48 protein-coding genes and 1 tRNA gene are annotated in these 57439 nt (G+C 41.2%); 27 read left to right on the forward strand and 22 right to left on the reverse strand.

Annotated elements, in window-relative coordinates; all coding sequences use genetic code 11:
* Positions 1 to 157: 157 nt before the first annotated feature.
* From I8752_RS38505 to I8752_RS33100, 4 genes are all read right to left on the reverse strand, one after another.
* Positions 158 to 1063, reverse strand: coding sequence for a TetR/AcrR family transcriptional regulator (locus I8752_RS38505; protein ID WP_214436407.1), 906 nt, complete (start codon positions 1061 to 1063; stop codon positions 158 to 160).
* Positions 1064 to 1334: 271 nt separating this feature from the next.
* Positions 1335 to 1730, reverse strand: coding sequence for a DUF309 domain-containing protein (locus tag I8752_RS33090; RefSeq protein ID WP_214436408.1), 396 nt, complete (start codon positions 1728 to 1730; stop codon positions 1335 to 1337).
* Positions 1727 to 2092 (reverse strand): ferredoxin thioredoxin reductase catalytic beta subunit, encoded by a 366-nt coding sequence (locus I8752_RS33095; protein ID WP_214436409.1) that lies wholly within the window; start codon positions 2090 to 2092, stop codon positions 1727 to 1729. The genes I8752_RS33090 and I8752_RS33095 overlap by 4 nt, the downstream gene beginning before the upstream one ends.
* 204 nt (positions 2093 to 2296) lie before the next feature.
* Positions 2297 to 3484, reverse strand: coding sequence for a DUF58 domain-containing protein (locus tag I8752_RS33100; RefSeq protein ID WP_214436410.1), 1188 nt, complete (start codon positions 3482 to 3484; stop codon positions 2297 to 2299).
* A 317-nt stretch (positions 3485 to 3801) separates the two neighbouring features.
* On the opposite strand from I8752_RS33100, the gene I8752_RS33105 reads away from it, so the two are divergent.
* Positions 3802 to 4530: a Uma2 family endonuclease gene (locus I8752_RS33105; protein ID WP_214436411.1), complete on the forward strand. Its 729-nt coding sequence runs from the start codon at positions 3802 to 3804 to the stop codon at positions 4528 to 4530.
* A 48-nt stretch (positions 4531 to 4578) separates the two neighbouring features.
* Here the strand turns inward: I8752_RS33105 and I8752_RS33110 are convergent, their stop codons facing one another.
* Positions 4579 to 6234 carry a DUF1565 domain-containing protein gene (locus I8752_RS33110; RefSeq protein WP_214436412.1) on the reverse strand — a complete coding sequence of 552 codons (1656 nt, stop codon included), beginning with the start codon at positions 6232 to 6234 and terminating at the stop codon, positions 4579 to 4581.
* Positions 6235 to 6540: 306 nt separating this feature from the next.
* Here I8752_RS33110 and I8752_RS33115 point away from each other — a divergent pair, with 306 nt between their 5' ends.
* Positions 6541 to 7413 carry a DUF5895 domain-containing protein gene (locus I8752_RS33115; protein WP_214436413.1) on the forward strand — a complete coding sequence of 291 codons (873 nt, stop codon included), beginning with the start codon at positions 6541 to 6543 and terminating at the stop codon, positions 7411 to 7413.
* A 116-nt stretch (positions 7414 to 7529) separates the two neighbouring features.
* Here I8752_RS33115 and mltA read toward each other — a convergent pair whose 3' ends face one another.
* Complete coding sequence (gene mltA / locus I8752_RS33120) at positions 7530 to 8783, reverse strand: murein transglycosylase A (protein ID WP_214436451.1); 1254 nt, start codon at positions 8781 to 8783, stop codon at positions 7530 to 7532.
* A gap of 3 nt (positions 8784 to 8786) precedes the next feature.
* Positions 8787 to 9041, reverse strand: coding sequence for a hypothetical protein (locus tag I8752_RS33125; protein ID WP_214436414.1), 255 nt, complete (start codon positions 9039 to 9041; stop codon positions 8787 to 8789).
* A 381-nt stretch (positions 9042 to 9422) separates the two neighbouring features.
* Here I8752_RS33125 and I8752_RS33130 point away from each other — a divergent pair, with 381 nt between their 5' ends.
* Complete coding sequence (locus I8752_RS33130; RefSeq protein ID WP_214436415.1) at positions 9423 to 10763, forward strand: serine/threonine-protein kinase; 1341 nt, start codon at positions 9423 to 9425, stop codon at positions 10761 to 10763.
* A gap of 43 nt (positions 10764 to 10806) precedes the next feature.
* On the opposite strand, the gene I8752_RS33135 is transcribed toward I8752_RS33130, so the two are convergent.
* Entirely contained in the window at positions 10807 to 11709 is a 903-nt protein-coding gene (locus I8752_RS33135) for a Tll0287-like domain-containing protein (RefSeq protein ID WP_214436416.1), read from the reverse strand.
* A gap of 197 nt (positions 11710 to 11906) precedes the next feature.
* Between I8752_RS33135 and I8752_RS33140 the strand changes: the two genes are divergently transcribed.
* On the forward strand, positions 11907 to 12761 hold the full coding sequence (locus tag I8752_RS33140) for a phosphate/phosphite/phosphonate ABC transporter substrate-binding protein (protein ID WP_214436417.1): 855 nt from the start codon (positions 11907 to 11909) through the stop codon (positions 12759 to 12761).
* Between the two features lie 281 nt (positions 12762 to 13042).
* Positions 13043 to 14440 carry a phosphotransferase family protein gene (locus I8752_RS33145; RefSeq protein WP_214436418.1) on the forward strand — a complete coding sequence of 466 codons (1398 nt, stop codon included), beginning with the start codon at positions 13043 to 13045 and terminating at the stop codon, positions 14438 to 14440.
* 79 nt (positions 14441 to 14519) lie between these two features.
* Here I8752_RS33145 and I8752_RS33150 read toward each other — a convergent pair whose 3' ends face one another.
* The 3 genes from I8752_RS33150 to I8752_RS33160 all read right to left on the reverse strand — a co-directional run bounded on the left by I8752_RS33150 (position 14520) and on the right by I8752_RS33160 (position 17769).
* A complete protein-coding gene (locus tag I8752_RS33150) occupies positions 14520 to 15290 on the reverse strand; it encodes a hypothetical protein (protein ID WP_214436419.1) in 771 nt (256 codons plus the stop codon).
* Between the two features lie 1001 nt (positions 15291 to 16291).
* Positions 16292 to 16969 (reverse strand): response regulator transcription factor, encoded by a 678-nt coding sequence (locus I8752_RS33155; RefSeq protein WP_214436452.1) that lies wholly within the window; start codon positions 16967 to 16969, stop codon positions 16292 to 16294.
* Between the two features lie 326 nt (positions 16970 to 17295).
* Positions 17296 to 17769, reverse strand: a complete 474-nt coding sequence (locus I8752_RS33160; RefSeq protein WP_225896058.1) for a (2Fe-2S) ferredoxin domain-containing protein — start codon at positions 17767 to 17769, stop codon at positions 17296 to 17298.
* A gap of 245 nt (positions 17770 to 18014) precedes the next feature.
* Between I8752_RS33160 and groES the strand changes: the two genes are divergently transcribed.
* The 4 genes from groES to I8752_RS33180 all read left to right on the forward strand — a co-directional run bounded on the left by groES (position 18015) and on the right by I8752_RS33180 (position 21667).
* Positions 18015 to 18326 (forward strand): co-chaperone GroES, encoded by a 312-nt coding sequence (groES, locus tag I8752_RS33165; RefSeq protein WP_214436420.1) that lies wholly within the window; start codon positions 18015 to 18017, stop codon positions 18324 to 18326.
* A gap of 103 nt (positions 18327 to 18429) precedes the next feature.
* Positions 18430 to 20064 (forward strand): chaperonin GroEL, encoded by a 1635-nt coding sequence (gene groL, locus I8752_RS33170; protein ID WP_214436421.1) that lies wholly within the window; start codon positions 18430 to 18432, stop codon positions 20062 to 20064.
* 96 nt (positions 20065 to 20160) lie between these two features.
* Positions 20161 to 20973, forward strand: coding sequence for a DUF4351 domain-containing protein (locus I8752_RS33175; protein WP_214436422.1), 813 nt, complete (start codon positions 20161 to 20163; stop codon positions 20971 to 20973).
* 73 nt (positions 20974 to 21046) lie between these two features.
* Entirely contained in the window at positions 21047 to 21667 is a 621-nt protein-coding gene (locus I8752_RS33180) for an SMI1/KNR4 family protein (protein ID WP_214436423.1), read from the forward strand.
* Between the two features lie 38 nt (positions 21668 to 21705).
* On the opposite strand, the gene I8752_RS33185 is transcribed toward I8752_RS33180, so the two are convergent.
* Both I8752_RS33185 and I8752_RS33190 read right to left on the reverse strand, forming a co-directional pair.
* A complete protein-coding gene (locus I8752_RS33185; RefSeq protein WP_214436424.1) occupies positions 21706 to 21933 on the reverse strand; it encodes a type II toxin-antitoxin system HicA family toxin in 228 nt (75 codons plus the stop codon).
* Between the two features lie 7 nt (positions 21934 to 21940).
* Complete coding sequence (locus I8752_RS33190) at positions 21941 to 22171, reverse strand: type II toxin-antitoxin system HicB family antitoxin (protein ID WP_214436425.1); 231 nt, start codon at positions 22169 to 22171, stop codon at positions 21941 to 21943.
* Between the two features lie 169 nt (positions 22172 to 22340).
* Between I8752_RS33190 and I8752_RS33195 the strand changes: the two genes are divergently transcribed.
* The 5 genes from I8752_RS33195 to I8752_RS33215 are packed head-to-tail and all read left to right on the forward strand — an operon-like array spanning position 22341 to position 25716.
* Positions 22341 to 23180 (forward strand): urease accessory protein UreD, encoded by an 840-nt coding sequence (locus I8752_RS33195; RefSeq protein WP_214436426.1) that lies wholly within the window; start codon positions 22341 to 22343, stop codon positions 23178 to 23180.
* An 18-nt stretch (positions 23181 to 23198) separates the two neighbouring features.
* Positions 23199 to 23501, forward strand: coding sequence for an urease subunit gamma (gene ureA, locus I8752_RS33200; protein WP_214436427.1), 303 nt, complete (start codon positions 23199 to 23201; stop codon positions 23499 to 23501).
* Positions 23502 to 23554: 53 nt separating this feature from the next.
* Positions 23555 to 24736 carry an AAA family ATPase gene (locus tag I8752_RS33205; RefSeq protein ID WP_214436428.1) on the forward strand — a complete coding sequence of 394 codons (1182 nt, stop codon included), beginning with the start codon at positions 23555 to 23557 and terminating at the stop codon, positions 24734 to 24736.
* The gene (locus I8752_RS33210; protein ID WP_214436429.1) at positions 24733 to 25389 is read left to right on the forward strand and encodes a DUF4276 family protein; all 657 of its coding nucleotides are present in this window, start codon (positions 24733 to 24735) and stop codon (positions 25387 to 25389) included. Before I8752_RS33205 ends, I8752_RS33210 begins: the two co-directional genes overlap by 4 nt.
* A 21-nt stretch (positions 25390 to 25410) precedes the next feature.
* Entirely contained in the window at positions 25411 to 25716 is a 306-nt protein-coding gene (locus I8752_RS33215) for an urease subunit beta (protein ID WP_214436430.1), read from the forward strand.
* A gap of 114 nt (positions 25717 to 25830) precedes the next feature.
* On the opposite strand, the gene I8752_RS33220 is transcribed toward I8752_RS33215, so the two are convergent.
* Positions 25831 to 27117, reverse strand: coding sequence for a DHH family phosphoesterase (locus I8752_RS33220; protein ID WP_214436431.1), 1287 nt, complete (start codon positions 27115 to 27117; stop codon positions 25831 to 25833).
* Between the two features lie 363 nt (positions 27118 to 27480).
* Here I8752_RS33220 and I8752_RS33225 point away from each other — a divergent pair, with 363 nt between their 5' ends.
* A complete protein-coding gene (locus I8752_RS33225) occupies positions 27481 to 27783 on the forward strand; it encodes a hypothetical protein (RefSeq protein WP_214436432.1) in 303 nt (100 codons plus the stop codon).
* Between the two features lie 376 nt (positions 27784 to 28159).
* Here the strand turns inward: I8752_RS33225 and I8752_RS33230 are convergent, their stop codons facing one another.
* Positions 28160 to 28657 carry an HNH endonuclease gene (locus I8752_RS33230; protein WP_214436433.1) on the reverse strand — a complete coding sequence of 166 codons (498 nt, stop codon included), beginning with the start codon at positions 28655 to 28657 and terminating at the stop codon, positions 28160 to 28162.
* 452 nt (positions 28658 to 29109) lie between these two features.
* Between I8752_RS33230 and alr the strand changes: the two genes are divergently transcribed.
* The 8 genes from alr (at position 29110) to I8752_RS33270 (ending at position 39105) form a co-directional block, all read left to right on the forward strand.
* Positions 29110 to 30297 (forward strand): alanine racemase, encoded by a 1188-nt coding sequence (alr, locus tag I8752_RS33235; protein ID WP_214436434.1) that lies wholly within the window; start codon positions 29110 to 29112, stop codon positions 30295 to 30297.
* 56 nt (positions 30298 to 30353) lie between these two features.
* Positions 30354 to 30435: transfer RNA gene (locus I8752_RS33240), tRNA-Leu, on the forward strand.
* Positions 30436 to 30711: 276 nt separating this feature from the next.
* On the forward strand, positions 30712 to 30837 hold the full coding sequence (locus tag I8752_RS33245) for a DUF4351 domain-containing protein (RefSeq protein WP_214436435.1): 126 nt from the start codon (positions 30712 to 30714) through the stop codon (positions 30835 to 30837).
* An 801-nt stretch (positions 30838 to 31638) separates the two neighbouring features.
* Positions 31639 to 32706, forward strand: coding sequence for a response regulator (locus I8752_RS33250; protein WP_214436436.1), 1068 nt, complete (start codon positions 31639 to 31641; stop codon positions 32704 to 32706).
* A gap of 71 nt (positions 32707 to 32777) precedes the next feature.
* Complete coding sequence (locus I8752_RS33255) at positions 32778 to 33155, forward strand: response regulator (RefSeq protein ID WP_214436453.1); 378 nt, start codon at positions 32778 to 32780, stop codon at positions 33153 to 33155.
* Positions 33156 to 33158: 3 nt separating this feature from the next.
* Complete coding sequence (locus I8752_RS33260; RefSeq protein ID WP_214436437.1) at positions 33159 to 33656, forward strand: chemotaxis protein CheW; 498 nt, start codon at positions 33159 to 33161, stop codon at positions 33654 to 33656.
* A 58-nt stretch (positions 33657 to 33714) separates the two neighbouring features.
* The gene (locus I8752_RS33265; protein ID WP_214436438.1) at positions 33715 to 36012 is read left to right on the forward strand and encodes a methyl-accepting chemotaxis protein; all 2298 of its coding nucleotides are present in this window, start codon (positions 33715 to 33717) and stop codon (positions 36010 to 36012) included.
* A gap of 105 nt (positions 36013 to 36117) precedes the next feature.
* A complete protein-coding gene (locus tag I8752_RS33270) occupies positions 36118 to 39105 on the forward strand; it encodes a hybrid sensor histidine kinase/response regulator (protein WP_214436439.1) in 2988 nt (995 codons plus the stop codon).
* A gap of 268 nt (positions 39106 to 39373) precedes the next feature.
* Here I8752_RS33270 and I8752_RS33275 read toward each other — a convergent pair whose 3' ends face one another.
* From I8752_RS33275 to I8752_RS33285, 3 genes are all read right to left on the reverse strand, one after another.
* Positions 39374 to 40468: a hypothetical protein gene (locus I8752_RS33275; protein WP_214436440.1), complete on the reverse strand. Its 1095-nt coding sequence runs from the start codon at positions 40466 to 40468 to the stop codon at positions 39374 to 39376.
* A gap of 80 nt (positions 40469 to 40548) precedes the next feature.
* Complete coding sequence (locus tag I8752_RS33280) at positions 40549 to 40761, reverse strand: hypothetical protein (RefSeq protein ID WP_214436441.1); 213 nt, start codon at positions 40759 to 40761, stop codon at positions 40549 to 40551.
* Positions 40762 to 40988: 227 nt separating this feature from the next.
* Positions 40989 to 41282, reverse strand: coding sequence for a hypothetical protein (locus I8752_RS33285; protein ID WP_214436442.1), 294 nt, complete (start codon positions 41280 to 41282; stop codon positions 40989 to 40991).
* A gap of 416 nt (positions 41283 to 41698) precedes the next feature.
* Between I8752_RS33285 and I8752_RS33290 the strand changes: the two genes are divergently transcribed.
* Entirely contained in the window at positions 41699 to 42457 is a 759-nt protein-coding gene (locus tag I8752_RS33290) for a Uma2 family endonuclease (protein ID WP_214436443.1), read from the forward strand.
* A gap of 478 nt (positions 42458 to 42935) precedes the next feature.
* Positions 42936 to 43595: a hypothetical protein gene (locus I8752_RS33295; RefSeq protein WP_214436444.1), complete on the forward strand. Its 660-nt coding sequence runs from the start codon at positions 42936 to 42938 to the stop codon at positions 43593 to 43595.
* Between the two features lie 287 nt (positions 43596 to 43882).
* Here I8752_RS33295 and glgA read toward each other — a convergent pair whose 3' ends face one another.
* The gene (gene glgA / locus I8752_RS33300) at positions 43883 to 45361 is read right to left on the reverse strand and encodes a glycogen synthase GlgA (RefSeq protein ID WP_214436445.1); all 1479 of its coding nucleotides are present in this window, start codon (positions 45359 to 45361) and stop codon (positions 43883 to 43885) included.
* Between the two features lie 322 nt (positions 45362 to 45683).
* Between glgA and I8752_RS33305 the strand changes: the two genes are divergently transcribed.
* Positions 45684 to 49910 carry an ATP-binding protein gene (locus I8752_RS33305; protein ID WP_214436446.1) on the forward strand — a complete coding sequence of 1409 codons (4227 nt, stop codon included), beginning with the start codon at positions 45684 to 45686 and terminating at the stop codon, positions 49908 to 49910.
* 245 nt (positions 49911 to 50155) lie between these two features.
* Here I8752_RS33305 and I8752_RS33310 read toward each other — a convergent pair whose 3' ends face one another.
* Positions 50156 to 55546, reverse strand: coding sequence for a translocation/assembly module TamB domain-containing protein (locus I8752_RS33310; RefSeq protein WP_214436447.1), 5391 nt, complete (start codon positions 55544 to 55546; stop codon positions 50156 to 50158).
* Positions 55547 to 56306: 760 nt separating this feature from the next.
* Here I8752_RS33310 and I8752_RS33315 point away from each other — a divergent pair.
* The gene (locus tag I8752_RS33315) at positions 56307 to 56462 is read left to right on the forward strand and encodes a hypothetical protein (protein WP_214436448.1); all 156 of its coding nucleotides are present in this window, start codon (positions 56307 to 56309) and stop codon (positions 56460 to 56462) included.
* 137 nt (positions 56463 to 56599) lie between these two features.
* Here the strand turns inward: I8752_RS33315 and I8752_RS33320 are convergent, their stop codons facing one another.
* Together I8752_RS33320 and I8752_RS33325 are read right to left on the reverse strand one after the other, a co-directional pair.
* Complete coding sequence (locus I8752_RS33320) at positions 56600 to 56968, reverse strand: pentapeptide repeat-containing protein (RefSeq protein WP_214436449.1); 369 nt, start codon at positions 56966 to 56968, stop codon at positions 56600 to 56602.
* On the reverse strand, positions 56958 to 57272 hold the full coding sequence (locus tag I8752_RS33325; RefSeq protein ID WP_214436450.1) for a hypothetical protein: 315 nt from the start codon (positions 57270 to 57272) through the stop codon (positions 56958 to 56960). The genes I8752_RS33320 and I8752_RS33325 overlap by 11 nt, the downstream gene beginning before the upstream one ends.
* Between the last annotated feature and the right edge of the window lie 167 nt (positions 57273 to 57439).

Raw genomic sequence — 57439 nt, forward strand, 5'->3', positions numbered from 1 at the left:
CTTTTTTACCGATTCTCAATCAATCGTCGCGATCGCCTTTTTGTATAATCAGTTGAGTAAATTCATACATAGCAAGCTTTTTGTGCTTTCCTATCCGTCGAACTCACGTTTATTTAATGTAGCAAAAAAATACTTGACTTAATTAAATTCATTAATCTTAGTTAGGTGCAATTCCTTGCCAAAGAATATCCACAAGACCTTGGACAAACAAAGATTTTGGACTTGATTGATCTTTTGTGTCACTTACTGTCAATGGGACAATGCCCGAATGTCCTAAAAGGAAACGATGCCAGTCTTCTAGATTGCTAGAGCCTTTTGGCTGTTCTTCTGGGATAAAATCCCCAAGATGCTTATAAATGAATCCTTGGGATACACTACCTTCCGGAAAAGCATTTGGCGATCGCAATTCACCTGGATTGTCCAAAGGAGATTTGCCTGACTCACCAGACTGCCTCACCACTGCGCTGGCTTCACTTTGCAATTTCTCTGTTGCAAAATATTGACTGGGTTGGAAAGTATCAGTTACTGCTTCATCTATGGGCCAATTGATGCGTGATGACATTTGCTTTAATAAAACGTAGTTCATTAAAGATCCCAGTAAAATATGAGCTACAGTTGGCGCATCGCAAGAGCGAAGCCGACCTTGTTGCATCTCAAGCTCTAGAAAAGCTGACAGTATCTTGACATCTCGGATTGGTCTGGGTTCTTGACCTCCAAATTCTGTCTCTGGGAGAGCATTGCCTCGAGAACGCAGCATCATTATTCGAGGCATCACCTCACTATAAAATTCCAGAATCTGGTGGCAAACTTTGGTTAGGTTCTCTTTGAGATTGCCTGTACCAGAAAGAGTTTCTAATTCTTGAATCCAGAGGGGTTTTTCTGGAATTCCCATGGCAGCGAAGAATAATTCTTCTTTGGTTGAGAAACGCTTGAAAATCGAAGCCTCAGAAATACTAGCTCGTTGAGCAATTTCTAAGGTAGAACCACCAAAGCCTTTTTGTAAAAAGACTTCGCGGGCAGCTTCCAAAATTTGCTGATTGGTAATTTTAGGTTTACGAGCCATAAATAAGTAACCTCATACTTACTAATTTATTTTGTTCAATGGTGATGTCAACGAGTGGACTAGGGAATTGGAGAGCAGCAAAGGCAGAGAGATGAGAGAATCGAAGAGAACAAAAGAAAACAACAAAATATATTAGTAACTATCTTCTATCTCTTTGGCTTTACTCTTTTCCATGTCTTTCCCAATCTTCAGTACCCTTCATTAAAATTGGGGAATAGGCTAGCGTTTCCCATTCCCCAATTATTTGTCCAAAGCACCTGAGTAAAGGTAACTAATCGTTGACTAGCAAAATCTTCGGTAAAGATAAGACACCGTGTTCGCTCAGATTACTGACGGTGCTAATTTTATCTGCTCCGATTTGTTGCAGCGTCTTCAATAATGTTGCACTTTCACTGAGTAATTCGTCCACATCTATACCACCATAACTAGATGGATAACGTCGCAGGCGATTGCTACCTTCTCCTAGTAAAATGACAGCCCCTCGCCAGTTATGATTGCCCAAATGATATAGTGCAACAGCAATTTGCAAAATGCCTTGATAAAAGGATTTTTCTGGTTCGCTAGCTTCGATCCACAAAGCCTCTAAAGTATCGTGACAGGCATAAAACTGTCCGGAGTTGAACTGTTCTACACCTTGCCAGAACTCTTGGGGCATGGTTTCGCTCATGCCATACTATCTCTTACTTCTTTGATTGTTTCGATAGAAATTTCTTGTTGCTCTCCAGCAAACTCGTTGTCTGGGGTGAGAAACAACATACAGTGGCATTCTTTACGTTCTCTCATAGGTACGCAAGGACAATTCCAATATGTGGCGTGAACCTCTGCTTCTTTGTCTTCATAATGGCGACAGGGACACAAAGGCGCACCTAGTTCATCTTTGTGTTTTGCTAGTCCTTCAATTACGACTGCTGTTACAGAAGATTCAGAACAAAAGTACGTTCCGGTACGCTTAGCGTATTGTTCGGAAAAATGCCGCATTGCTTCTAGGCTTTTATCGCTGGATTTTGTGTTAGCTTCTGATGAGATCATGTGGATCGGCGGCTCATAATTTAAATATTTCTTTGCATTGTACATCAGGCTCACTAAGCTATTACTGGGTGTATTTCCCCAACCTGAGTTTTTCAATTTAACTGACTATTTCTCAAAAGCCTGTATGTCCAGTATGTTGGGATCAAACAAATCTGAGGCATCATAAAAGTTTAACTTGGAAATTTTGAATATCTCAAAATAAGTTCATAATGTACGTAAAGGTTTTTGCATCTGGGGTTGTAATGCTTGTTCGCTTTGGATAATAATTCCAGGATAATCCCAGTTAACTACCACTTGTTCTGTTTCTGAAGATATATTCTGCCATAACATCCAACGACTGCCTTGAGGTAGAGAAGAAAGGGTCTGAGGATTTTGAGTTAGCCAAACCAAAGGGTAGCTTTCAAGCTGTTTAGCACTAGCGTCTTCTTGAGATGTGGTTGCTGCTAAAGTTTCTAAAACAGGGCGTAGACCTTCGGGCTTGCCGCAGGCATCGCCTTTGATTAAACCTGTCGATGCTGTCCACAACTGGACTTGTAGCTGTTGTTTTTGTGCGTAAAAATACAATGATGCTGCGGCAATTACTGCTTGCTCAAAGTTTTCTGCTTGCCAATTGCCTTCACTGTCAAGGGCAATAATAATCTCTTGTCCACCTGTGATAATTTCTAACTCCCGCACTCGCAAATCGCCATAGCGAGCACTAGTACGCCAGTGAATCAAACGAGTAGGATCTCCAATGCGGTAAGGACGAAGCGATCGCACCAGCCCTGTAGTTGCTGTTTGCAAGGGTCTACCACGAGGATCGCCCCTTGTGCTGTCTTCTTGTCCAATTTCATCAACTAGGGGGCAAGTCGTTAAGGGTAATACAGTCGGATAGACAATCGCTGTCGCAGCACACTCATGCTGACGGCGACACCAAAACAATCCTAAAGGCGCGCCAGTAGAGAGTTCGACTGTGTGCCAGCGATAGATACCCCGACGTTGAGTAGGTTGGTAATATAGCCAACGGTAACTGCTTTTGCCAGGAATTGTTTCGATTGCCTTCTGTATCGGTTTCGCTAAAACAAAAGGCAGTACATCTTCTACTTGCAACAAGCTTACAGACTGTTGTGTGTGATTTTGGATTTCTAATTCTATAGTTAGGTCATCACCTGCCGATACTGGCTGGATGGGAAGGCGAGTGATGGATAGACCGACAAGCGATCGCGGTGGTAAAACTGCTGCTACAACTAAAAGGGCAAAACTAATGCCACTAATTGCATACAGCCAGCCAGCCATAGTATTGATACCAGCCCCAAAAAAACAAATAGCAATTCCCATTAGTACCCAACCGCTATGTGCAGGGGCGCTAGCACGAGTTTCTAACCAGCTGATAAGAGGTTTGATAATTTTCATAGTATTATTTTTTCTCCTAGCACAAGTACCTGGGTACTCAAGGCAATACGGTTAGTATTGAACGCTTTAGTACTTTAGGTAGTGTATCTAGAGAAGTTTGGCTTGAGCGTTGATAATGTCTTAGCTCAGGCTAAGAAATTGTTGGGTTAATTCGCAACAGAATATTCTCTTAACTTTTGGGTGAGTCGCAAGACCTGCCTTTTTTAACGCACAATATTATAAAAATTGAATAATGAAGTGCGATCGCACCCCACGCCCGTAATTAACTATATAAAAATGCCATATTACTAAATAACTCCCAAATCTTGGAGGTTTCCATGACCTCAATACAAACACCATTAGGCGTTGAAACAACTCTACCAGACCATACACAGCTACCAGAATCTGACGGCACTTTCGTGAAAAACCTGCAAGAACATCCTCAAAGTATTTTGCTGACAGATTCTATTGAACCAATCTTGCAGAAGTTGCATCCCGATGGACAATATTGCATTGGTCAAGATAGTGGTATCTATTGGCGAATAACTGAACCACCGGAAAGAGGCGCAGAAGCACCAGATTGGTTTTATGTGCCAAATGTCCCCTCGACTTTAAACGGTCAAGTACGCCGTTCTTATGTATTGTGGCAAGAATACGTTGCACCGCTGATTGTGTTGGAATTTGTCTCTGGAGATGGTACGGAAGAACGAGACAAAACGCCAATTACAGGTAAATTTTGGGTTTACGAACAAGCAATTAGAGTTCCTTACTATGGCATTTATGAAGTGAAGAAAGCCAGTGTCGAGGTATATCAATTGCTGAGGGGTGAATATGAGTTAGTACCAGCTAACGATCGCGGACATTATCCCATTGAACCGATGGGTGTAGAATTGGGAATCTGGCAAGGTCGCTATCAGAATTTAGAATTACCTTGGTTGCGCTGGTGGGACGAGCGAGGTAATTTGCTACAAACAGGATGGGAGCGATCGCATTTAGCAGAAGCAAGAGCCGAACGCTTGGCTAGTAAACTAAAAGAATTAGGTCTTAACCCTGATGAGTTAGTGTAATTATTATGGGGCAAGCAACATACTCACCCCATAAAACTAACCTAGAAATTAAGCAACTACGATATAAGGCGAGTTAATCGCCGCTACACGACCAGCATCAACTAAAGCTTGATAAACGATTGCAGCCACCTCAGCGCGTGTAGCATCGCGGGTGGGGTTGAGTTGTTTGGGATTCGGGTAATTGACGATTATTTGCTTTTGAATAGCCTTTACTACTTCATCCTTGGCATAGTCAGGAATCTTTGCTTGGTCATCGAAAGCTTTGGTGACGGTTTCATCGACAGATAATCCCAGTCCGTTTACCAGAGAGACAATCACTTGCACGCGCTGGATATTTTTGTTAGGAGCAAAGGTATTATCGGGAAAACCAGAAAGAAATAGTCCTTGATATGCCTGCTGAATTACTTTAGATGCCCAGAAATCTGCTGGTACATCCTTAAATTTAATAGCGGCGCGGCTTGACGGTGGGTTGAAAGCTTTAACTACTAAGGCAGTGTATTGCGCTCTTGTCATCGTAGCATCGGGTTTAAAGGTGCGATCTGGAAAACCGTTGATTATTCCCTGTTTGACTAACTCCCGAATAAATGCAGCCGCCCAATGATTACTAATATCGGTTAATTCAATAGTACTGGGTGTTGGGTTGGGTGTCGGCGTTGGTGTTGGCGTTGGTATTGGCGTTGGCGTTGGTATTGGCGTTGGTGTTGGCGTTGGTATTGGCGTTGGTGTTGGCGTTGGTGTTGGCGTTGGTATCGGTACAGGCGTTGGTGTTGGTACAGGCGTTGGTGTTGGTGTTGGTACAGGTGTGGGCGTTGGCGTTGGTGTTGGGGTAGGAACCTGACTATTAATAAACTCGACACTTCCTGTAACTTTAGTCGGATTAATTTGATTACCCACAGAAACCAGTTTGTTAGAACTGGCATTTTGCAAATCGAATTTACCGTTGTTGCGTAGAATATTGCCTCCTGGATTATTGGTACTACCAAGATCCGGTAGGGCAGTTGAAATTACTGTTAAACCATCGTCAGTATTATTTTCACTGAGATTATTACGCAGTATGGGACGCGCACTACCAGAAACGACAATCCCAGAACGGTTTTCAGAAATTTTGTTATCTATAAGTGTGGGTGAGGCTGTATCGCTAATGGCAATACCAAAACCTGTTTTTGAGCAAGTATTCCCTTGAATTTGACCTTTGGAATTTTTAGCGATCGCAATTCCATTAGCTGCATTCTCACTAAACACGTTACCTTGAATAACTGGATTAGCATCACCTGTAGTAAAGACTCCCTCACGCTTACATTGGGTGAAAGTGCAATTAGCAACAGTCGGGGTAGTTGATTCAATCCACACACCGCTACCACGGCTAGCTAAGTTTGTTACAGTCACACCCTTAAGTACAGCGTTATTTTCTAGCACTAAGGTGACATTTTGACCAGCAAAAGTGCGGCTAAGATAAGTACCACTACCTTCGATTAAAATCCCACTACCCTTGTTAGCTTCATTACCGATTATCGTCACGCCAGATGGAACTGTTAAGGGAAAAACTTCACCGCTAGCAGCGTTATAACTTCCTTGTGTTAGTTGAATTTTAGTGTCAGATGTCGCTACCTTCAGAGCTTGGGCGATCGTTTTTAAGGGTGTTTGCTGGCTACCAGAATTGTTGTCACTGCCTGTCGCTGGATTTACGTAAAGAACTTGTGCCATATTTATACTGCTAAAAAATACATAGCCATACTAGCGCTAATGTTTAATTAGTTAGCGATCGCTAACATTTAATTTGCAACATTGACTACCAAATTCACCTAGTAGATTCCGGAAAGCAGGGGATGAGGGGGATGAGGGAGATAGGGGAGACAAGGAAGATGAGGGGGATAAGGAAGATAAGCGGGAGCCAGAAGAATAATAACTGACAACTGACTCTTGTACAGACGCGATTAATCGCGTCTTCGACAACTGACAACTGACAACTGACACTGATAAACTTTAGAAACACTTTGATAGCCTAAAACGATGAAAGCATCTGCTAAGTTCGACTTTGAGGACGAGAAATTTAATGCACCCCCCTCTCAAGTCATACCCTGGTGTCAGATGATTAATCCTCGGTATGGCAGTGATGGTACTCTTCAGCCTTATGGTTTGGCGTTAAAGCTGGATAATGCACATGCTGTTGGCTTTCAGCCAGATGAAAATTGGCAGCAAGTGGAGCATGAATTTAGCTCTGGTGTCGAAACGATTTTACTTAGTACTACTCCACAGTTGGTTATAGTACGCCGAGGCCCTTTGTCTGTCAAAGACCGAGAAACTGGGACTAAATTGGGTACGCTCAAAGAGAATTACGATGCTTTTTTAGCAGATAAAGTTAAATTTAAAACCTTTACTCGCTACCTAATTTTTTTAGTAGGAGAAAATAAAAAGTTTTTACATGAATCACCACTGCAATTAACTCTTAATGGTGCAGCAGGGGCGAGTTTCAGTAAAACTTATTGCGAATACCAACAAGGCAAAGTTATTAGTGGATTCGTTGCTGAATTAGAAAAAGCTTATGCTGTATACCGCAAGCAACCCTTAACACCAAAAGGGCCATTGTTCCAAGCTCACGGTATTTTTAGCCCCATAATTGAGTGTGAAGAAAGAGGCATCGAACCAAATATTGCTTTGGTAGCTTCAACTGTAGACTTTAAACATCCCACAGTCGGAACTTTGACACAATATTTAATTGCTTCTGATTCTCCTGAATCTGCAATCATCTGCAAGACGTTTGAAGAATATAAAGACTTTGGTAAGGAAACCGTAAAAGTAGAATCATCCAAGTTAGCAATGGCTGGTGTTTCTAATTCTTACATTTACGCTGATGAAGATGATTTTGGTTATCCACCATATTAGCGACTGGGGACTAGAGACTGGGAACTAGGGACTGGTAAGAGGGGTAAAGAGGAAAGGTTAAAGAAAGGGAAAAGAACTTTGTTTAATTCCTTTTCTCCTTACCCAATCACCAATCCCTATTCTTTGAGTAGTAAATAATATAGCGAACCATTACCACCTGAGATGCCGGCGCGATCGCCTGCTAATTTGCCAGAACCCATGAAATAATCCACCCGTCCCGGCCCTTTGATGGCGCTACCTGTATCTTGATCGAGTACATAGCGGCTAACAGTACGAGACTCTAGCCTGCCAGACTTAGTAGGATAGGGAAATGAGTTATAAATCAGTGCTAGTGCGCCTGGAGGCATGAGAGACTTATCTGTAGCAATGGAACGCTCTGGAGTGACTGGTACGTTAAGACTACCGCTAGCTTGTGTACCGCCAGTTTCTTTAAAAAAGACAAACCTTTCCCACCGCGGCAGATAATTACTCAACTCCTGCGGCTGTTGCCGGAAATAACTAATCAAACGTGGCATTGTCAAGCCTTCTAAGGGCAGTTTGCCATCTTTTGCCAGTTCTTTACCGATACTAGTCCAAGGGTAATCAGTTCCGCCAGCATAGCCGATAGACGTTTTTTTGCCATTAGTTAACTGAATCTGGGCAGAACCTTGGATGTGTACCATGTATGCATCTAGGCGATCGCGGAACCAAAGCATTTCTAAACCGTGCAACGGGCTTTTATTCCCTAGCAAACCATCTTTACCTTCCAATTCCATCCGTGTTGGATGGGGTTTAGCCCAGCGATCTAAGTCAGGCGGTAAGCGATAAAGCGGATATTTATATACAGAAGTTTTGACACGGCTAGCAGTATAAACAGGCTCATAATAGGCAGTGAATTTAACAGTACCCTTGCCATCATTGCCTACAGATTTGTAAAACACAAACTCTCGCCGTACAGCAGCTTGCAATTGTGCTGGTGATTTAGCACTGACAACTAGTTGGCGAAAACGTACCAAACTCCGACGCACGCGATCGCGGGTAATCCCTGGAACTAGATAGTTTTGATATACTGCGATCGCCTTATCTTTTTCTAGATAACGCAGACTGTTGTCAATTGCCGCCAATAGCGCCTGGCGATCGCCGGGTTTACCTTTTTGACCTAAAATTTGCTCGTCCCAACCCAAACAAGCATACTGGGGCGTACAATCAGTTCCGAGGTTGACAGGTTTGAGCGGCGGTTGTATTTCTGGAGTGCTTGGCGTAACTGGCAACTGTATTTGCGGATTTATCGGTACTGGCAATGGTATGGGAACCTGAGCAACTGCTGACCAGATTGTGTTTACGAAGGCAATTCCTAGACTTAAAGAAGCTAAAGCAAGGGTTTTTCTCATCATTTAGTTGAATCTTTCAACACTAGAGCTAAAAACAGGTTCTACTCGAATTGACACAATTCGGGATGGGCGTACAACCATATACTCCCCTTGAATATTCTTGATCGGTACGCTGATAAAGTCATTAGAAGCAGACTTAGGTACAAGTTCGCCACTATACCATTTTTGAAATTCCTGAATACTCGGAAAACGTACTTCTTCACGATGACCACTTTCCAAAAGGAGGTATACAGCGTATTCATTCGGTGTTCTAGGCATAAGGTTGAATCTTTTAAAACACATTCAACTCATGTTAACCACGTCACCCCAGAATGAAAAGGGTAAGCATACGGGAGCAATAAAAGGATTTCGGGAGAATTGGAAATTAAGAATTCATGACCGATCCACGCCTTTTTGGTTCCCCAGTTGCTAACAAAAGACAACTTGATTTTCGGACTGGACTCATCTGATTGTGACGATTTGGGAAATCAAAGCAACACAGTGGCTTTTCCTCAAACTTCACTTCGCCTATGACGATTGCTTACCTAAAAACAGTTCCCATAAAATCTTAAACTGCGTCTGTTATATTCTTAAGCAATTATTTCTGCCGATACTGTTGCTTATGTCAAGATTAAGGTAAGGACTTAGGCAAGTCATACAATGTTAGGAAATTTACTAGATGGGCGTTATCAAGTCCTGCAAATATTAGGTGGAGGAGGATTTGGCCAAACCTATATAGCCAGAGATACCCACCGACCTGGTTATCCTAAGTGTGTTGTCAAGCACCTTAAGCCTGTCACTCAAAATGCCGAATTTTTGGAAACTGCTAGACGGTTGTTCACTAATGAGGCAGAAATCCTAGAACGACTCGGTCATCACGACCAGATTCCTCGACTTTTAGCCTACTTTGAGGAAAAACAAGAATTTTTCTTGGTACAAGAGTTTATTGAAGGGCATTCTCTGACAGCAGAACTATTACCAGGTCAATGCTGGTCAGAAGACCAAGTGATTCAACTTCTATCACAAATTTTAGAAATCTTGGCGTTTATTCATAGCCATAACGTTATTCATCGAGATATTAAACCGGAAAATATTATTAGACGGGAAACAGATGGCAAGTTAGTGCTAATTGACTTTGGTGCTGTCAAGCAAATTCAATCCCAATTGCTTACAGCTTTTGGACAGATGGCTACTACAATTGCGATCGGTACGCCAGGATATATGTCTACAGAACAGGGGCGGGGCAAACCTAGACCCAATAGTGATATTTATTCTTTAGGTATTATTTGTATTCAAGCGCTGACGGGATTACATCCCCGACAAATTGAAGAAGATCCAGAAACAGGAGAAATTGTTTGGCAGGATCTAGCCAATGTCAGCCCTGCACTCGCAGATGTGCTAACTAACATGGTGCTACACCACTTCCGAAAACGCTATCAATCTGCAACAGATGTCTTGCAAGCGCTTCAGCAAAGTAATGCTGTAATTAACGTTCAATTAACTCAATTACCGTATTTAACCCAACCTTCGCCAATTTCCTTATCCTCACAAAAGACAATCCTCTCTCAAGAACAGTACAGCCGCTTAGAAAGTATACTTTTAGAAATTGTCGGTCCTGTAGCTCGAACGTTATTACGACAAGTTACAGCATCAGCACCGAATAACCAAACATTAATAGATAATTTGGCGCTACATCTACCAGGAAATCAACAAATTGAGTTGAAGAAGCGAACAGCGTTCCTTGTCGAAGCATCTACAAGTAACCCTACTAATAAGCAACAAAGTATCCTACCAACACCATCTCAGGCAATTAGTGATAGTTTTGTCCGTCAATGCGAGCGAGATTTGACCGATTTAATTGGCCCCATAGCAGCTTTTCTTGTCCAAAAAACTCTCAAAACTTCTCCTCAAATTTCTCGTACTGAACTCGTGCAAACTTTGGCAGCACACATTACCGATCCTCAAAAAGCTCAACAATTTCAACAACGCTTACTTGCTTAAGTTTTCAAAACCATAATTCAATCTCACGAATCATAATTACGAATTACTGGTTTTGCTGATTCAGCAGGTTCATCGCTATTTCTAAACTGGCTTTCATTCGGTTAAAAGCTGCTGCTAAACCACCAATTTCATCATGAGACTTTTCTGCAAAATCAGCACTCATATCGCCAGTGCTAACTTGTTGGGCGACTTTTTCAATTTTTCTAATGCGCTGAATCACAGTTTTTTTGATTAAAAAATTAATCAACAGAACGACGATCGCAAAGATTGCAACTAAAAGTCCCATAATTAAATTCCAAGTCCGGTTAGCACTGGCAAAAACATCTTCAGACGGAACAGATATAATTTGGGCAGCAACAATATCGTTGAGTTGCCAGCCAAAACCATTGTCTGTTCCATAACTTGCCAACAGACTTTTAGGAGCGCGATCGGGCGTGGAATGGCATTGTAGGCAATTTTGCTGTTTAATAGCTAATGGTCGCGCAATATAAAATACTTTCCCGTCAGGAAAGTCACGGAAGCCAGAAATTTCTTGAATCTTCGAGTCTTGGCGAAAACGCCCAACTATTTTAGCTTCAAAATCATCAGCTTTATCCCGCAAATTAGTCGGATTCAGAGTTGCTTCTTTATAAAGAAAATTTTGGTATTCTGCATTTTTACGCAAATTTTCAAAAACTTCTGTAGCCGAATATGCAGGTACTGTTTCTGGAATAAATGCTGGTTCTGTTTCTAGCCGCGCTGCTAGTAGAGTATTGATATGATTTTGTGTATAACTTCTGACAGAATTCATCGTTTTGATCAGAATTTGCGCTTGAGAAGTCACTTCATTTTGCGCTTTTTGGTCAAGTACCCTGGATAAAGCGATACCACTCACAAAAATGCTAACTAGAAAAACTAGCATTAAAATTAAATTAAATTTACTACCTATTTTTAAGTTTTTTAACATATTCTTGTGCTAATAAAAGTTTACACATGAAACTAGTATCTTAGTTGGTCTAAAATCACTGATAGCTAGTAGAAAGATATATTTAAAAAAATCAATAAATATTAATTTTTTTGCTGTAAAAGGACTTGTCTTGACTCCAGCCTAGCTTATCTAGATAAAACCTGAAAGCACAATTATTTTCTTAATCATAATTAGTGATGTCTTGGCAATTTTCCCGTCGTTTGTTTATTTTACAGCTATTATGTGGGACTGTTACTGGATGCAAGTCAATACAGAAATCTGAGGGCGTGTTAACCATTGGTGTCATCAATTATGGTGGAAGTGAAGAAATAATTAATAAATTTGCTAAATTTAATAGTCATCTGGCCGAAAAAACAAAAGCACACATTCGGCTAGAGCCTGCTTTTAATGAGAATAAAGCAATTGAGCGTTTAGAGGCTCAAGCTTGGTCATTGGTATTCGCACCGCCAGGGTTAGCAGCTATAGCGATCGCTCGTTACCGGTATCTGCCGATATTTCCTTTAGTCGGTGTTAGCAATTTGCGCTCAATATTAGTCGTTCGCAAAGACAGCCCAATTCAGGACTTAAAACAGTTAGAAGGTAAAACAGTTGCTTTAGGTCAAGCAGGTTCAGCAACAGGATATTATTTTCCGCTTTACAATCTTTATGGGTTGACACTGGCTGAAATATTGTCTGCACCTGCACCAAAAACGGTTTTGGAATGGATAGCCCAAGGAAAAGCTGATGCTGGGGCTATCTCCATCGCAGAATTGAATCTTTACAGTGCTCAGTTACGCGAGACTGAGTTTCGCATACTCTACACAGATCCTCACTATGTTCCAGCTGGTGTAGTTTTAATTGGCTCTAGTGTAGAACGCAACCGCCAAGAATACATTCGCAAAGTCATGAGTCAATTTTCTACAGTTTTGGCTCAAGATGTAGGGTATGTGCCTAATGGGAAAGTCCCAGATTATAAATATATGATTGATGTAGTTAACCGGGTGAAATCAATTACTTCCCAGTTACAAGACAAGCCCGTTCGTCTATTTTGAGTAAACCAAAATATAAAATAGTATTACAAATAGTTTGCATTCAATTATCGTAATTACTATATACTAAAAGTTGCACTGTCAAAATAATTATCCTCATAACGTTGGTATCTATGTATAGAATTCGCTAGCAAAATTTCGTAGCTTCTTTACTAGTTTAAACAGACAAAGAAAATATTTGTCTGGGATAGTTTTGTTTGACTAGGTAAAGAATTTATTCTTGGGTGGCGAGACTTTCTTTTTGTCAATCATTGCTAGCGAATTGAGAAAACAGGAACTTAGTTATGAGTCAAGTGGTTGTAGTTCACTTAGCAAATTTCCATTTCGACTATTACAGCATTATTCCCCACGAAACCAAGCCGCAAGTATTAATACTATGTGATAAAAATGGCTGTTCTTTGCCGTGGTTAGTACCTTACGAGCATCACTTTGGGGTTGTGAACCACATTAATCAAGCGATCGCAACACAACTAGGATGCAATGTAACGGTACTGAAATGTTTCTATGAAGATTACAGTCTAGAAGCCAAAATTGGGTGTAGGGTTTATGCAATGGAAAATCACTCTTGCCAATGGACACCGCCTAAAAATTCACGTTGGATAGGGTTTGAGGAATTAGACAGCCTGAAATTTGTTATTCCCAAACTTCGCCAAGTTCTTAACTCTTGGTTTGCCGAGATTAGTAGTGATAATATTCCAAAAATGCGAGTTCCTTGGGCGCAAGTAGGTTGGTTCGATCGGGCAATAGCCTGGATTAATTTACAACTTAATTTTATAGGTTTCGATATAACTGCTCCAATTCAGCAATTTAAATCTCAAACTCGCTCTTGTCTATTAAAAATCAGTACAAAAAATGGAGATATTTACTTCAAAGCGACATTTGGTGTATTTGTTAATGAAACTATATTAACTAAGTCGATTGCCGAATTTTATCCTCAACACTTACCTGAATTGCTTGTTGTAGATACACAAAAAAGCTGGATGTTAATGCGCGATTTTAGAGGCAAGCATCTGGGAAAGACTCAAGATATTTTTTATTGGCAGAAGGCACTAAACTTGTTTGCGAAAATGCAAATTCAGGCTGTAGCTCAGGTAGAACAGTTGCTAGCTATTGGCTTTCCTGACCGAAGAACTGAGCAAATTATTAACCAGATTGAACCACTATTTGCAGATAACTCAGCCATACTAATACCGCAAAACGCTCCGCGTCTTTCGGTTGATGAAATAGAGACATTACGTTCTTTAATTCCTCAATTAAGAGTAATGTGTTATGAATTAGCTATGTGTGGTATACCCCAAACTTTGGTACACGGCGATTTTCACTGCGAAAATGTAATTCTTACTGATGAAAGATTTATCTATTTCGACTGGTCTGACGGTGCTCTCTCTCATCCCTTTTTTGATGCAGTTTTCTTTTTGCAGGATATTACACAACAACTTCCCGATATCATTGATATACAAGTAAGTCTACGCAATGCATATCTAGAGCCGTGGACAGTTTATATGCCGATAGAGCAATTAATTTCTGTGTTTGCTAAAGCGGAACCATTAGCTTATCTTTACTATGCAGTTGTTAGTTACGAAATCACTCAAAGTCTTGAAGTATCTCATAGATGGGAAATGGAAGAAGCAGTTCCTTATTGGCTGAAAAAGTTATTATCTTGTATTCAGGAGATAGAATAAAGAAACTCAATAAATAAATTATCATGAGCGTAGCTTTTGATATTAGTCATCATTTCTTTGTCAACTATGGAATATTTTTTTAAAAAAACAATTTAAATCTTGCTAGCTGAGTTTCAATCGCCCCTTTGAGGATTTTATTCAGTTCTTTACTGTCTTTAAATTGCAAAATTTGCTGCGTTGGTAAGTCGAAAGGAAATTGCCCGTCGATGTCTGAGCGTTGCATGTGTGCTAATAAAATTTGTTCTGAACGCTTACTCCCAATGGCATAGCCAATTTCAACACAGACATTGGGGCTGAGAATCAATTGGGCGGTTTCTTTACCCTCGATACTAGCAATGGGTGTGGTATCTGCAATAAATAATAAACTCTTACGGATTTTTCGCATAATGGTACGACTTAGCCGCAGAGGAGCATTGCTAGGACGATAAGATTCTATTAATGATAGAGGGAGACGCGATCGCACATTTAAAGATTCTAAACTCTTTTGCAATCCCTCTTTTAGGGCATCACTCGCGGCGGCATACTCAGTTTGATAGCACAAAAAAATTGTTGGATCTAACTGAGCTAACAAGGCTTGTTTGGTGAAATAAATTTCATGACTGATCAAATCAATGTTAGCTACACAATAGCCACCACTACCTTCTATATAAAACTCAACATTTTCCCCTTCCAGATAGCGCCCAAACCAAGTTGATTGCTTTACTTCGTCGCTATCTTCTAAAAAGTCAGCTCGCATTGCCGATCTCAGCAGGCTTTTTTTACTGAGGCGAATGTCTGGCGGACGTTTTTCTAGTTCTGCGATCGGCTCATAATCCTGAAGATACCATGCTCTGAGCGCAATAATTGACATAAGGCGCTATTTCAAATATCTCTTGCTATTCAACTTTGTACAAGTTTATACCATTTTGGATTGGGAATCGCTTTCTATATTCGAGCTACCTAAATCCATCTGTTGCGATCGTTTTTCAAATTGCTATTACACCTTGGCGTACCCTTAAATACAACAACACCCAAGCTTCTACTAGCTTCGATTACTTCCTCCCCTTGTTTATTCTAGCCAGGGATGTACTTTCTTCCATCACTATAAACAAGCAATGAAAACCAGTTACAGCGCCCCCTGATTTTCAATAATTTGAGGAAATATCAGCGTTCGCGTTGGGTGTTGTTGGGTTTGGGCGAGACAGACATATATCAAACAGCGTCTTTTACCTCTTTTCGTTTCAATCTAGCTGTTGCATCTGCCAGGGAAGCTTTATTTAGCTTCAATTATTAAATTAACACTTACTAAATTAATCTAGATTTTTTTGCAAATAAACTTTACTTTCAAAGCGAATGAAAGTCGATCTAGCTTGAAATCAACTTACAGATAAATGCTAACTTTTTATCTTTAGCAACCGATGTGATGATTCCAGCCAATAGTTATAGAGCTGATTAAAAGAGTAATCGATTTATCGGATTATTTTGAACTGAGAAGCGATCGCTGATTTTGGAGATAATAGACGCACCCAGACTCATATTTAAGTTGCGTTTCTAAAGACCTTAGATGAAGCAGCCATTTTACGACTGGTTTTTCACTATGGTGTCACAATTATGATTGCTGCTGCAAAGCGCGATGCCTTCTCTTTGGGAGACGCTACCGCCTAGCTTGCTTCCACAAAGTGGTACGGCAAATAGCTAAGGCATCCACGCAAACTTACCAGAATAGAAATGTTTTGATGTTGCCAGCACTCTCAACTACTGGAATGAACTGTAGAGAAAGAATCTTACCAAATCTACCCCAAAGCAGCAAGCTAGTAATAAAGCTATCAGCTATCAGCAGTCAGTTAACGACGGCTGAATGCTGATAGCTATTTAAGCCATTTGATTTTCAATCGCCCACCGCGCTAGTTCAGTGCGGTTGTGGAGATTGGTTTTGCCCAACATGTTGGACACATGGCTTTCAACAGTACGTTGACTGACATTTAATTCTTCAGCAATTTCCCGGTTAGCTAAACCTCTAGCTACAAACTGCACAACTTTTAGCTCGGTTGGGGTTAACTGCACATCGAAAGGTACTTGGATGCGGGAACCGTTTTCTCCTCCTTTGGCTTGGTGTTCTTTCCAGCGGATGGTTTGTTTCAGCGAAGATTCTACTTGCGCTACGAGTTCTTCTGGTTCAAAGGGCTTGACCATATATACATCAGCACCTTTATTTAGCCCTTTGACTCGGTCTGCACTTTGTCCTTTGGCTGAAAGGAAGAGAACGGGAATCCAGCCAGTACGTTCATTTTGCCGAACTTGTTCGACAAAAGTATATCCGTCCATTTCGGGCATCATTACGTCACAGATGATCATATCTGGAACTTCTTGTTCTAAGACTTCCAGAGCTTCTCGTCCGTTTTCAGCAGTGATGACTTCATATCCTCTGAATTCCAAATAATCCTTCACCAGCAAGATGAGGTTAGGGTCATCATCAATTAATAGAAGTCGTTTGTGATCTTTCATGCTGGGCTCTTTCATAGCAGTGGCACTTGTCGCGCTTCGGTCCATCAAGGTCTTGAATGGTTATCCTCTATCGTGGATTATCGAGATGTTGTTCTTTTTCCCACTTAACTTGCCTTTGCTTCCTCGAAGTCTCAAAAGTGTTGATTACTTTCTAGGAGACCACTAGCTCATTGGCAAAAGTCCAGTAAGGATACGTAGAGCAGTAGTGTTTATAATGCGCTATTATATATCCCTTTGAAAGTAGCGGGTGGAAAAACACTGATTAAATAATAATCCTTCTAGTTCACAAGTAAGTATTGGCTTAAGATGACCCTAGCTACTAAACAACCCGCGCTTTCATTGGCTTACTGCTTTACTATATCCTTTGGATGTTAAGCCTCTATCAATCGATCGCAAGCAAGTAAGGGAGTTTCCGGCAAAGGATGGGTCAAAAATGCATATTCTTCCACCACCCGATTGCCGATCGAGTGTTCTTGGACAATCCGCTCAATAACTTCCGGGTTTGCTTGGCGATACCAGACACCATCAGGGTAAACAACCATTATCGGCCCAGAACAACAAACTCGCAAGCAGTTGGCTTTGGTTCTAAAGATGCAAACGGGAAGACTTTCATGCGGGCGATCGAGTTTTAGCTCTTTCAGACGCTTTTTTAGGTATTCCCAAGATTCAAGACTAGCTTGTTTTGAACAGCAATTAGGAACTGTCTGGTCAGCACAAATAAAAATATGTCGTTGAATTTTTGCAAGTCCTAGAGTTTCTACACACTTACTGAGGGCTTTATTGTCCAGATTTTTAGTGGTTTTGGGGATTTTACGGCTGGGCTGGATCACTGTATTGTTACTCATTGAGCGGCTCCCTGATTACAGTTCTATAACAATTTCCAAGCTTTGCAAATAAAGTTGACCATATAAAAATATTCGTAACTTACGCAGGAGAACCCGCAAGCTCTAAATAATTAGGTATTTATTCTTAAGTGAGTCTGCTATTACCTAGTTCGGGAACCCGTACACAAGGAATTATTGCCATTACATGCTATCGTTCGGTAAATTAGCACTCAGGAGTTGAGAGTGCTAACTCTGGAGAAATTTATATGGCAGCTGTATCTCTAAGCGTATCTACAGTTAAACCTTTAGGCGATCGCGTTTTTGTAAAAGTGAGCGCCTCTGAGGAGAAGACCGCAGGTGGTTTGTATTTGCCCGACACCGCTAAGGAAAAGCCCCAAGTAGGCGAAGTAGTAGCCCTTGGTCCTGGCAGACGTAATGATGACGGTAGCCGTCAGGAATTGGAAATCAAAATTGGTGATAAGGTGCTGTACTCCAAGTACGCTGGCACCGACATCAAACTCGGCACCGAAGAATATGTACTGCTCTCTGAAAAAGACATTTTAGCAGTCGTTGCCTAATGGTCAGTCGTCAGTAGTCAGTAGTCAGTGGCAAATGACAACTGACAACTAAACAACTAAACAACTAAACAACTAACAACTGACAACTAACAACTAAACAACTATGGCAAAGCGCATAATCTACAACGAAAACGCCCGTCGCGCCCTAGAGCGAGGGATTGACATCCTGGCTGAGGCTGTAGCTGTTACCCTTGGTCCCAAAGGTCGTAACGTAGTCCTAGAAAAGAAATTTGGCGCACCCCAAATCGTTAATGACGGTGTAACTATCGCTAAAGAAATCGAATTAGAAGACCATATTGAAAATACTGGTGTGTCTTTGATTCGTCAAGCTGCTTCTAAAACCAATGATGCAGCAGGCGACGGTACTACCACTGCCACCGTTTTAGCCCATGCGATTGTCAAAGAAGGCTTGCGGAACGTTGCAGCAGGTGCTAACGCGATTTCGCTGAAGCGCGGTATCGATAAAGCTACCAGCTTCCTGGTAGATAAAATTGCCGAACACGCTCGCCCAGTGGAAGATTCCAAAGCTATTGCCCAAGTTGGTGCAATCTCAGCTGGTAACGATGAAGAAGTCGGTCAGATGATTGCCCAAGCAATGGACAAGGTAGGTAAGGAAGGCGTAATTTCCCTAGAAGAAGGGAAATCTATGACTACCGAGTTGGAAATCACCGAAGGGATGCGCTTTGATAAAGGCTATATCTCTCCTTACTTCGCAACCGACCCAGAGCGGATGGAAGCGATTTTTGATGAGCCTTTCATACTGCTGACCGATAAGAAAATTGCTTTGGTACAAGACCTCGTACCAGTATTAGAGCAAGTTGCTCGTGCTGGTCGTCCTTTGGTGATTATCGCCGAAGATATTGAAAAAGAAGCTTTGGCAACTTTGGTGGTCAACCGTTTGCGCGGTGTACTCAACGTTGCTGCTGTCAAGGCTCCTGGCTTTGGCGATCGCCGCAAAGCTATGCTAGAAGATATCGCTGTATTGACTGGCGGTCAATTAATCACTGAAGATGCTGGTCTGAAGCTGGAAAACACCAAGATAGATGGTTTGGGTAAAGCTCGCCGTATCACCATTACCAAAGACAACACCACAATTGTTGCCGAAGGTAACGAAGTTGCAGTCAAAGCTCGTGTTGAGCAAATTCGTCGTCAAATCGAAGAAACCGAATCTTCCTACGACAAAGAAAAGCTGCAAGAACGTCTGGCTAAACTCTCTGGTGGTGTAGCTGTGGTGAAAGTGGGTGCAGCTACCGAAACCGAAATGAAAGACAAAAAGCTGCGCTTAGAAGACGCTATCAACGCTACCAAAGCTGCTGTAGAAGAAGGTATCGTCCCTGGTGGTGGTACAACTCTAGCTCACCTCACTCCTGTACTGGAAGAGTGGGCAAACAGCAACCTCAAAGGTGAAGAGTTAATTGGTGCTTTGATTGTAGCTCGTGCCTTACCTGCGCCTCTGAAGAGAATTGCTGAAAACGCTGGTCAGAATGGTGCTGTCATCGCCGAACGCGTTAAAGAAAAAGAATTTAACGTTGGCTACAACGCTGCTACCAACGAATTCGTTGACTTGTTAGCCGCTGGTATTGTTGACCCTGCTAAGGTGACTCGTTCTGCTTTGCAAAACGCTGCTTCCATCGCTGGCATGGTGTTGACAACCGAATGTATCGTAGTTGACAAGCCTGAACCTAAAGACGGCGCTCCTGCTGCTGGTGCTGGCGCTGGTGGCGACTTCGATTACTAATACTTTATAGTCCTCTGTTTGTAAAATAGCTGCTTCCATAAGGGAAGCGGCTATTTTTTTATGGGAATATTTTTGGAGTGAGGACAAAATAGAGATTTGAGTTACGACAACGCTTGTAAATATTTAGCTGAACAGTATCCAACTGAGTTTGTCCGCTGGTTGCTTGGGGTAAAAGTGCAAAAAATTGAAGTATTAAAAACGGAACTCACACTTGAACCAATACGCGCAGATTCCGTGACATTTTTGCAAGCAGCGAACCAAATTTTGCACATCGAATTTCAAACCTTGGCGATATCTAACCCGCCCCTTAATTTCCGAATGCTTGATTATTCTGTGAGATTGAAGCGCCAATACCGATGTCCTGTAACCCAGGTATTAATCTTTTTGCAGGAAACTAATAACGAAGTGGCTTTCACAGAAGAATATCGAGATGAGACAACAATTCATCACTATCGGGTAGTTCGTTTATGGGAGCAAGATTCAGAGTTATTTTTGACTAATTCAGCACTATTACCTCTAGCAAGTTTGACACGAACTAACTCGCCGCAATCTTTACTGGCACAAGTAGCCGAACAAGTCGCTAAAATTTCAGATAGGGAGAAGCGACAAAATATTGTGGGTTGTGTAGAAATTCTTGCGGGTTTGCGATTTGAAAAAGATTTAATTCGTCAATTATTACGGGAGGATATTATGCGCGAGTCTGTCATTTATCAAGATATTGTTCAAAAGGAAGCATTTAAACTGATTAGCCGTATGCTTAGACGGCGCTTTGGCGATCTTGATACATCATTAGTTGAGCAGGTGCGTAATTTATCTGCTGAAGAATTGGAAAATTTAGCGGAAGCGTTATTGGATTTTTCGCAAGTAGCTGATTTAGTAGCTTGGTTAAACCAGCAAGAGCAAGCTTAATATAATTTTGAAAGCTGCTATTTGGAAGTTAAGCTAGAGGCAAGTTTTTATAAAAGTATAAATATCTGCATCTATGTCAGCCTTAACAGATGCTCTAGATAGAATCCTCTGTTGGTTAGAAGACCACGAAGATTTAGACTTTGCTCGTTTTGAATCCTTACAACCTGGACTCACATATGAGGAAATTGAAGAAAAAGTAATTGATTTACTGCCTTTTCATTTACCTAAAGAAGTTTATGAACTTTACCAATGGGGTAATGGAGCTTGGGTTGGCGAGAAATACTGGGCAAGATTTTTTGAAGATTATGTATTTCTTTCATTAGAATCTGCACTAGTCAAATATTGTGATTTAACTGCAATTAATAAAGAAGATGATTCTTGCGTAATCATTATTAAATCAAATTGGAACTTGCAATGGTTTCCAATTTTTGAAGATATTAATGGTCGAGGTTATTATGTTGTAGTTATTAATGAAGTACAAAATGAAACAACACCAATATTACAAATAAGTTTTGAAGAGATATACGATCCATATATCATATATCCTACTCTAACTAAGATGATGCTTGCGGAAACTGAATGTTATGAGGCTGGTATATACTCGAATAAATCTTATGGAGAAGGACAAGATATTCGTAGTAAATACCAAGAAATACCCCTAAGAATTTGGCGAGTTGAACAAACAGATTTTTAATAGTTGACAATTTAAATAAATACAAATCTACTTGATTACTAACAGCGATTAATAAAATCTTCAGGCTCAATATCTGCTTGCTTTAAAATTGCACGTGATGTTCCTTCTGGCATATCACCAGAATGGTTGGGAATAGTAGTATAACGATTAGTCTCAGGATTAAACCAAATTTCATGGCTACCTGCGGCTTGACGAGAAAAAATAAAGCCAAAAGTTTTCAAAATTTTGATAATCTGTCTATAGCTAAATCCAGCTAACCGACCCATGAATTTACTACTGACCTATAACTAAAGGATAGTTAAACTGTTCGGCTATTGGTTGCAAGTAATCTGCTTCCTTATCTTCAGACTGTGCTTCTAATAACTTACGTGCTACATCACGAGCTATTTCTAAAGTTTCAGCAACTGTCCGCCCTTGAGCTACTAAACCTTGAAGCTCATCGGATGTTGCTAAATAAACGCCTTCTGGTAATTTCTCAATGTGGATGTTTAAGAATCTTTCCATTTCTTTTATAAAGTTATTAATTTATCATTCACTGTAATCTTTATAATAAAGCTTTTTTCAACTCAAGCGATCGCGCCATTATTACAACTTTTTTAGCGTCTTTGCATCTAGTGAAATCAGTAAAAAAATAATGTTAAGTTGCAGGTAAAATAAAATTTCATTTTGATAGATGATTTGCAACTCGCAAACAGCAGAAGGCTGGCATGGCAAACTGAACTTAGTCTATGCCGATCGCCTAAATACCACCCAGCTAATTTACGATCGCCATCAAGCACCGCTAAAGGTGCAACGCCCCTTTTATCCAGAGGGCAAACAAGTTTGTCATAGCGTAATTTTACATACCGCCGGGGGAGTTGTGGGAGGCGATCGCCTATCCCTAAATTTTCACCTCCAACCTCATGCACAAGCCTTAATTACCACAGCCGCCGCCAGCAAGATATATCGCAGTAACGGCTTGGAAGCTAGACAAACCATTGAAATACAAGTGGATGCTGGTGCTTGTTTAGAATGCTTGCCACAGGAAACAATTTTATTTAACGGTGCGAATTATCGGCAAGATTTACGGATAGAATTAGCAATCAAAGCCAATTATTTAGGCTGGGAAATTACTCGATTTGGTCGCAGTGCTAGAGGAGAAAAATTCTTGCAAGGAGAATGGCGATCGCATACCGAAATTTGGCAGCAAGGCGTTCCCTTGTGGATCGACCGACAATGGTTACCGGGTAGCGAAGATGTTTTCTACAGTCCCCACGGTTTGTTTGGGAAACCAATAGCAGGTAGTCTAGTTTGGATTGGAAGTCCTGTTTCAGTAGAAATCATCGAAAAAACCCGAAGTTTGTGGAATGGTGAAGGTGAAGCAGGTGTTAGCCACCTACAAAATGGATTTTTGTGTAGATACCGTGGTTCTTCTACATCCGAGGTGAGAAACTGGTTTACAGCTGTTTGGCAAATGCTGCGAGTTGATTTTTTAAATCGTGGTAATTGTATACCAAGAGTTTGGCAGGTTTAAATCACAGAGGAGAGAAGAATGCAACTTACGCCGCAAGAAAAAGATAAGCTGTTAATTTTTACAGCGGCGCTACTAGCAGAAAGACGTAAGGAAAGAGGTTTGAAATTAAATTATCCAGAAGCTATTGCTTATATTTCTGCTGCTATTTTAGAAGGTGCTAGAGATGGGCAAACTGTAGCAGAATTGATGAGTTATGGCACAACTCTATTGACACGGAATGATGTGATGGAAGGAATACCAGAAATGGTGCATGAGGTGCAGGTGGAAGCAACTTTTCCTGATGGCACAAAGTTGGTGACAGTACACAGTCCGATTCGTTAATAAAAAGAATTTAAGATAGAAAAATAGAATATAGGGCAAATAGAGGTAACGATATGGTGTCACCATACCGATTAACATCAGTTAAAATTCAAGGTTATCGACCTTTTAGAAATTTTGAAGCGCCATTACAACCACTAGAAATTATTGTTGGTGCTAATGGTGCTGGTAAATCTAGTTTGTTTGAATTCCTGAAATTTTTACGAGAAAGTTTATCTCAAGATATACCAGCAGAAATAGTCCCTGATTCTATTGGTCAACAAATTTTTCATATTCCAGGCCCGGCTAAGTTTCAATGGGATATAGAAATTGATACAGGTCGTCCAGTTGGTATTAGATATTTAGGCGAACTTATGGGACCTGTTGGTCGCACTCAAGTTTCTTATGAACGTGTAGAATCATCTAAACCTTTTAGTGATAAATACACTAATCCATATATATATATGAATATTCAAGGTAACAGAGGTGTTGTTCAAGACCCTGATACCGGAAAATTTGCACAGCAAGAGATAGCGCTAAAGCGACCTAATCAGCTTGCTTTAAGCGCAATGACAAATCCATCACTTGAAGCTTTATATAATTTACGTGAATATATTCGTGAGTGGAAGTTTTATAGTTCTTTTAATATAGCAAATTATAAAATTCGCAAATCAGTTCCGATTGAGCAAGAACCTGTTTTACGTGAAGATGCAGGCAATTTGAGTTCAATTTTGCATTATTTAATGACTGAACATAGAGCGGCATTTGATGAACTACAACAACATTTGCGTTCTGTGATTCCTGGTTTCAAGGGGTTGACAGTAAAAGCTCGTGGTGGCCCAGGTGAAGTTATAGCTTTTTGGCAGGAATCAGGGATTGATGAAGACCTTAGTCTTGCTGATTTATCAGATGGCATTTTGCGTTTAATTTGTTGGATTTGTCTTTGCGTACAGCCAAATCCACCCTCTTTAATTTGTATTGATGAACCCGATCAAGGAGTTCACCCTAGGACACTTCCTGTTCTTGCTGGTTTATTTGAAAAAGCTTCTGAACGCACTCAAATTTTCTTAGCTACTCATGCTTCTTACTTCTTAACCCAATTTGATATATATCAAATTGCTGTACTCAGAAAGGAAAATGGAGAAGCCAAGTTTATTAAACCTAGTAGTTCTCAAGTATTAATAGAAATACTCAAAGATTTTGGCTCGGATGAAATAGAACAGTTGCACCGCAGTGATGAATTGGAACGGCTGCCATGAGAGTTTTGATTTATGTAGAAGGGCCATCTGATAAGTTAGCAATGCAAGCATTATTAGGAAGTTTAATAGATGATAAATTTCAACAAGGTATCAGCATTGAATTTTTTCCTGTTAAAGGAAGTGATAATAATAGAGGAGGAGATGCAAAAAAAGATTTACTAACAAAGACTCCAATAACAGCAATCAATATTATCCGCAATCAACCAGATTCAATCGTAGTAGTTATGCCAGACTTATATCCCAAAAATAAGGGTTTTGAGCATGAAACAGTTCAAGAGTTAGAAAATGGTATTATAAATATTTTTAATCAAACATTACAGTCTAAAGAAATTAATGATAATCGCTTAATAGAGCGTTTTAGAGTTTTTTGCTTTAAACACGATCTAGAAGCATTAATTTTAGCTGCTGAGTCTGAATTAATCGATGTACTTGGTATTCAGACTATGCCGATAACGTGGATAAGACCAGTTGAGGAACAAAACCATGATGTTCCACCTAAAAGAATTGTAGAAACAATTTTTCAACAATGTGGCAAGAAATATCTAGGCTCTGTAGATGCACCAAGAATATTAGGAAGTGCTAGATATCAGGATATTGCAGAATTATGTCCTCAAGCTTTCAGACCTTTTGTGGATTTTTTGGAAAGTATTTAAATAAGTAAAAAAAATATAAGTATGATTCCTGGAGAAATCATTACACCAAAAGGTGAAATTGAACTTAATGTTGGTCGTCTTATTATCAGATTGCGAGTGTCTAATACAGGCGATCGCCCCATACAAGTCGGTTCTCACTTTCATTTTTATGAAGTGAACGCTGCCTTAAATTTTGATAGAGAACAAGCTAAGGGAATGCGCCTTGATATCCCCGCAGGAACCGCAGTTCGCTTTGAACCAGGCGACGAAAAAGAAATCGCCTTAGTACCTTTAGTTGGTACTCGCCAGGTCTACGGCTTTAACGGCAAAATCAACGGTAATCTTTAAAATTGTTGGCATCTATCTGTGTTTAATTCTTGGAGCAAGAAAAATATCAAATTCCCAGAAAAAATTAATTTGTCCAAGAATTAAAGCTAGATTGTTTCTCGATTTTCTCCTTTTTTACTCTGACTGAATTGGATTATCTCTGGGATTTACCAACCTCAGCAGTTTTTGCTTAATTTGAGTATCGAAAACATCCCATTTCATTTTCGCATAGGCGGAATTTTCGTTACTGCCAGACAAGAAACCCATCGGAATTTCAAAGCCACCAGCGCTGGTGCGTCCACCTCCAAAAAATCGCCCTGTGCTATCTTGCCCAAAGGCTTCTTTGATGAATTCGTCAGGATCGAGAGTGAGTTTAGTAGTTCTCAAGGAACCAATTACTACTTCTAATTCATCATCTTCATCGTGAACAATGCCGTAAACGACTGCCGTGTGGACGTTTTCTTCAGTAACCAGAAAATCAGCGGCTTGGGGAATGGCATCGCGATCGTCGTAACGTAAATAACCAACGCCAGCAATGGAAAAGTTATTTTGTACGATCCGATTTTTTAGCGATCGCTCGATTACATCCATCACCCGCTTAGAACGATTTGCCTGTAAAATCGCGTTCAGCAGTTGGGCATCGTAAAATCGACTCAGATATGCAGCTGCCATAAAGTCATCTTCTTGCGCTTGCATCAGCCGATTGGTATCCGATCGCAAACCGTGCATCAAAGCTGTAGCACATTTGACATGTTGACCTATACTGCTATCTAAGGTCAGCAATCCCGCTTGCAAATACTGTGTAAAAATCGTTGCAGTTGCTCGCACATAAGGACGGATATCAACAAAATCTGCCTCAAGTTCTGACTGTAAACTGTGATGATCGATGACTGCTATTAGTGGAATATTTGCCTGCTGCACGCATGACAATAGCTGACTTGTCGTCCCCTGATTATCAATCAAGACAAAACCTTGATATGATGAAAAATCTTTGCTTTTTAAGGTTTGCAATGTCCAGCGTTGAGCGGGTAAATTAGTCAGCTTCACCAAGGCAATATTCTCTTGGTGGCTTAAAGCGCCAGCATAAATAATTTCACATTTGATGTCGTATTGCTGGGCAATTAGCTGATAAGTCCAAGCAGAAGAAAGAGCATCAGGGTCAGGAAAATCTTGCAGAATTATCAGATGGCGTTCGTGTTGGTGTGCTAAAAAAGTCTTTCGCAGTTCTTCTGACTTCTGAGAAGCCAAAGAATTGCTACGCTGACCTAGATAAATACCTACTCCGTCACCTGTGGATGCTGGCAAAGATGGCTTAGTAAGTGGCATTTCAACTACTTCTTTATCTATCTCACCATCTTCAGGGTACGGTTCTGTATTCAATGACAATTTCTCAGACTGCTTAAAAGAAGAATTCAATTGCATAGCAAACGTTTTTGTTAAGTGTGAGGCTCCGTTAATTTATTAAGAAAGATTACAACCAGCACTTTACTGATTTAGCCACACATATCGATCTTCGCAAAAATTTAGGAACATGTGGATACATATCTAGGTCTATTTTTTTTCTCAATCGAGCCAGTCAAAAATTTACTAACTTGATGCAGACTACCTCAGGGCTGGAAACAAAGACTTTTGGCTTTTTGGATTCCATCTCAAACAGATATATATCTTTTGACCTATCAGTAATCCTTATTTATTTTTTCAATCAAATTACTCCACTTGGGGAGCCACCCCCGTGGGCGGGTTTACCACGCCACTTGCCACAACCAGGGGAACCGCTGTAAGGCAATGGCTCGACTTGAGGGGAGTGGCGTGAAACCCCTCACTAGCGCTGCCTCACCGCAGTGGCTCCCCTTGCTAGAAGACTCGCGCTTCGCTCTTGAAATCGAATTAGGGAGTGACGCTCCTTCCTGGCTAACGCAATCGACGCAAAGAGCGTTAAGACTGCCTCCCCAACCCACTGGCTTCTCAACGGGGAACCTCCACACGGAAGTGTTTACCTTTATGTTGGTGGCTCTAGGTACGCCGTTGGTGGTACTGGGGACTGGGAAACATCCCAAAATTTGGGAGGGTCAAAGCAGAATTCCATAATTTTTCGTTTTATAATCCAATCCCCAATCCCTAATCCCCACTCTCTGCGGTCGTGGGGGCCCCGAGTTCCCCAGTCCCTTTTACGAGAAAATCTGAGACATTAGCAACCTTTTGCAAAATTTTCAGGTATAATGTAAGACTGTTGATTTATTTAGCGATATATTTGCACACTACTTCCACAGCCCTTTATAGAGAATATCCCTTACAAGCTGTAAATACTGTATCCAATACAAATTTACTCACTCACTCTAATTATATTTACAGCCGAGTCTTATCTGCCATCCGACGCAGACAGACATTTCAAGGTAAATATACAATAGCGGCATCTCAAACAGACGATGCTGGCAGTGTTATGTCGATCTGTTTGATTTTAACGTCAAAGACCTATAACATATTTTTGCCACTCTTTATGCAATCCACTCTTAAGATGCTTGCTAACCTCAAAATAGAGGCTGCTATACGGTTGGCGAGGGGAATGACGTAAAGGCATGTGTGCTTCATGGGGTGTACGGTTACCCTTTTTAACATTACAGCGAACACAAGCCGTGACAATGTTCTCCCAGGTATCGCCCCCGCCACGCGATCGCGGGATTACATGGTCTAACGTCAACTCATCACCGAGGTAGCCGCAATATTGGCAAGTGTGTCCGTCACGGTGCAAAATATTGCGACGAGTGAGAGGCATTTCCTTATAAGGAACGCGCACGTAATGTCGTAATCGAATTACGGTTGGCAACGGAAAATCAGAGTAAAGAAATTTGCCGTTGTGTTCAACGCGTTCTGCTTTGCCTTTAATTAATAAAACCGCAGCCCGACGCCAGCTCGTGATATTGAGCGGTTCGTAAGAGGCGTTTAGGACTAAAACCTTCCCCATTGATTAGCGCTCAAGGTATTAGTTTTACATATATTAACACAGATATACTCTCATTGGAAGATGAGAATAAATTATACTTCCGGAATAATTCAAAAATTCATGTTTAGTTATAGATAATAATGTGCTGCAAAGCTTGATTAAAGCTAAACTTTCAGCAATTTATATCAGATGAAAAAATATAGCCTTTTTATTTATCATCATCCCTTAGTAGTAAAAATAACTTATAAATGATGACTGGAGGAGATGAAGAGGACTAGAGAAGGAGAAAGAGAAAGGTTTGGATCTGGGCTTTTCTGTTTTCCTTTTATTCTTTGCTCAAACGAAGCCTGTTACTTACCCTTTTTCCTTTAAAATGCCCTCAAGGCTTTGATTTTTGACTTATTATCTAAGAGCAAATCAGTATAATAAATAACCTTTTGAGTCGATCGGTGGTGTGAAAGGAGAAAGTAAAAATGTTAAGCGGTAAACCAACCCCTAATATTACTTATAATCAACAGTGCGATACCTATGCTTGGTTCTCACAACGTGCTTGGGTGGAAATCGATCTAGGGGCTTTATCGCACAACATACAACAAATAGTGCAGTTTTTATCACCACGTACTCAGTTGATGGCAGTGGTAAAAGCTGATGCCTATGGACACGGAGCAATAACAGTTGCTCAAACTGCATTACAATCGGGAGCTAGTTGGTTGGGAGTAGCCACAGTTCCAGAGGGTATTCAATTACGGGAAGCCGGGATTAATGCGCCAATTTTGATTTTAGGGGCGACTCATACACCAGAGCAAATTCACGCGATCGCTCAATGGGAACTTCAGCCAACTTTGTGCAGCCCCAAACAAGCGCTAATTTTTTCCAACGTTTTAGAAACTATCCAGCAAGATTCCCCCATACCTGTACACATAAAATTAGACACGGGAATGTCTAGGCTAGGAACAAACTGGCAGCAAGCAGCTGAATTTGTCCAGTTAGTGCAGCGCTTACCTCATCTTGTCATCAAAAGCATTTATTCTCATCTAGCAACAGCAGATAGTCCTGATACTACGATGATGCAAGAACAGCATAGAAGATTTGAGGAAGCGATCGCCCAAATCAAAGCAATGGGAATTAAAATACCTTGCCTGCACTTGGCAAACTCAGCCGCAACCCTTACAGATTCAGCATTACACTATGATATTGTGCGCGTCGGTTTAGCAGTTTACGGACTCTATCCAGCTACTCATTTACAAAATCTCATCAAACTCAAACCAGTTTTACAGCTGAAAGCACGAGTTACCCAAGTTAAAACAATTGCCCCTGGAACTGGTGTCAGCTATAGTCATCAATTCATCGCCCACAAACAACTTCGGCTGGCGGTGGTAGGAATTGGTTACGCTGATGGTGTCCCGCGCAGTCTTTCCAACAACTTACAGGTATTAATTCGCGGTCAGCGAGTGCCACAAATCGGCACAATTACAATGGATCAGTTAATGCTGGATGTGAGTGCTTTCCCAGATTTACAAGAAGGGGAAGTAGTGACTTTACTGGGAGAACAAGGAAACGAACAAATCTCTGCTGACGATTGGGCAGAAAAATTAAACACCATTTCTTGGGAAATTCTCTGCGGTTTTAAGCATCGTCTGCCTCGCGTCGCAGTAATGTAATTAAGTCTTTAGCCTATTTCAATTAAAAATTTGTTATGCTAGTATAGTTGACTGATGCGGATGTGGCGGAATTGGCAGACGCGCTAGATTTAGGTTCTAGTTCCGAGAGGAGTGAAGGTTCAAGTCCTTTCATCCGCACTAACTGAAAAGTTTAGATAAATTAAAGGTTTTAGACTTAGGTCTGAAACCTTATTTTTTGACTATATTAATATCTCTGATGAAATCATCCTATGATTCATGACCAAGCCCCATTGGGGCGGGGTGCGGCGCAACGGGTGTTGGGTGTGGGGAAGAAATAGCCCCAACAACCGCTATTGAAACAAGCCCCGTATGAGTCAAGGCACTTGCGTCCTTCAGAGTTCAAGCTCCGTCCAACGCCGTTTTCCCCTACACCCCACACCCTGTTAGTGACCGATGTTAGTGCGATCGCTTATTCAAACCCTTTGTTTAGATCGGTTAGAAGAACTTGGCGAAGCTTTATTAGATTTTACAAAGATTGAAGATTTACTTGATTGGTTACAAACAAATCAACCAAAGTAGGAAGTTTCTCTTGCCACCGTTGCAATAAAAACTCGCTCAAACTTCACATGCGAGAATGACAACTTAAATATATTAACTCCGTATTTACTTTATTATTTAATTTAATATATACAAATTTTTTATATTTGTTTAAGTAATCCTAACTTGATTTAGGAAAAACTATTGAAATCCCAACGCTTCAAATATAGTCATACTAGGGAATGTCAGTTTTTATTTAAAAAATTAAATATCAATACTATTTCCAGGCTGCTGAAAAATCACACAGTACAGCAAATAAACTGTTGAATTTTAATTAACGACATTAATATTCATCCCGGAAGTGGGAATTATATAGACAATTGCACTAATGAAAGCTGAGGTAATTTTTATGGTTAATTTATATTAACTTTAAGAAACTTTACTGAAGCTTTTATCAAACTCCATCTGATTTAGGCAATCTCAAGACTTTTTAAGTGTAAATACTGAGAAAAAAAGAGTTAGATTTTGGTAACTTAACTGTATTATTTCAGCAACCAACACTAAAGGTAAGTGCTGAATTTAGTCTTTAACTGTTATTGACTTATTCTCTAGAGAATATGGTGATTTCAGTAAAAACAAGTAATTTAAGACTATTCTACGAGTTCATGGAGATTTAATAATCCGAAAATAACTCCGCTGTTGAATTTATCCACAAATTTTTGCTCGCAAGTCTTGTATTTGATGCTACAAAAAAACGCGAATTTATATTGAGATAAAAATTTTGGCAAAGTTGATATCCAAATCTAGATTCAACGTATTAAATTTAGCTTAAGAAAAAGCAAAATGAGTACAACCCCTATAGATAGCTACAGATCGATCCAGAAACTACATCCGCTATCTCTATTAGCACAACTAACTAGTCGCCATGCTACAGGCTGTTTACGGGTATTTACTGGAACGGGTTCTTGGTCAATTAATTTAGAGGAAGGTAAACTTACTTACGCCTCATATTCAGAGCGACTGTTTGAGCGACTCGATAATCATTTGCGGCGTTTGAGCCAAAAGATTCCTACTCTTAACAGCGCTACTCGCGTACAGATGCGGCTGATGTTTGAACCGCAGAGTGAAAATCAGTCTATGCCATACGCAGATTATCAAGCCATTTGCTGGTTAGTTAATCGGGAATATATTAACGTGGCGCAAGCAGCTACTCTCATAAACGAATTAGCTAAAGAAGTGCTGGAGTCATTTCTAGTTGTCAAAGAAGGGAGTTATGAATTTTATCCTGAGAGTGTCTGGGATGAACTACCAAAATTCTGCCATTTGGACTTACGGTTGGTAGTAGAACATTGTCAAAAGCAGTTACGAAATCGAGCAAATATTCAGTCACCAGTTCATCCTGGTGGGGGTACTCAAGTTTTGCCAACAACTAAGCTACCTTCAACTCAGTCATTTTTTCAAAATAGGCAACAATTGCCTAGACAAAATAATTTTGAGCCTACTGAGAATAGGAATAACACAGGCAATTCATCAGATGAGAAAAAAAGTCTCTATACAATTGCCTGTATTGATGATAGTCAAACAGTATTAAATTCTATCAAACTATTTTTGGGTGAAAGTGCATTTTCAGTAGTAACAATTAACGACCCACTCAAGGCTTTGATGCAGATTCTTCGCAGCAAACCAGACATAATTTTACTAGATGTTGAAATGCCAAATTTAGATGGATACGAGCTATGTTCTTTATTACGTAAGCATTCAGCATTTAAAAATACACCAATTATTATGGTGACTGGCAGAACAGGATTTATTGACAGAGCCAAAGCTAAATTAGTCAGAGCATCAGGCTATTTAACCAAGCCTTTTACCCAATCAGAATTACTGAAAATAGTATTTAAATACATTGATTAACTTAATAAAAATGAGCTGTATCCAAGTCAGCTTATTTGATTAAAAGCAATTTATTTTTAGGAGATTTAGGAGTGAGTCTTACCTTGGTTGGCACAATTCTAATTGTAGAAGATTCCCCCAGTGAGTTAGAACTAATGAGCCATTATCTCAAAGAAAGTGGTTACAACGTCATTAAAGCTACTGGTGCGAAAGAAGCTATAGAAAAAGCGTTGTTACAAAAGCCGGATGCAATTGTTACTGATGTAGTGATGCCAGGAATGAGTGGATTTGAGTTATGTCGCTCGTTGAAAAAAAATCCGGCAACTCAAAAGTTACCAATAGTAATTTGCAGCTCGAAAAATTTGGAAATTGACCGACTCTGGGCCATGAAACAAGGTGCTGATGTCTATATAACTAAGCCATATACACGCGAACAACTCTTACGTGCTATTAAATCAGTGGTGCTTTAATCAATGAATCATTCTCAAATAGTATTTGCCGAAAAACCCACACAAAATAACTTAGTAGATGGCTATCTGAAGTTTCAGCTAAATCAACAAACTACTGCCGTTTTATCAATGAAGCACGCACAAGAAGCAGTGGTTTTGCCAATTGAAGCTGTAACTCCCATGCCAAATATGCCCACTTGCATTTTAGGGTTAATGAATTGGCGCAGTCGGATAATTTGGGCAGTCGATCTGCCGAGAATGCTCAATTTAGAAGCTTTAGACCGAAAACTGTGGCAGTACAACGCGATAGTTGTCAAAGTCGAATCACTAATTTTAGGTTTAGTCGTACAAGAAATTAAAGGTACAACTAAGTTTATGCCCGATGACATTCGTTCTCCTATCGGACAAGTGACATCGAGTTTAGTTCCTTATTTGCGTGGGTGTGTTGTGCAACAAGAAGAAACCTTGCTGGTATTAGATGCACAAGCTCTTGTAGATTCTTCTATTCTCCGCAGTGATTAGGTACTACTAAAAAACAGAGTTTTAGTGTTCTAATTTACCTATTTAGGAGAATTTCAGTATGTTTAATAAAACTAACATGGCTAAGAGTAGTGATGCTCAAAATCGAGCAGCGTTCATTTCATCCCAAAAAGTTACTGAGGATTTAGTACAGCTACCCAATAAGTCTAATAAGGTAACTGCTAAAAATTCCCCTTTGAATGATGTAGTTGCTTATTTAAAACGGCTGAGTTTAGGTACAAAAGCCACAATTTTTGCGATCGCCATTGGTACTATACCAACATTGGCCATCGGCGCGATCGCTTATAGCTTTACCCATAAATCAATTACTAAGCAAATTATCCAATCTCAAGAAGCGGCAGCTATTGATTTAAGTAACACAGTCAACCGCTTTATGTTGGGAAAATATAGAGATATTCAATTACTCTCAAATCTGCCATTTTTGAGCAATCCCCAAATCAGCAATCAAGAAAAACAAGCAATCCTAGATAGCATTGTTAAAGCTAATAAAGCTTATAACAGTATTGCCGTTTTCGATATTCAAGGTAACTCGCTCATTCAATCTACTGGTGAATCTCTGGATAATCAAAAAGACCGTAACTATTTTCAAGAGATTCTGCAAAAAGATACTCCTGTGATTAGCAAGCCAGAAAAATCACCTGATACCAATGTGGTAAGCCTTGCCATAGCTGCGCCAGTTAAAGATATCAACACTGGTCAAACCATTGCCGTAGTACGAGCGAGTATGCCTGTAACAGCTTTAGGAGAGGTGATTCAAAACTATACAGGCAAAGGAAAAAAATACTATTTGCTCGATAACTCCGGGAAAATTTTCCTGACTCCCCAAAAAGAATTCATGGGGAAAGACGCGCAAGCCGAGTATCCCGGTTTAGCTCGACTATTAGCAGCCCAACAAGTTCATACTTATACAGTAGTTCAGAAAATTCAGCAAAAGCCAGAACTCGTTAGTTACGTACCATCAAAAAAATTAGAAGGCTTACCAAATTTAAACTGGCAAGTACTTTTATCCACAGATACTGCGATCGCTTTTGAACCTCAAAGACAATTGCTGTGGACAATCGCAATCCCTACAATACTAATAGCATTGATTGTGGCAGCGATCGCAGCTTGGATAGCCAAGCGCGCCATACAACCAATTTTAAATGCAACAGCAGCATTGACAAAACTCGGTCAAGGCGAACTCAATACCCGTTTAGAGACCCAAAGAGAAGATGAGTTAGGTGTATTGAGTGCAAATATTAATCAAATGGCCGCGCAATTGCAGGTATTAGTTACAGAACAAGCAGAAATAGCACAAGCTAAAACAACAATACAACCAAGTTCTCAAGAAGAACTGCAACAAACAGAAGCACTGCAAAAACAACTTTTAGAATTGCTCAATAACGTAGAAGGTGCAGCTAGAGGCGATTTGACAGTGCGTGCAGATGTAACTACTGGGGAAATTGGCACTGTTGCTGACTTTTTTAACTCCATCGTTGAAAGTCTGCGAGATATCGTTACTCAAGTCAAACAAGCTGCTACTCAGGTTAACGGCGCAATTGGTTCCAACGAAGGAGCGATTCGTCAATTAGCAGATGAAGCACTCAAACAAGCTGCTGAAATCAATCGCACTCTGGATGCTGTTGACCAAATGACACATTCCATGCAAGCCGTCGCCGCAAGTGCCCAACAAGCGGCAATTATTGCTAACCATGCTGCCGACAACGCTACCAAGAGCGGTCAAGCGATGGATTTGACAGTTTACAACATCCTTTCTTTACGAGAAACCGTTGCTGATACTGCCAAGAAAGTCAAACGTCTGGGAGAATCTAGCCAACAAATTTCTCGCGTCGTGTCCTTGATTAACCAAATCGCCATGCAAACCAACTTACTCGCCATCAACGCTAGCATTGAAGCAGCGCGCGCTGGTGAAGAAGGGCAAGGTTTTGCAGTAGTTGCAGAAGAAGTAGGCGAATTAGCAGTGCGTAGTGCCGCAGCAACCCAAGAAATCGAACAAATTGTCGAGAATATCCAACGAGAAACCAGCGAAGTAGTGCAGGCAATGGAGATCGGAACTACTCAAGTGGTCGAAGGTACGCGCATTGTCGAAGAAGCCAAGCAAAGCCTAAGTCAGATTTTAGATGTATCGCGTCAAATCGACTCCTTGGTACAGTCTATTTCCACTGCAACTGCTTCTCAGGTAGAAACATCAAAAACTGTCAGTCAACTAATGAAAGATATCGCTGCCGTTTCGCAACACACCAGCGATTCTTCACGCCATGTTTCCGAATCTTTGCAACAAACTGTCGAGATTTCCCACCAACTACAAGAAACTGTTGAGACATTTAAGGTTAGTTAGTTGTCAGTTGTTAGTTGTCAGTTGTTTGTTTTTACCACTGACTACTGGCCGCTGACCTCTGACTGCTGACTGCTGACTATTGATCGCTGACAAATAACAAAAACTATGGATAAAGAACTAGAAATCCAGATGCAGTTTCTGGAAGAAGCAGTAGATTACCTCAATACCTTGGAAGGGGTATTGTTGGAATTTGATAGTAACCGCATCGATTTAGAAAAAATCAACGCTGCACTCCGGGCCGCTCATTCTATTAAAGGTGGTGCGGCAATGATGGGATATCGAGTATTAAGCGATTTAGCTCATCGATTGGAAGATTCTTTCAAAGTCTTAAAAACCCGCAAAAATTCTCTAGAAATTGACACGCAGTTACAAAGTTTACTGCTCTCCGCAGTGGACTGGTTGCGCCAGATAGTACAGTTACTAAAAGAAAAAAATGCTATAGAAGAACAGTGGCTAGCGAGTTTTTGTTACCCTGTTTTTGACGAACTGCGCGATCGCTTGGGCGAACCCACCCCTGAAGATGCTACAACTATGCTATCGCCAGAAGATGGGCAAGATATTATTCCTTTACTGTTTGAAACCGAAGTCGAAGGATGTTTGCAACGCCTAGAATCTGTGTTGGCAGATAAACAACAACCATGCTTGCAAGAAGAAGTTGCCATCATGGCCGCGGAATTGGGCGGTTTGGGAGAAATGCTGGAATTAACAGCTTTTACCCAACTTTGTGAATCAATCAAGCAGCACATAGAAGCCCCAGAACCCGAACGCGTTCCCGTAATTGCCCAGTTAGCATTACAAGCATGGCGGCGATCGCAAGCTTTAGTATTGACTAATCAACGCGATAATTTACCTACAGATATCGATTTAGCTAGTTATACGCCAGTCGAACCACTAGCAAAACCACAAGTAGTTACACATTTCGTCATAGATACAGCCGATACGGAACTTCTAGATATAGAAACATTATCAGCAGCTACCACAGACCCGGAAATAATCGCAGCCAATTTTGTATCCGAAGATGCAGTAGCTGATGATCGAAATACTGTCACTCTTCCAGAAGCAAACACTGTATTAGCTAGAGAAATTACCACCACAGATTATAAATTTGTCGAATCTAGAGAATTAGTAACTGTAGGCAAAGACAGGGAAGCACACGAAAATACCGTTCGCGTTCCTAGCAAACAACTCGAACAAATTAACGACTTATTTGGAGAACTCATTGTCCAGCGGAATGGACTAAACTCCCAGTTAGAAAAACTACGCAAACTTGTGCGGCATCTCAGCCAGCGAGTGCAACTTCTCGACCGCGAAAATCAAGAATTACGTACAGCATACGATAAAATTACAACACAAAATACGTTATCTACTAATGTGCCCCTGGCTGAAGATTTAGAAGATCGCAGGCCAAGTGTAGCTAGATTTGATGCCTTGGAAATGGATCGCTATAACGAATTAAACTTGCGATCGCAAGAAGTTATGGAAACCATTGTCCAGGTACAAGAAGTTTCCACTGATATTCAACTCAGCGTTGACGACACAGATCAAATTGCTCGTAAACTCAGTAAAACATCCAAACAATTACAAACAAAGCTTACTCACGTGCGGATGCGCCCCTTATCTGATTTAGTCGAGCGTTTTCCTAGAGCTTTGCGCGATTTAAATGTAGAGTATGGGAAAAATGTCCAGTTAAAAATTGAAGGCGGCAACACTTTAATTGAACGCAGTATTTTAGAGGCTTTGAACGATCCTTTAATGCACCTATTAAGGAATGCTTTCGATCATGGTATTGAAGACCCTGCTACTCGCCAAACTTTGGGTAAACCAGAACAAGGATTAATTGAAATTACAGCCAGCCACCGCGGCAATCGCACTATTATTACGATGCGTGACGATGGTCAAGGCATTTCTTTAGATAAAATTCGCTCTCGCGCCCTAGCGATGAAATTAGATGCTGCTTTGATTGATAATGCCAGCGATGAAGAACTGTTATCACTAATTTTTGAACCAGGGTTTAGCACCTCCGACCAAGTGACTGCATTATCTGGTCGCGGTGTCGGTATGGATGTGGTTCGCAACAACCTCAAATTAATTCGAGGAGATATTAAAGTTGATACCGAACCGGGGGTTGGCACTACCTTTACACTGTCAGTACCATTTACCCTTTCTGTCGCACGAGTCTTGCTAGTAGAAAGCAGTAAAATGCTATTGGCATTTCCTACAGATGTCGTTTCGGAAATATTTTTATTGCAAAACGAGCGAATTTTCTTAATGGCAGGTAGCGAAGTCCTAAATTGGCAAGGAACCATGCTGCCACTGATTCGCCTGAGTCGCTACTTTGAATTTAATTGCCCGCGTTACGATAGTCCAGAACTCGAAACTCCGCCTGCAATTAATGCTACCAGCGTGTTAGTAGTCCAAGGCAATAATCAGCCAGTAGCCATCCAAGTAGACCGTTGCTGGGGCGAACAGGAAGTTGCCATTCGCCAAGTTGAAGGGAATATACCTTTACCTGAAGGCTTTAGTAACTGCACAATTCTTGGTGATGGTCGCGTAGTGGCATTAGTTAATACCAATGAATTGCTGTATTGGATTGCGACTAATCAACAGACTCCTAGAAATAACCAATTACCATCAGCAAGATTGAAGACACCGTTTTTATTCTTTGATGCTGAGAAAATACCAAAAACACCTGTTAAACAGAAAGGCACAATTTTGATTGTAGATGACTCAATTAATGTGCGCCGTTTCTTAGCCTTAACTTTGGAAAAAGGAGGGTATGAAGTAGAACAAGCTAAAGACGGTCAAGAAGCCTTAGAAAAACTTGAAAGTGGCTTGAAAGTTGAAGCGGTAATTTGCGATATTGAAATGCCTCGCCTTGATGGTTATGGGTTCTTAGGTCGTCTCAACTCAAATGTGAGTTTGAAAAATATACCTGTTGCTATGCTTACTTCTCGCAGCAGTAATAAACATCGACAACTAGCAATTCAATTAGGTGCAAGAGCTTATTTCTCTAAACCTTACAACGAGCAAGAATTACTCCGAACATTGGAGGAAATCATTTGTAATGTAGCAGAAACAGCAACACTTAATTGAGTTGTCAGTTGTCAGGAGGCAGGAGGCAGAAGTGAAAAATGATCTCCCCTGTCTTCTTTGTCCTACCGTTTGTACGTCCTCTTTCTCATATAAGTCAAAATAGTGATATCCAGACAAAGAACGCGTAAATGTGTCAGTTTATATTATGTCAACTCTTCAATTTTACTGATAATCAAGAATATGGAAAAAGTTTTTGTCAAAAAGCTAAAGTTTTTATCGTATCAAGAGAACCAAGTTTTTAATTTTGGATGAAGTCGAGCTAAGTAATTCACTCCCAGATAATTGGGACATTCAAAAATTCACTAAGTTCTTGTGCTAACCAGTAATGTTCGGGTAATGTCAACCTAGAACCCAGTCTATATCTATTATGTTGTGTGCAAATAAATAAGTCAGGAGATAATTCTTTGATTTTGGTGGATATTTGCCCCTTATACCTGCCTCCCTTATGTTTGTAACTAAACTGTTTATATATTTTATTGATAGAGAGTAAATTCAAAATATGATGCCTATTATCTTGAAGGCCTTTAGCATACTGGCAATTACTAGCACTACAATTTAAATAGAAATCGCGTTGATTGATTTCTAACTTAGAAAAATTTGATAGACATGGAATAATAACTTCTAAAGTATCCTTTTTTTTGGTGAATAAAATATCGCTGCCAATAGGTTTTGGAATTCGAGGCAATTCAACTTTAATGTCAGATAATTTATCTAAAGGAATTGTTATACCCGATAAATTTTCTGACGTAATTGCTATCCCTAAAAAATTACTAATTTCCTGCGCTATTCTGTCACGCTCAATTAGAGTCAAGTCTTTATTCAAGTATTTTCTCAAGTCATGCTTTTGAATTCCTTCCCAGATAATTAAACTTGGAGGCTCTTTTTTGTATTCTTCTTGATTTTTCAAGTTGATTAATTTGTAAGATACGGCAGTAGATACCAACATACAAATATTTTTTCTAAATATTGGGGAGGATAACGAACGACTCAATGCCTGAATACCCAAGAACTTCTGTGAAAAAGTTATGCTTTGATTATGTATTCTCAGATGTATTGTTCCGAAGGAGCAAATAATAATCCAACGAAGAGACCAAATACATAAAATTGAGTCCAAAATTATCCAGACAAAAAAATAATCTGAAGAAAAATTAAAATAGTATGAATTTATTATCAAGCTTGCTGATTCAAAAATCATTAAACCCAAACTCAACATAAACATATGTATATTAAATAACAATAATAATATAAAAGAATCACTTTTAATTCCTCCTAGTAAATCTAATATTTCTATCCCAATACTTCCCTTGGCTGGAAACACAATTTCCAGCGTTTCTGCGCTTTTTGTGATAAAAATATTACGCATTAAGTTTCTCACAAAAGTATTTTGCGTATTCTAAAACGTCTGCCATAAAACTATGGTAACTATTAGATGAGTGCAGTTCACTAATTCTCAGGTGGTGGTAAGTGTTCGCCAATTTGTTTTGATAAACCTATCATCCGGCAGTGCCAGTCACCAAAAGTATTTCGGAAACAGATGCCACTGCTGTCTGGGTATTGAGAGACGGTGCAGTTTTTTCCCACTGGATTAATGCCCTTAATCTTATGACAAATATAACGAGTGAAGCTTCCTCGAATATCATATACGGGTTGTTCCATCGGTGAGAGGTTAAGATAATCTTACTTTTGTCAATTAGAAATTATGCTTAAAATTTAGGGGGAGCCGAGGTACTAAGTTAACTTTTGTACTGAAATTATGGGTTAAGAATAAATGATGCGTATCAAGATGACGCGATCGCCCGATTAAAAATTCTGTTTGTAACCCCGATTTTGGCAATATTTTAAGTACTATTGCTTATTGACAAATGGTATCTGACCTTAACCTGTCACGAATGGGGTTGTTCTGTATTCATGCTTAAATGCTCTCCCCCATGTCTGGTGTTGAATTTCAGGTCGGTTATGTTGGCGGGACGAGAGTTCGGGGCAACTTCAAGAATCAGAGTGCCGATCAGCCACAAGGCACTAGAGCTACTAGACTCCCATTCTTGGTCACAGAGAAAATACATCTTCGCCTGTTCGACGCTAGGCGCTCCTGTTTTTGGTTCTACCATCGATGGGCAAGTATGAGGTCTACGTCCGGTTCCATACGGAAGAGTTTGAGCAGTTAGTACGGTAGGCATTAAAACCGCAAGCAACGTACAGTTTATAATTCTAAGAGTAAACTTTAATTTCACGTTGATTTCATGGTTAAGTAAAAATAATCATAGCAGTCGAAGCAAACATTAGAATTATTACTGACTTGTATAGCGCACTCTTCAACAATTTTGAGAAGCTGACACGACTCTAGGACGACTAGTGCAAATTACAGGGCATAGGGCGAACGCATTGATGTCCAAGCTAAGATGTCTCAACTATGGGCAAACGGCTATTAGGCTGCAATCTGCTAGAGAGAATGAGAATTACTTGGGACAGTCTATTGTGTATAAACTAATGCTCTAGAAAAATGAAAAGTTACTCAAGTTAACTCAGTTGAACATTAAACGAGCATTTTAGAGAGATAACAGTCTGAAACCATCGATTTTACCTCGTCTGCTTTATGTCAACTAATATTACTCAAAACGAGATCCCAACACCTTCTGTTCCAGACTGGGAACCTTCCCCGCCCCCACAGGATTTAATATTTGATGACGGAGAACCTTTGGAAAGTAACCGCCACCGCATTGCGATGAATGTTTTAATCCGGTCGTTGCAACAGATTTGGTCAGACCGCAATGACTACTTTGTTGGCGGTAATATGTTTGTTTACTATAGTAGTACTCAGGTGCGAAATCGGGATTTTAAAGGCCCGGATTTTTTTGTAGTTCTCAATGTTGAGGGAAATATGTCTCGTCAGGGCTGGGTTGTCTGGGATGAAGAGGGACGCTATCCTGATGTAATTGTCGAACTGATGTCCCCCTCGACAGCAAATGTGGACATTGGCAAGAAAAAAAATCTTTATGAAGAAGTTTTTAGAACTAGAGACTATTTTGTTTTTGACCCCTTTGAACCTAACTCTTTGCAAGGATGGCGATTGGATGTCAACTTTCGCTATCAGCCGATAGTTGCTAACGAGCAAGGTTGGTTGTGGTGCGAAACTTTAGGATTTTGGTTAGGAACTTGGTCGGGAACAATAGATCGAGAAACTGCCTCTTGGTTAAGATTTTATGACCGTGAAGCAAATTTAGTTTTATTACCAGAGGAAGCAGAGCGTCAACGAGCAGACGCAGAAAGTCAACGAGCAGACGCAGAACGCCAAAGGGCAGAACGTTTAGCTGCAAGATTGCGGGAGTTAGGAGAAAATCCCCAGGATATCTAACTAGTAATTTCCCACACATCTACAGGAGCGATCGCTCTTTATCAAACTTACACTAACTCAAGCTGTCAACAAGATGATTATCAACAGCTTGAGTTAGGTCACTATTTCTTAGGAATAACGTGCCTTGTATTTGGTTGATTTGCCCTACCAAATACATCTGGTCAACAATTCCTGCCACTATCCCACAATATTTTGTACTCTTATTTTCTGAAGTTGATGGTGTTGTGAGTGAAAAACCCCATCGATCTCATCACCTATCTACATTTTTATGGTACAATTGTACTAACAAGCTTTTTAATCCAGGCGATCGCTCTTAATTAAGGCAAGACCTACAAGCAAAATCTAATGTTCCAACCTCCGACAACAAGAGTGCCTAGAAACAGAGAGAAGTTTGAGTAGCGCCTTCCCACACTCAGAATTCAAAAGTAGCAAGTAGAGAGACATCGCCTTTTAGAAGACCCTAGATGAGATAAATACTATGATGACGCGCCTACAGGGTGTAATAACAGCCCCAGTTGACTCTCAATCTCACTTGAAGCACTATGTTGAACAAAAAGCTGATGCAACCAAAAGCATTAATACAGATAACCTTTCCTTTCAAACGCTTACTGAAGTCACTAAAACAATTTTGCTTCATGCCTTTTGGTTATCCGAGCAAAAACAAAATCTCTCTTTAAGAGACTACAAAAAACTACTTTGCGATCGAGGCTGGAAAGGAGAAGAAAAGAAGTATCTCAAGATTGCAGCAGCATTTAATAAGTTTTCCCCTCAAGATTTCACCCAAGTTGAGCCAAGAACCATATATCAGCTAGCGGAGAACAGCAATAAATATCAGCAAGTAATAGATAGACTACTAGACTTGAGCGAAATAACTCAAGAGGGTGTACGCTCCCTGATTAAAAAGCAGCAAACTCCTAGAAAAGCAAGACCTGAAAAACCTAGTATTTGGCGGCGGGTAAAGAATGGGAGGCGGTACTGTCAGATTCCGCCAATTCACGAACCTGCGGAACTGACTGGTACTACCTTGCAAAAAATGATGGATGAGGAAGGACTAACTGCCCAGCATATTGTGGCAGAGGCTATTGCTTTACGACAAGCTTATAAACAAGGACAGCTAGTACTAGCAACAAAGGACTAGTGTTTCGTAGGGTGCTTTATAGATGTAAGTCCTAACGCACCCTATTGGCGTGACTTTGAAGAAGAATTCAGGAGTCAGAATCAATTAGTGGGGAATTGAGACCCACCACTATATGAAACCTCGCTTTTGGCAGGGTGTGGCGCAACGGGTGTTGGGTGTAGTGTTTAACAGAATTGAATTTTAGTTGCGTCAAAGAAAAAACATCTTCTTAAGTCCCTACACCCTACACCCCACACCCCAAAGCCAGTTAGCTCCGGGGTTTGCGATTAACTTAGTGCCATTCGGATTTACCACTTGTGTTTTATCCAGTCGTAAATCTTGAGATATTCCGTCCCTGGAACATTCCAAGAGTAGTCGTATTTCATACCCACAACAGCTAGGTTGCGGAACTCTTCCAGATGCTGATACCACAAATCGATTGCCCGATCCATTGCTGACTCGAAAGCGCGTTCGTCGGTATGATAAAACACATAGCCATTGCGTTGTTCGGGTGGTACATTCTGGTCGTAGTCTCGGTCAAATACTGTATTCACCAGTCCACCAACACCGCGAACAATAGGTACAGTACCATACTTCAAGCCAATCATTTGAGTTAACCCACAAGGTTCGTAATTGCTGGGGACAATAATCATATCTGCCCCTGCATAAATTAGGTGGGATAATTCTTCATTGAAGCCTAATTCCAAATGGACATCGGGGTTGCTATTTAAAAATTGTTTTTCGTGCTGAAAATGAGCGTTGATTCCTGGTTCTGTTGCCGAACCTAGTAATACAAATTGCGCTCCTTTATTGAGAGCGTGATAAATGGCGTGATGAACGAGATGCACACCTTTTTGATGATCTAACCGACCGATGTAAGCAATGATTGGTTTATCGCCAGAGCGAAGCATGAGCCGCTCTTGCAAAGCTTTTTTGTTATATAATTTTTGTTCAAAATCATCGTGAGTGTAGTTAAAGGGTATATAGCGATCGATTTCTGGATTCCAAAAATCGTAATCGATACCATTGAGAACCCCACTGAATTTATCTTGATGCAAGTGCAAAGTATGCCCCAACCCACTACCAACATCAGTAGTACGAGCTTCCCAAGCATGGTTGGGTGAAACCGTGGTAACTGCATTAGAGTAAACAATACCCCCCTTCATAAAATTCAAGGCAAAGGGGTTAAAGTTGTCGCGCAACTTATCGTATTGAAAATAATAGGCTTCTTGATTTAAACCAGTTGCCAAAAGAGTATTTACACCATCTATTCCCTGATGCTTAAAGTTGTGAATGGTGTAACAAACTCTTTGATGCTCCATGCCATGATATTTATAAATCTCATTCAGCATGACTGGAACTAAACCTGTTTGCCAATCATGACAATGGATGATATCGGGTCGCTTATTACTTTGAAGTAGAAATTCTAAAGCTGCTTTGCTGAAGAATGCAAAGCGCATATTGTCGTCATCGCAACCATAATAGCAACCGCGATTGAAGAAATTCTCTTGGGAGTGGGGTTCAATGAAGAAACACACCCGTCCATGCACCCAACCACAGTACACAGAACAGTGAATCGCCGCGCCATACCAAGGTACTGACAAGTTGGTATAGGCATTATGCAGCCCCCAAATATGGTCGTAGCGCATACAATCATATTTGGGCAGAATCAGCTCTACAGTATTTCCCCGAATCTCTAATTCTCGACTCAGTCCGTAAACGACATCCCCTAAACCTCCTGCTTTAATTACAGGAGCGCATTCCGAGGCAATCTGTACAATGTACATTCCTAGTCCTCGCTTTACAAAACTTTATTTTAACTATATTTACTTTAGTAAGTGTTGGGTGATATTAACAACCCCCTTTGTGGTGTATTGCGGGGGTACTGAATTAGCAAGAGTTTACTTTTTCGTAGTGAATTACAATTTATATCTGGGGAGTAATAGACGCAAAAGACTATTATGCTGCCAAAATTGGTATATAAAAAGCTATTAACTTAGAAAATGTCAGACAAAGTTGTAACAGCATAAGCACTTTAGAAAGATTTGAACTATTAGTTGACCACTGCTTGAGCTTTGTAACAGAAGCATGACCAATGGGGAGGAACGAATGAAGAACGAGTCAACGTCAGCAAGTAACGCCGACGTAAATTTCCTTCTCGGCGGGGGTGAAATGGGTGCGCGGATGCGCGCCAAAGATTGGTCAAAAACATCACTGGGTTCGCCACACCAATGGCCGCAGAGCTTGAAAACGGCTGTACGGATTATGCTGACCTGCCGTCAACCGATGTTTGTTTGGTGGGGCGAGGAACTGATTAACCTCTACAATGATGCTTACAAAGCTATTGTTGGTGGCAAACATCCAGAAGCACTAGGACAACCAGCTTCATACGTGTGGCGGGAAATTTGGGATCAAGTCGCGCCTAGAGCAGAATCAGCAATGCTCAAAAATGAGGGCACATACGATGAAGCGTTGCTGCTAATTATGGAACGCAACGGCTATCCGGAGGAAACTTATTACACCTTTTCATATAGCCCAGTACCCAACGACCAAGGCGACACAGGTGGTATCATTTGTGCCAATACAGACGATACGCAGCGCATCGTCAGCGAACGCCAGTTGACATTATTGCGGGAACTGGCAACCAGAACGGCAGACGCACGGACATTTCATGAAGCCTGTACGCTTAGTGCCAACTGTCTGGAAACCAACCCTCACGATTTGCCTTTTGCAATGATTTATCTAGTCGATCCGGATAAGCAGCATGTTTTTTTAGCGGGAACTTGCGGGATCGAAGCAAATCATGTAGCAGTGCCAGAAATAGTAACTCTCGATTCTGATGCAGTTTGGCCTTTTACAGAAGTTATGAAAACGCATCAGCCAAAACTCATTTCCAATTTAGATACATGTTTTAGCAGTTTACCAACTGGTGTTTGGCAGCGATCGCCACATCAAGCGGTGGCTGTACCAATTGCCCCATCAGGACAGACGGGAAAAGCTGGTATAATAGTTGTGGGTTTGAACCCGTTCCGGCTGTATGATGACAATTATCAACGATTCATCAATTTAATCGCAGCTCAAATTGCAGCCAGCATCGCTAACGCCCAAGCTTATGAAGAAGAACGCAAACGCGCCGAAGCCTTAGCAGAAATAGATCGCGCTAAAACCGTCTTTTTTAACAACGTTAGCCACGAATTCCGTACCCCACTCACCCTGATGTTGGGGCCGCTAGAAGAAACCTTAACCAATTGTGCCACTCTGCTACCAGCCAACGATCGCCAGCAGTTAGAAATGGTACAACGCAACGGACACCGCCTACTAAAACTGGTCAACACTCTGCTAGACTTCTCGCGTATTGAAGCCGGACGCGTGCAAGCTTCCTACGAACCCACCGACCTTGCCACTTTCACCGCAGAACTCGCTAGTGTATTTCGTTCGACCATAGAACGAGCGGGAATGCAATTATTGGTTAACTGCCCTCCCCTACCCGCACCCGTGTATGTAGATCGAGAAATGTGGGAAAAGATCGTTCTTAACTTGCTCTCGAATGCATTCAAGTTTACCCTTACAGGAGAAATTGCAGTCAGCTTAGTGCAGTCAAGCGATCGTGTCGAGTTAGCAGTACGAGACACAGGAATCGGGATTCCAGCAGCAGAAATTCCTCACCTATTTGAACGATTTCACCGCGTCAAAGGAGCGCAAGGACGCACTTTTGAAGGATCGGGCATTGGGTTATCGCTGGTGCAAGAATTAGTACAGATGCACGGCGGTACAGTTCGAGTAACCAGCGTTATCAAAGAAGGCAGTTGCTTTACTGTGTCGATTCCTACCGGATCTGCTCATTTGCCATCAGAGCGCATTAATGCCGCTCGGACTTTAACTTCAACTGCCTTAGGCGTTACCCCTTATTTAGAAGAAGCTCAACGTTGGCTACCGGAAGAGATGACTGGGGACTGGAGACTAGGGACTAGGGAAGAATTTTCCCAATCCCCAATCTCCGCTCTCCAATACCCAATCCCCCGCATTCTCCTGGCTGATGACAATGCAGATATGCGCGATTATGTCAAGCGATTGTTAAGTCAAGATTATGAGGTGGAAGCGCTGCCGGATGGTTTATCTGCTTTATATTCTGCTCGTCAGCAACTCCCAGACTTGGTACTGAGCGATGTGATGATGCCAGGACTGGATGGCTTTGGGTTGCTGCAACAATTACGGGCCGATCCGCAAACTAGAAAAGTTCCAATTATCCTGCTGTCGGCACGAGCAGGGGAAGAAGCGCGGGTGGAAGGGTTAGAAGCAGGAGCTGATGATTATCTGATCAAACCATTCTCGGCCCGTGAATTGCTGGCGCGGGTAGAGGCAGCTTTAAAAATGGCTCGGTTGAGACAGCAGGCAATGCTCATAGAGCAAGGGTTAAGAAAGGAAGCAGAGGTTGCGAAAGCACACCTTGAGACTGTGCTAGCAGGTATCCAAGACCAGTTTTTAGTATTGGATCGGGAGTGGCGCTACACCTTTGCCAACGATCGCGTCACCGAAATTGTGGGCAAGCAAAAAGAAGAATTACTGGGTAAGAGTCTCTGGGAATTATTTCCCGATATAGTTGGAACTGATTTTGAGATGCAGGTTCGTCAGGCATTCGCCCACCAAACAATGGTTAGGTTTGAGTACTTTTACCCCACCTGGGATTGTTGGTTTGAGAATCGCGTTTACCCCTTTGCCGATGGTGTAAGCATTTTCGTTACAGATATTACTATCCGCAAGCAAGCAGAAGTCGCCCTGCGTCAAAGCGAAGAACGATTCCGCAACATGGCTGACAATGCTCCTGTGATGATTTGGCTGACTAACTCCAGTGGTTACTGCACCTACCTCAGCAAAAGCTGGTATGAATTTTCGGGACAGACGGAACAGACGGGTCTGGGCTTTGGATGGATAGATGCCATACATCCAGAGGATCGGGAATACACTAAGCAAAATTTTATCGAAGCTAACGATCGCAGCCAGGGCTTTCAGGTAGAGTATCGCTTACGCCGCAAAGATGGCGAATATCGCTTTTGCCTTGATGCTGCTAGCCCTTGGTTTGGGGTGGACGGTAAATACAAAGGTTACATCGGTTCAGTCATTGACATTACAGAACGCAAGCAAGCAGAAGCCGAACGCGATCGCCTCTTGGAACTCGAACAAGTTGCTAGAACCAACGCCGAACAAGCCAACCGAATTAAAGATGAATTTCTGGCGGTGCTGTCTCATGAATTGCGATCGCCTCTCAATCCCATTCTTGGTTGGGCAAAACTCTTGCAAACCCGCGACTTTGATTCTGACATGCAAAAGAAAGCTATTGCCACAATCGAGCGTAATGCTAAATTACAAGCTCAATTAATTGAAGATTTGCTCGATGTTTCTCGGATTTTGCAAGGCAAGCTCAACCTCAACATGTTTCCCGTCAACCTTGTAACTGTAATTGAGGCGGCATTAGATACAATGCGTTTGGCAGCAGAAGCTAAAAATATTCAAATTCAGACAACGCTAGATGCTGTTGGGCAAGTTTTAGGCGATTCCGGTCGTTTACAACAAGTAATCTGGAATTTGTTATCAAACGCCGTCAAATTCACTCCGGAAGGCGGAACAATTACTATTCACCTAAAGGGTATTGGTACTCAAGCTCAAATTACTGTCAGCGACACAGGCAAAGGCATCAGCCCTAAATTTCTACCTTATGTATTTGAATATTTTCGTCAGGCTGATAGCACTACAACTCGCACCTTTGGCGGCTTGGGTTTAGGATTAGCAATTGTCCGTCATCTAATTGAGCTACATGGCGGTACAGTGTGGGCAGAAAGTCTAGGAGAAGACAGAGGAGCTGCTTTTACAGTTAGATTACCGCTAATTCACAAAGAATTAACCCCAACAACAGACATGAATCTTGCAAACCCAAATACTGTGACTGATTCCATCTTGAGAGACATTCAAATCTTAGTCGTAGATGATGACACAGATACTCGTGATTTCTATACATTCATGCTAGAACTGGCTGGAGCCAGAGTGACTGCTGTAGAATCGGCAGCAGAAGCACTGCAAGCCTTGGCAGAGTCAGAACCAGATATTTTGCTGAGTGATATTGGAATGCCACAGACAGATGGCTATATGTTGATGCGCCAAGTCAAAGCATTGCAAGGAAATGGCAAACAGATTCCGGCGATCGCTTTAACTGCTTATGCTGGAGATATCAACCAGCAACAAGCCCTGAAAGCAGGGTTTCAAAAGCATTTGGCCAAACCCGTCGAACCAGAAGAGTTAGTTAAGGTCATTGCAACTTTAATTGGTAGAGCTATTGACTAAATACTAGATTATGATATGTAGCCGTAGCCATACCCTTGAAGACAGTATTGATTGCTCAAAGCCTTGAATTAACTGGGTTTCTACTCAGCACTCATATCATGTCCGCCTAAATAGTTACGATAAGAGTGACGCGGAGATGGGGAGACGCGGTGACGCGGGGAATTTTTAATTGTAAGTGATTTACCGGACATGATATCAGCACTCAGCACTCAGCACTTTTCTATAAAAATGCGCTTTCGCCTAAATTAAAATCTAGTCTCATAATTAAGTATGAGTTGACTGTCATTGTCCAAATTAGTTGAACCTCGCACTAAAATTTCATCATTTAGTCGATAGAGTACGTTGTAACGAAAAGACTCATTGGTAGAAAAAGCCCGCGATAAAGAAACAGACAAATTATTATTGACGTTAAACACACCTTCTGCTGACAAATCGAGAACTGAAGACCTTGATGATTGATTAGAGGCAGGGGTAGGAAATATACGAAATTCGTTAAAACCCACAGCCTGCCCGATCGCAGTAATAGTTCCTTGCAGACTGCCTAAAATAGTAGAACTGGCAAAATTAGTCAGCCCTTGTGCTGCATCTCCTCTTTGAGCGAAATTATTTAAAATGGAGCCACCCAATAACGCGACGATCTCTCCGCGACTACGGCTAGGTTCGCTTGTCAGTTCCAAATTATCGCTCAATTCGCTAGCTGGGCCTGTTGCCCTTGCCCGAACGCGAACGGTACGTAAAGTACCAAAGTCATTAGCAGAAATAGAAGCATCGCTGATTTCAGCAGACAAAGGAGATTCCAAAATTCGATTGCTCGTTGCCGATGCTTCAGGTACTATTGCCAACAGCCGTACATCCAAAGTCGGGTCAAGTCCTTGACTAGGAGTAAACCGCGCAGTTTGTTCGTAGCCCCGTTCTAGGGTGAACTCAGTTGTAAACAAGCTGATTCGGCCTCCTGTCAAACGAATCACTCCTTCAGGCAGTGGCTTGGCTAAAGTTCCATTGATAGTTAAGTCACCTTTGGCGTTAAAACTTAATATCGGCTGACTAAAGGCTGCTGCTCCAGGCACAAAACCCAGTAGTGACTGAGTAGTAACCTTGACATCATCGCCCAGAGTTAGCCGTAAATCTGCAAACTCTACAGGTAATTTGGGTGAAGTTGGCGCTGCGTTTGTGGTATTGGTGCTAGTCGCTGCTGTATTAGTATTATTACTTTCCTGTGCTGTATTTGCCGCAGTACTACTTCCCTGTGCTGCATTTGCAGCGTTATTAGCCTCTGCTAAAGTAACAGTGCGAGTATTACTTTCTGTTGAAGCTGCTGATTGTGAGGTAGCAGTGGCAGATTTTCCAATAATAACTTGACCATCACTGAGCTTAATCTCGCCACCAATTCGAGGTTTGAGTGCTGTTCCCCGAATTACAGCATCGCCGCTGACACCGCCTTGATATAATTCTGGAATTTGAAAATCCAGTTGTTTTTCAATTGATACTGTCAGAGGATTGGCTGCACCTTCCCCAGGAGTAAAAATCGGCAGGATTCCTGATGCAGTTATTTGCCCATTATTATAAACACCTTGAATACCTTCGACATTCAGCGTACTACCGTTAAATTGCACTTCTCCTGTGACATTTGTAAGTGGTTTAGATAACGCTTGAGCGCGAAAAGTAGCATTGTTAAGCGTGGCATTGCCGTTAATAATTGGCTGGTTGAGAGTACCTTGAACGTTAACGTCAACTTTTCCTTGACCGTCTACCCAACTAACTTGATTATTGGTAAACACATTTAACAGCGATAAACCTTCATTTTGCACGCTGGCGTTAACGCTGATTTGATTGCTATCTGGTTGCGCTGTCACAAATGGCAACGGCACGGGTACGCTACCTGTAATTGCAACTGGCTGTGTTCCTGTCAGCAGTAAATTGCTATCAAAATTCAGGCGCGCATCGTTGTAGTCAAATTTCAGTTGTCCTGTTTGTACGGGTTGCTTGTTTAAAGTCGCATTTGCTAGCGTCACTTGTCCGCCAACTTTTGGATCTTTTAAATTACCTGCTAGGTTGGCAACAGCATTTACTTGGCCTGTGATATCAACAGGGTATTTTTCGATAAAAGGTTGTAAAAGTGATAAAGGTAGACTAGCTACTTGCAACTGTCCGGATAGTTGTTCGGTTCCCAATTGTCCGGAAAAAGCTACTTGTCCTCCATCGATTCCAACAGTTAATGGCGAAAGTGTGACAATCCCATCTGCAAAATTGCCTCTAGCTATGACTGGATTAATAGAATATTCTCCCCATTGCCAGTTAGCACCTGCAAAATTAAAGCCAGCATTCAATCCAGACTTTAACGAGCCAGATGCTGTAATCGAGCCAGTTAAAGCACCTGTTAATTCTGCAAGGGTGGGTAAAGTTTCTGCCTTTTTCGTCTCTTGCTGCTGTTGTTGTGCTAGAGATGTTTGAACTTTTGAGAAATATTCTAACTGTGTTTGCAAATCTGCATTGGGCAATTTCACAGGCGTAGTGTTGAGTGCTTCTGCTCCCGCTAACGTTGGAGCCTCCAACCCGCCACCGAAGTCTCGAAAGTCGAAGATATTGAACGCTTGTAAAAGTCTTTCAATTCTGGTTTGATTAAAATCTGCTTGGACTTGAAATTTCGGGTCATTGCCTGTTTGCACATTTCCGCTGAGGGCAATAATGCTTTCTCCTAACCGCAGTTGACCGTTAGTCAAGTTAGCAGCCCCATCAGCATAATTGAAATTACCTCGAAATTCATCTGCTGAGACTCTGGCAATCCGAGGCTGGGCGATCGCAACGTTTCCGTCTACTGCATAATTGTTAAGATTAACAACTAAATTACCAGATAATTGTCCTCCGAGAGGTTTCAAGCGATTGTCTGGTAAAAAGCCACCAATTAAAGCGATGGGCAACTGTTGGGCGTTGACGATTAAGTTATCTCCTTCAGTTCTCCCGGTGCTAACTGCCTGACCGCGTTTGACTAAAAATGAAGTTGGGCGATAATCTGCACCCAAGTTAAGCGCTATTCTGTCTTGTCTGCCAGCAAGTTGCAGACTTGCCCCTTGTCCTCCTTGAAAATTCACATCGCCAGTTAAAACTGGGTCAAATGCCAAGTTACTAACATTAAACTTCCGCAGTCGGATATTGCCATTAGCTTGGGGAATTTCTGGAGTGCCTGTAACTTTGCCATTAAAATCAAGAAACCCTGATAATGCTATGTCTCCCGGAACTTTAACACCAGTATTGTTGAGGTTAAAATTCTGCGCTAGCACGTTCAAATTAAATCCGGCGATTTTGGGCGTACCCGTTTCTGGTAATTGTACTGCGATCGCACCATTCGCACTAACTCCGGGTGTTGTCGCCCGTTGGACGATAATCTGCTTGCCGTTCCATTGAAATTGGGCTGTCAATGGTTGCGCTAGCTGTGCTATCCCTTGGGGAGCGCGGATTTGTCCGGCAGCTCGAATATCTGCAAGCTGGAAAGATGCTGTTGTACCTGCCAACTGGACGTTACTATTCAGCCGTCCTGTTAGTTGTGGTGAGAAACGGTTGAGTTGGATTCGGGAAGCGTTGACAACTCCTTGCCAGCGACCAGCATTTAAATTAAAATCTCTGAGATTAACTGTACCTCCCGCTACGCTTAAGTTTGCTTGTGCTGTCGCTCGAATGGTTGCAGGTTGGAAAGAAGTAGTGCTGCCTGACAAGTTTGCTGAGGCACTATTTAAGACTCCTTGGAACTGGGGTGGAATCTGCTTAAAACGACTTAATTGTACTTGTCCGGTATTGACAAAAGCTTGCCAGCGTTGTTGTGCAATCTGACCTCTGGCTCTGATTGTACTGCCTGCGACATTTACAACAGCACTTGGAACTAGAATACTATTGCCTTGTTGAGCGATCGCAACTTGTCCCGTAGTCGGATAAGTGGCAGTGGGTGCTTGCACTTGCGTGACTGCCCGGAGGTTGCCCAAAGTGCCGGAAATCTGGGAATTTGCCGAGACAGTGCCAACTTTAATTGTGGATGAGGAATTGTTTGTTTTAGCAATTATATCCCCTGGTAAATTTTGTGCTTTCACATTAAACAACACGCTACCTTGAGGAGCCAGTTGCATTTGACCGCTTCCTACAATTTGCCCTCCGGCTGGTGGTTGGACTTGAACGCTAGCAACGTTCAGTGCCAAGGGCTGTTTGCCAAGTGAACCTGTAATTGCTGCCTTTGCTGAGACATTGCCAACGGTGATAGGTGGAGTAACGCCATAGCTGCGTGCCAGTACATCCCCTGACACGCCTTCAGCATCAATGTTAAAGTTGACTCGACCGCCTAGTTGAGCTTGACCGCTTCCTGTGATTTCGCCACCTGCGGCTGGGACTAATTTCAGACTGTTAACAGCAATTTCAGATGCAGCTTTAGATACACTCAAACGAAAATCGGTATTGACAGCTTGGAAAAGAATGCGATCGACTTGAATCGGTTTTATGTTACTTGCCGTACCGCTGAGAACTGGTTGCTGAAGCGGCCCTTGTACTTTGACATTTGCTCGTACTTCTCCAGCTGCTAAGACTGGTGATTTCACATTCAGCGTGTCTAAGAGATTTTTAGCTGTAACTGATTTTATCTGAGCTGAGAGGTTAAAACCTTTTTTAGTGTCGATCGCTCCATTTGCCAGTAGCGGAACTTTGCCAAAGTTCGTACTCAGATTATCTAAAGTAATTGTCTGACCTTGGAATGCCAATCTTCCATTAGAATTAGCAAACTTTTGGGGAAGATTGGGAATTTGGGCGGTGACTTGATTAGCGGTAGCCGTTCCTGTAATTGCTATTTCCGCAGGCTGAGTAGCTTGAATCTGAACTCCTAAGTCAGCATTTACTTGCCCTGCTTGTAAGGCAATTGGTAACTCAATTAACCGAGTAACATCAGATGCTTGGAGATTTTGTGCTGAAAGTTTGAGGTTAGTTTGTTGTGTTGGTAGTTGTGTTTCGCCAGCAATTTTAACTCCACCTCCTCTAGCGAGTTGCCCATTTATGTCATAATTAACCCCTTTGTTGTTAGGTAAAAACCGGGCAACACCACCAAATTCATTGATGACTACAGAACCTTTTGGTTTAGTTGGCGCGGGGGCTGGTAATAACTCTACTTTTCCATCAACAATTTTTAGTGTCTGCAACTGTGTTTGAATAGCACCTTGTCCCTCTTTTGACTTAACTTCAGTCCTAACCCAACGACCAGCGCGATCCTGTTGCAAGTACACGTTAGGCTGAACTAATGTCACATCTAATGGCAGCGTTCGGCTGAAGATAACTGGTAATAGCGAAAACTGCACGTCTATTGCTTTTGCTGTGACTCGGTCGGGATCTGTAGAAGTTGCTGGTATCAATAAAGAGCTAAATCTCAGACTAGAAAGCGAAAAACTTGTAACTCTCCCCACTTTTATTGGTCTTCCAAGCAATTGCTCCAGATTTTGCTCTACTAGCGGTGCTAAATCGTTATATACATAGTTTCTCGCCCACCAAACACCTGCGGCAATTCCTGCAAGCAAAAGCAAAATTAGAACAACACTAGTACGTCTTAAAAGGAGAAGCCACAAACGAGGATTAGATGGTTCTCTATCGTTGCCTGAGTTGGGAAGCGTCATTTTCTTTATCAGTACCGTTATCTGGAGTCAGCAAACAGACAGTTTGGTTGCATTTGCATCAGTAGACTATTAAGTTATGGTTTCACAAGATTATTTTTGACTCGATATTTAGTTTTTCTGTCTTGAAAATTGAAACCTTTGTTTAAAACATTGTGCTTTTTGACGCTGTTTAAAGTCAAGTATTAAATGTATTTATTCTCTGATTTACCTTTTAAAGCTCTATAGACATCCAAGTAGTTGCTTGACAAATTTTGTCTTTCTTGATTTGAGAAAAGTAATAGGTTACACATCTTTTCGCATAGTAGATGTATTACAAGCAACTATCTTTTGTAAACAATATTTATGTCTTTAGATAGATATGTATCTCATTGACTCAAGTTATTGCCAAATACAATAAACTGCACTTTTGTCAAGAAAATTATCTAAAAAGATTAGTAAGTGACTTACAAGAAATAAATCATCCAATGGCACATTTATGATGGTTCGTTAAAAAATCTTATTCGTAGCCTTGGTAAAATAACTCTACTAACCGCAATTAAAAAAAATTAATCCATATGACTTTTTCTAACTAATGATTACAAATTAAATTTTTTATTATTTTTAACTCATAACTATAAAGGTCTTTTTCAGACTGCATTTATTTGAAAAAAAGCTTAATTTAGACTTAGGATTAAACAAAATATTTCACCAAAAACTTTCTTAACATCCTCTTAGCCACACAAGTAGGATGTCATATTGATAATTTAGATTGAATAAAAATATGAATTACTGCCATTGTTGTTCTGGATTACTTTTAGCACATCTGCGTCGCTCTGAAGTTGTTTGGTTTTGTCGTCATTGCTGGCAAGATATGCCAGTCTTTACTAGACAAAAAATTAAGCTTTCTAACCCAGTTTATGATAGAGAAATTGTCTAAACACTCTCAAATCAGAATCGAGCAAAAGTTATAGCAAAGTGCTGAGTGTAGCTGCTGCTGTTTAGAAATCAGGAGCCATAATACACAATCCTCCTGATTTCTGGCTTGGTGAATTCTGACTTCTATCTTAAATTGACTTATAACTTCCGCATATTTCTACTAATGGGATCGAAACCTCTAGAAAAACGGGTGCTTTCATCGTAGTAAGCTCCACTGAGATCCGCTCCGTATAACTTGGTATTGTTAAGTTTAGCTCCCCGAAGATTGGCTTCATTTAGTTTTACACCGCTCAAATTAGCTCTGGTCAAATTTGCTTGAGCTAAGTTAGCTCTACTCAAATCTGCTCCCCAGAGCTTGGCTCTCGCTAGGTTAGCGCCACTCAAATTAGCTCCCCACAAATTAATTCCAGGCAAATAGGCTCCAATTAGCTTGGCTCTACTTAGGTTTGCTGCTGGAAAATATTTCTCTCCTGCGGCATAAAGTTTTTTCAGTACTTCAACATCCATGCGTTGTGTTAGCCTTCTTCAGTAATAAAGAAGTAATCTGTTGCCATTCCTGGCTTAATTCTCCTACAAACTCTGGCTGGCTACTGCGTCGATACCAGTAACGGGCATTACTCAAATCGCCCTCTTGGCGATGTAGGTAGGCATGAACCCAGGCACTATCAGCATCGCTGGCATTTTGAACTATGTCATGAGCTTTGCCCCAATCACCTTTTTTGTCGTACCACAGAGCTTGCAATGCTGTTGGCAATGTTTGAGGACACGAACGCTGTTTTTCAAGCAACCTCAAGAATTCTTCTATGTTCACGATCGCAACTCCACATCATATTAAACCCCCTACTTTTAAGATACTCCGCAGTTTGCTTGTAGGTGATGTTTAATTAAAATAGGACGCATTGACCAAGCCCTGTTGGGGCGGGGAACCCAGGCACTATCAGCATCGCTGGCATTTTGAACTATGTCATGAGCTTTGCC

It is taken from the genome of Dendronalium phyllosphericum CENA369, from assembly GCF_016056275.1.
Classification (GTDB): domain Bacteria; phylum Cyanobacteriota; class Cyanobacteriia; order Cyanobacteriales; family Nostocaceae; genus Dendronalium; species Dendronalium phyllosphericum.

Coding starts and splice junctions, on each gene's coding strand:
- I8752_RS33245 (WP_214436435.1), top strand. CDS start 30,712: ATGTTAGTGCGATCGCTTATTCAAACCCTTTGTTTAGATCGGTTAGAA.
- I8752_RS33145 (WP_214436418.1), top strand. CDS start 13,043: ATGAGTCAAGTGGTTGTAGTTCACTTAGCAAATTTCCATTTCGACTAT.
- I8752_RS33215 (WP_214436430.1), top strand. CDS start 25,411: ATGATTCCTGGAGAAATCATTACACCAAAAGGTGAAATTGAACTTAAT.
- I8752_RS33110 (WP_214436412.1), bottom strand. CDS start 6,234: ATGGCACAAGTTCTTTACGTAAATCCAGCGACAGGCAGTGACAACAAT.
- I8752_RS33180 (WP_214436423.1), top strand. CDS start 21,047: ATGTCAGCCTTAACAGATGCTCTAGATAGAATCCTCTGTTGGTTAGAA.
- I8752_RS33100 (WP_214436410.1), bottom strand. CDS start 3,484: ATGAAAATTATCAAACCTCTTATCAGCTGGTTAGAAACTCGTGCTAGC.
- I8752_RS33320 (WP_214436449.1), bottom strand. CDS start 56,968: ATGGATGTTGAAGTACTGAAAAAACTTTATGCCGCAGGAGAGAAATAT.
- I8752_RS33275 (WP_214436440.1), bottom strand. CDS start 40,468: ATGCGTAATATTTTTATCACAAAAAGCGCAGAAACGCTGGAAATTGTG.
- glgA (WP_214436445.1), bottom strand. CDS start 45,361: ATGTACATTGTACAGATTGCCTCGGAATGCGCTCCTGTAATTAAAGCA.
- I8752_RS33315 (WP_214436448.1), top strand. CDS start 56,307: ATGAATTACTGCCATTGTTGTTCTGGATTACTTTTAGCACATCTGCGT.
- groES (WP_214436420.1), top strand. CDS start 18,015: ATGGCAGCTGTATCTCTAAGCGTATCTACAGTTAAACCTTTAGGCGAT.
- I8752_RS33285 (WP_214436442.1), bottom strand. CDS start 41,282: ATGCCTACCGTACTAACTGCTCAAACTCTTCCGTATGGAACCGGACGT.
- I8752_RS33250 (WP_214436436.1), top strand. CDS start 31,639: ATGAGTACAACCCCTATAGATAGCTACAGATCGATCCAGAAACTACAT.
- I8752_RS33260 (WP_214436437.1), top strand. CDS start 33,159: ATGAATCATTCTCAAATAGTATTTGCCGAAAAACCCACACAAAATAAC.
- I8752_RS33310 (WP_214436447.1), bottom strand. CDS start 55,546: ATGACGCTTCCCAACTCAGGCAACGATAGAGAACCATCTAATCCTCGT.
- I8752_RS33230 (WP_214436433.1), bottom strand. CDS start 28,657: ATGGGGAAGGTTTTAGTCCTAAACGCCTCTTACGAACCGCTCAATATC.
- I8752_RS33210 (WP_214436429.1), top strand. CDS start 24,733: ATGAGAGTTTTGATTTATGTAGAAGGGCCATCTGATAAGTTAGCAATG.
- I8752_RS33115 (WP_214436413.1), top strand. CDS start 6,541: ATGAAAGCATCTGCTAAGTTCGACTTTGAGGACGAGAAATTTAATGCA.
- I8752_RS33195 (WP_214436426.1), top strand. CDS start 22,341: ATGATTTGCAACTCGCAAACAGCAGAAGGCTGGCATGGCAAACTGAAC.
- I8752_RS33205 (WP_214436428.1), top strand. CDS start 23,555: ATGGTGTCACCATACCGATTAACATCAGTTAAAATTCAAGGTTATCGA.
- I8752_RS33090 (WP_214436408.1), bottom strand. CDS start 1,730: ATGAGCGAAACCATGCCCCAAGAGTTCTGGCAAGGTGTAGAACAGTTC.
- I8752_RS33125 (WP_214436414.1), bottom strand. CDS start 9,041: ATGCCTAGAACACCGAATGAATACGCTGTATACCTCCTTTTGGAAAGT.
- I8752_RS33265 (WP_214436438.1), top strand. CDS start 33,715: ATGTTTAATAAAACTAACATGGCTAAGAGTAGTGATGCTCAAAATCGA.
- I8752_RS33190 (WP_214436425.1), bottom strand. CDS start 22,171: ATGGAAAGATTCTTAAACATCCACATTGAGAAATTACCAGAAGGCGTT.
- I8752_RS33140 (WP_214436417.1), top strand. CDS start 11,907: ATGTCTTGGCAATTTTCCCGTCGTTTGTTTATTTTACAGCTATTATGT.
- ureA (WP_214436427.1), top strand. CDS start 23,199: ATGCAACTTACGCCGCAAGAAAAAGATAAGCTGTTAATTTTTACAGCG.
- I8752_RS33155 (WP_214436452.1), bottom strand. CDS start 16,969: ATGGACCGAAGCGCGACAAGTGCCACTGCTATGAAAGAGCCCAGCATG.
- I8752_RS33160 (WP_225896058.1), bottom strand. CDS start 17,769: ATGAGTAACAATACAGTGATCCAGCCCAGCCGTAAAATCCCCAAAACC.
- I8752_RS33305 (WP_214436446.1), top strand. CDS start 45,684: ATGAAGAACGAGTCAACGTCAGCAAGTAACGCCGACGTAAATTTCCTT.
- I8752_RS33150 (WP_214436419.1), bottom strand. CDS start 15,290: ATGTCAATTATTGCGCTCAGAGCATGGTATCTTCAGGATTATGAGCCG.
- alr (WP_214436434.1), top strand. CDS start 29,110: ATGTTAAGCGGTAAACCAACCCCTAATATTACTTATAATCAACAGTGC.
- I8752_RS33280 (WP_214436441.1), bottom strand. CDS start 40,761: ATGGAACAACCCGTATATGATATTCGAGGAAGCTTCACTCGTTATATT.
- I8752_RS33295 (WP_214436444.1), top strand. CDS start 42,936: ATGATGACGCGCCTACAGGGTGTAATAACAGCCCCAGTTGACTCTCAA.
- I8752_RS33225 (WP_214436432.1), top strand. CDS start 27,481: ATGGCTCGACTTGAGGGGAGTGGCGTGAAACCCCTCACTAGCGCTGCC.
- I8752_RS33135 (WP_214436416.1), bottom strand. CDS start 11,709: ATGTTAAAAAACTTAAAAATAGGTAGTAAATTTAATTTAATTTTAATG.
- I8752_RS38505 (WP_214436407.1), bottom strand. CDS start 1,063: ATGGCTCGTAAACCTAAAATTACCAATCAGCAAATTTTGGAAGCTGCC.
- I8752_RS33105 (WP_214436411.1), top strand. CDS start 3,802: ATGACCTCAATACAAACACCATTAGGCGTTGAAACAACTCTACCAGAC.
- mltA (WP_214436451.1), bottom strand. CDS start 8,783: ATGAGAAAAACCCTTGCTTTAGCTTCTTTAAGTCTAGGAATTGCCTTC.
- I8752_RS33185 (WP_214436424.1), bottom strand. CDS start 21,933: ATGGGTCGGTTAGCTGGATTTAGCTATAGACAGATTATCAAAATTTTG.
- I8752_RS33270 (WP_214436439.1), top strand. CDS start 36,118: ATGGATAAAGAACTAGAAATCCAGATGCAGTTTCTGGAAGAAGCAGTA.
- groL (WP_214436421.1), top strand. CDS start 18,430: ATGGCAAAGCGCATAATCTACAACGAAAACGCCCGTCGCGCCCTAGAG.
- I8752_RS33095 (WP_214436409.1), bottom strand. CDS start 2,092: ATGATCTCATCAGAAGCTAACACAAAATCCAGCGATAAAAGCCTAGAA.
- I8752_RS33290 (WP_214436443.1), top strand. CDS start 41,699: ATGTCAACTAATATTACTCAAAACGAGATCCCAACACCTTCTGTTCCA.
- I8752_RS33130 (WP_214436415.1), top strand. CDS start 9,423: ATGTTAGGAAATTTACTAGATGGGCGTTATCAAGTCCTGCAAATATTA.
- I8752_RS33220 (WP_214436431.1), bottom strand. CDS start 27,117: ATGCAATTGAATTCTTCTTTTAAGCAGTCTGAGAAATTGTCATTGAAT.